The organism is Streptomyces sp. NBC_01267 (assembly GCF_036241575.1).
GTDB lineage: Bacteria > Actinomycetota > Actinomycetes > Streptomycetales > Streptomycetaceae > Streptomyces.
In genome coordinates this window covers 3,821,285-3,878,343 of the sequence record NZ_CP108455.1, presented here as the reverse complement: position 1 = coordinate 3,878,343, position 57,059 = coordinate 3,821,285, and the positions used below count along the sequence as shown (strand labels likewise).

At 70.8% G+C, this 57,059-nt stretch carries 51 protein-coding genes and 1 pseudogene (2 of these 52 running past the window's edge); 25 read left to right on the top strand and 27 right to left on the bottom strand.

Annotation, left to right across the window (positions count from 1 at the left end; all coding sequences use genetic code 11):
* The 6 genes from OG709_RS17810 to OG709_RS17785 all read right to left on the bottom strand — a co-directional run.
* Nucleotides 1–520: the 5' portion of a bacterial proteasome activator family protein gene (locus tag OG709_RS17810; RefSeq protein ID WP_284348643.1), read on the bottom strand. The gene continues 41 nt to the left of window position 1, outside the view; the window shows 520 of its 561 coding nt (coding positions 1–520); it begins with the start codon at nt 518–520; the stop codon falls past the left edge of the window.
* Nucleotides 521–646: 126 nt separating this feature from the next.
* A complete protein-coding gene (locus OG709_RS17805) occupies nt 647–3,508 on the bottom strand; it encodes an ABC transporter permease (protein WP_329166886.1) in 2,862 nt (953 codons plus the stop codon).
* Nucleotides 3,505–4,245, bottom strand: coding sequence for an ABC transporter ATP-binding protein (locus OG709_RS17800; protein WP_250302414.1), 741 nt, complete (start codon nt 4,243–4,245; stop codon nt 3,505–3,507). The genes OG709_RS17805 and OG709_RS17800 overlap by 4 nt, the downstream gene beginning before the upstream one ends.
* Before the next feature lie 238 nt (nt 4,246–4,483).
* Nucleotides 4,484–5,095 (bottom strand): PadR family transcriptional regulator, encoded by a 612-nt coding sequence (locus OG709_RS17795; protein WP_250302415.1) that lies wholly within the window; start codon nt 5,093–5,095, stop codon nt 4,484–4,486.
* 43 nt (nt 5,096–5,138) lie between these two features.
* The gene (locus OG709_RS17790; protein ID WP_266641986.1) at nt 5,139–5,834 is read right to left on the bottom strand and encodes a hypothetical protein; all 696 of its coding nucleotides are present in this window, start codon (nt 5,832–5,834) and stop codon (nt 5,139–5,141) included.
* 178 nt (nt 5,835–6,012) lie between these two features.
* Nucleotides 6,013–7,653, bottom strand: a complete 1,641-nt coding sequence (locus OG709_RS17785) for a Stk1 family PASTA domain-containing Ser/Thr kinase (RefSeq protein WP_266641987.1) — start codon at nt 7,651–7,653, stop codon at nt 6,013–6,015.
* A 334-nt stretch (nt 7,654–7,987) separates the two neighbouring features.
* Here OG709_RS17785 and OG709_RS17780 point away from each other — a divergent pair, with 334 nt between their 5' ends.
* Complete coding sequence (locus OG709_RS17780) at nt 7,988–9,643, top strand: protein kinase domain-containing protein (protein WP_250302417.1); 1,656 nt, start codon at nt 7,988–7,990, stop codon at nt 9,641–9,643.
* Between the two features lie 72 nt (nt 9,644–9,715).
* Here the strand turns inward: OG709_RS17780 and OG709_RS17775 are convergent, their stop codons facing one another.
* From OG709_RS17775 to OG709_RS17765, 3 genes are all read right to left on the bottom strand, one after another.
* Nucleotides 9,716–10,717, bottom strand: a complete 1,002-nt coding sequence (locus OG709_RS17775; protein WP_250302418.1) for a phosphotransferase — start codon at nt 10,715–10,717, stop codon at nt 9,716–9,718.
* A gap of 31 nt (nt 10,718–10,748) precedes the next feature.
* Nucleotides 10,749–11,171: a pyridoxamine 5'-phosphate oxidase family protein gene (locus OG709_RS17770; RefSeq protein ID WP_250302419.1), complete on the bottom strand. Its 423-nt coding sequence runs from the start codon at nt 11,169–11,171 to the stop codon at nt 10,749–10,751.
* A gap of 188 nt (nt 11,172–11,359) precedes the next feature.
* The gene (locus tag OG709_RS17765) at nt 11,360–12,019 is read right to left on the bottom strand and encodes a response regulator (protein WP_250302420.1); all 660 of its coding nucleotides are present in this window, start codon (nt 12,017–12,019) and stop codon (nt 11,360–11,362) included.
* 326 nt (nt 12,020–12,345) lie between these two features.
* On the opposite strand from OG709_RS17765, the gene pdhA reads away from it, so the two are divergent.
* The 4 genes from pdhA to OG709_RS17745 all read left to right on the top strand — a co-directional run bounded on the left by pdhA (nt 12,346) and on the right by OG709_RS17745 (nt 17,371).
* The gene (pdhA, locus tag OG709_RS17760; protein WP_250302421.1) at nt 12,346–13,506 is read left to right on the top strand and encodes a pyruvate dehydrogenase (acetyl-transferring) E1 component subunit alpha; all 1,161 of its coding nucleotides are present in this window, start codon (nt 12,346–12,348) and stop codon (nt 13,504–13,506) included.
* Between the two features lie 2 nt (nt 13,507–13,508).
* Nucleotides 13,509–14,489 carry an alpha-ketoacid dehydrogenase subunit beta gene (locus tag OG709_RS17755; protein ID WP_250302422.1) on the top strand — a complete coding sequence of 327 codons (981 nt, stop codon included), beginning with the start codon at nt 13,509–13,511 and terminating at the stop codon, nt 14,487–14,489.
* Between the two features lie 14 nt (nt 14,490–14,503).
* Entirely contained in the window at nt 14,504–15,943 is a 1,440-nt protein-coding gene (locus OG709_RS17750) for a dihydrolipoamide acetyltransferase family protein (protein WP_329166881.1), read from the top strand.
* Nucleotides 15,944–16,387: 444 nt separating this feature from the next.
* Nucleotides 16,388–17,371: a protein-glutamine glutaminase family protein gene (locus OG709_RS17745; protein WP_250302438.1), complete on the top strand. Its 984-nt coding sequence runs from the start codon at nt 16,388–16,390 to the stop codon at nt 17,369–17,371.
* Between the two features lie 34 nt (nt 17,372–17,405).
* Here the strand turns inward: OG709_RS17745 and OG709_RS17740 are convergent, their stop codons facing one another.
* Nucleotides 17,406–18,041: a DNA-binding protein gene (locus OG709_RS17740; RefSeq protein ID WP_329166879.1), complete on the bottom strand. Its 636-nt coding sequence runs from the start codon at nt 18,039–18,041 to the stop codon at nt 17,406–17,408.
* A gap of 320 nt (nt 18,042–18,361) precedes the next feature.
* Here OG709_RS17740 and OG709_RS17735 point away from each other — a divergent pair, with 320 nt between their 5' ends.
* Together OG709_RS17735 and OG709_RS17730 are read left to right on the top strand one after the other, a co-directional pair.
* A complete protein-coding gene (locus tag OG709_RS17735; RefSeq protein WP_250302439.1) occupies nt 18,362–19,015 on the top strand; it encodes a GntR family transcriptional regulator in 654 nt (217 codons plus the stop codon).
* Nucleotides 19,012–20,325 (top strand): MFS transporter, encoded by a 1,314-nt coding sequence (locus tag OG709_RS17730; protein ID WP_266641995.1) that lies wholly within the window; start codon nt 19,012–19,014, stop codon nt 20,323–20,325. The genes OG709_RS17735 and OG709_RS17730 overlap by 4 nt, the downstream gene beginning before the upstream one ends.
* 28 nt (nt 20,326–20,353) lie before the next feature.
* On the opposite strand, the gene OG709_RS17725 is transcribed toward OG709_RS17730, so the two are convergent.
* On the bottom strand, nt 20,354–21,178 hold the full coding sequence (locus OG709_RS17725) for a maleylpyruvate isomerase family mycothiol-dependent enzyme (RefSeq protein ID WP_250302441.1): 825 nt from the start codon (nt 21,176–21,178) through the stop codon (nt 20,354–20,356).
* 179 nt (nt 21,179–21,357) lie between these two features.
* Between OG709_RS17725 and OG709_RS17720 the strand changes: the two genes are divergently transcribed.
* Complete coding sequence (locus OG709_RS17720) at nt 21,358–22,203, top strand: carbon-nitrogen family hydrolase (RefSeq protein ID WP_266641996.1); 846 nt, start codon at nt 21,358–21,360, stop codon at nt 22,201–22,203.
* Between the two features lie 67 nt (nt 22,204–22,270).
* A complete protein-coding gene (locus tag OG709_RS17715; protein ID WP_250302443.1) occupies nt 22,271–22,654 on the top strand; it encodes a class I SAM-dependent methyltransferase in 384 nt (127 codons plus the stop codon).
* A gap of 74 nt (nt 22,655–22,728) precedes the next feature.
* On the opposite strand, the gene OG709_RS17710 is transcribed toward OG709_RS17715, so the two are convergent.
* The gene (locus OG709_RS17710; RefSeq protein ID WP_329166875.1) at nt 22,729–23,244 is read right to left on the bottom strand and encodes an LURP-one-related/scramblase family protein; all 516 of its coding nucleotides are present in this window, start codon (nt 23,242–23,244) and stop codon (nt 22,729–22,731) included.
* 388 nt (nt 23,245–23,632) lie between these two features.
* Here OG709_RS17710 and OG709_RS17705 point away from each other — a divergent pair, with 388 nt between their 5' ends.
* On the top strand, nt 23,633–23,863 hold the full coding sequence (locus OG709_RS17705) for a Scr1 family TA system antitoxin-like transcriptional regulator (protein WP_266641998.1): 231 nt from the start codon (nt 23,633–23,635) through the stop codon (nt 23,861–23,863).
* 11 nt (nt 23,864–23,874) lie between these two features.
* Complete coding sequence (locus OG709_RS17700) at nt 23,875–24,072, top strand: DUF397 domain-containing protein (protein ID WP_250302446.1); 198 nt, start codon at nt 23,875–23,877, stop codon at nt 24,070–24,072.
* Nucleotides 24,073–24,094: 22 nt separating this feature from the next.
* Here the strand turns inward: OG709_RS17700 and OG709_RS17695 are convergent, their stop codons facing one another.
* The 3 genes from OG709_RS17695 to OG709_RS17685 all read right to left on the bottom strand — a co-directional run bounded on the left by OG709_RS17695 (nt 24,095) and on the right by OG709_RS17685 (nt 25,588).
* Nucleotides 24,095–24,259, bottom strand: a complete 165-nt coding sequence (locus OG709_RS17695; RefSeq protein ID WP_250302447.1) for a hypothetical protein — start codon at nt 24,257–24,259, stop codon at nt 24,095–24,097.
* 113 nt (nt 24,260–24,372) lie between these two features.
* Nucleotides 24,373–24,843, bottom strand: coding sequence for an NUDIX domain-containing protein (locus OG709_RS17690; protein WP_250302448.1), 471 nt, complete (start codon nt 24,841–24,843; stop codon nt 24,373–24,375).
* Between the two features lie 4 nt (nt 24,844–24,847).
* Nucleotides 24,848–25,588: a helix-turn-helix domain-containing protein gene (locus tag OG709_RS17685; RefSeq protein WP_250302449.1), complete on the bottom strand. Its 741-nt coding sequence runs from the start codon at nt 25,586–25,588 to the stop codon at nt 24,848–24,850.
* A gap of 115 nt (nt 25,589–25,703) precedes the next feature.
* Between OG709_RS17685 and OG709_RS17680 the strand changes: the two genes are divergently transcribed.
* From OG709_RS17680 to OG709_RS17670, 3 genes are read left to right on the top strand one after another with little or no spacing between them, the layout of a single operon-like run.
* Nucleotides 25,704–25,901 (top strand): hypothetical protein, encoded by a 198-nt coding sequence (locus tag OG709_RS17680; RefSeq protein WP_250302450.1) that lies wholly within the window; start codon nt 25,704–25,706, stop codon nt 25,899–25,901.
* A 26-nt stretch (nt 25,902–25,927) separates the two neighbouring features.
* Entirely contained in the window at nt 25,928–26,104 is a 177-nt protein-coding gene (locus OG709_RS17675) for a hypothetical protein (RefSeq protein WP_250302451.1), read from the top strand.
* Nucleotides 26,105–26,138: 34 nt separating this feature from the next.
* Complete coding sequence (locus tag OG709_RS17670) at nt 26,139–27,938, top strand: NHL domain-containing thioredoxin family protein (RefSeq protein WP_329166868.1); 1,800 nt, start codon at nt 26,139–26,141, stop codon at nt 27,936–27,938.
* Nucleotides 27,939–28,044: 106 nt separating this feature from the next.
* On the opposite strand, the gene OG709_RS17665 is transcribed toward OG709_RS17670, so the two are convergent.
* The 4 genes from OG709_RS17665 to OG709_RS17650 form a co-directional block, all read right to left on the bottom strand.
* Complete coding sequence (locus OG709_RS17665) at nt 28,045–28,803, bottom strand: DUF4232 domain-containing protein (RefSeq protein WP_266642002.1); 759 nt, start codon at nt 28,801–28,803, stop codon at nt 28,045–28,047.
* Between the two features lie 119 nt (nt 28,804–28,922).
* A complete protein-coding gene (locus OG709_RS17660; RefSeq protein WP_329166865.1) occupies nt 28,923–31,574 on the bottom strand; it encodes an AfsR/SARP family transcriptional regulator in 2,652 nt (883 codons plus the stop codon).
* Between the two features lie 367 nt (nt 31,575–31,941).
* Nucleotides 31,942–33,237, bottom strand: a complete 1,296-nt coding sequence (locus OG709_RS17655) for a M18 family aminopeptidase (protein WP_266642004.1) — start codon at nt 33,235–33,237, stop codon at nt 31,942–31,944.
* Between the two features lie 314 nt (nt 33,238–33,551).
* Nucleotides 33,552–35,378 carry an acyl-CoA dehydrogenase gene (locus OG709_RS17650; RefSeq protein ID WP_250302461.1) on the bottom strand — a complete coding sequence of 609 codons (1,827 nt, stop codon included), beginning with the start codon at nt 35,376–35,378 and terminating at the stop codon, nt 33,552–33,554.
* A 164-nt stretch (nt 35,379–35,542) separates the two neighbouring features.
* Between OG709_RS17650 and OG709_RS17645 the strand changes: the two genes are divergently transcribed.
* From OG709_RS17645 to OG709_RS17635, 3 genes are all read left to right on the top strand, one after another.
* Nucleotides 35,543–35,992 carry an SseB family protein gene (locus OG709_RS17645; protein WP_250302456.1) on the top strand — a complete coding sequence of 150 codons (450 nt, stop codon included), beginning with the start codon at nt 35,543–35,545 and terminating at the stop codon, nt 35,990–35,992.
* Nucleotides 35,993–36,119: 127 nt separating this feature from the next.
* Nucleotides 36,120–37,076, top strand: coding sequence for a pirin family protein (locus tag OG709_RS17640; protein ID WP_250302457.1), 957 nt, complete (start codon nt 36,120–36,122; stop codon nt 37,074–37,076).
* Between the two features lie 133 nt (nt 37,077–37,209).
* On the top strand, nt 37,210–38,397 hold the full coding sequence (locus OG709_RS17635) for an AI-2E family transporter (RefSeq protein ID WP_329166861.1): 1,188 nt from the start codon (nt 37,210–37,212) through the stop codon (nt 38,395–38,397).
* Here the strand turns inward: OG709_RS17635 and OG709_RS17630 are convergent.
* Nucleotides 38,379–40,523 (bottom strand): annotated as a pseudogene (locus OG709_RS17630) (ATP-binding SpoIIE family protein phosphatase); the annotation flags it as partial. The gene OG709_RS17635 and the pseudogene OG709_RS17630 overlap by 19 nt on opposite strands.
* A gap of 209 nt (nt 40,524–40,732) precedes the next feature.
* On the opposite strand from OG709_RS17630, the gene aspS reads away from it, so the two are divergent.
* The 5 genes from aspS (at nt 40,733) to OG709_RS17605 (ending at nt 45,695) form a co-directional block, all read left to right on the top strand.
* Entirely contained in the window at nt 40,733–42,499 is a 1,767-nt protein-coding gene (gene aspS, locus OG709_RS17625; RefSeq protein ID WP_250302462.1) for an aspartate--tRNA ligase, read from the top strand.
* A 163-nt stretch (nt 42,500–42,662) separates the two neighbouring features.
* On the top strand, nt 42,663–43,670 hold the full coding sequence (locus OG709_RS17620; protein ID WP_329166859.1) for an intradiol ring-cleavage dioxygenase: 1,008 nt from the start codon (nt 42,663–42,665) through the stop codon (nt 43,668–43,670).
* Between the two features lie 150 nt (nt 43,671–43,820).
* Entirely contained in the window at nt 43,821–44,051 is a 231-nt protein-coding gene (locus OG709_RS17615; protein WP_329166858.1) for a hypothetical protein, read from the top strand.
* Entirely contained in the window at nt 44,048–44,452 is a 405-nt protein-coding gene (locus OG709_RS17610) for a PIN domain-containing protein (protein WP_266642009.1), read from the top strand. Before OG709_RS17615 ends, OG709_RS17610 begins: the two co-directional genes overlap by 4 nt.
* 430 nt (nt 44,453–44,882) lie before the next feature.
* Nucleotides 44,883–45,695: a L,D-transpeptidase family protein gene (locus tag OG709_RS17605; protein ID WP_329166857.1), complete on the top strand. Its 813-nt coding sequence runs from the start codon at nt 44,883–44,885 to the stop codon at nt 45,693–45,695.
* 85 nt (nt 45,696–45,780) lie between these two features.
* Here OG709_RS17605 and metG read toward each other — a convergent pair whose 3' ends face one another.
* The 4 genes from metG to OG709_RS17585 all read right to left on the bottom strand — a co-directional run bounded on the left by metG (nt 45,781) and on the right by OG709_RS17585 (nt 50,825).
* Nucleotides 45,781–47,406, bottom strand: coding sequence for a methionine--tRNA ligase (metG, locus tag OG709_RS17600; RefSeq protein WP_250302467.1), 1,626 nt, complete (start codon nt 47,404–47,406; stop codon nt 45,781–45,783).
* Nucleotides 47,407–47,586: 180 nt separating this feature from the next.
* Nucleotides 47,587–49,359, bottom strand: a complete 1,773-nt coding sequence (locus OG709_RS17595) for a VWA domain-containing protein (protein WP_329166856.1) — start codon at nt 49,357–49,359, stop codon at nt 47,587–47,589.
* A 134-nt stretch (nt 49,360–49,493) separates the two neighbouring features.
* Nucleotides 49,494–49,784 (bottom strand): barstar family protein, encoded by a 291-nt coding sequence (locus tag OG709_RS17590; protein ID WP_250302469.1) that lies wholly within the window; start codon nt 49,782–49,784, stop codon nt 49,494–49,496.
* A gap of 129 nt (nt 49,785–49,913) precedes the next feature.
* Nucleotides 49,914–50,825: a LysR family transcriptional regulator gene (locus OG709_RS17585; protein ID WP_250302470.1), complete on the bottom strand. Its 912-nt coding sequence runs from the start codon at nt 50,823–50,825 to the stop codon at nt 49,914–49,916.
* A 164-nt stretch (nt 50,826–50,989) separates the two neighbouring features.
* Between OG709_RS17585 and snpA the strand changes: the two genes are divergently transcribed.
* Nucleotides 50,990–51,655 carry a snapalysin gene (gene snpA, locus OG709_RS17580; protein WP_250302471.1) on the top strand — a complete coding sequence of 222 codons (666 nt, stop codon included), beginning with the start codon at nt 50,990–50,992 and terminating at the stop codon, nt 51,653–51,655.
* 265 nt (nt 51,656–51,920) lie between these two features.
* Here the strand turns inward: snpA and OG709_RS17575 are convergent, their stop codons facing one another.
* Both OG709_RS17575 and OG709_RS17570 read right to left on the bottom strand, forming a co-directional pair.
* A complete protein-coding gene (locus OG709_RS17575; protein WP_250302472.1) occupies nt 51,921–53,879 on the bottom strand; it encodes an FUSC family protein in 1,959 nt (652 codons plus the stop codon).
* A gap of 189 nt (nt 53,880–54,068) precedes the next feature.
* A complete protein-coding gene (locus OG709_RS17570) occupies nt 54,069–54,503 on the bottom strand; it encodes a DUF7144 family membrane protein (protein WP_250302473.1) in 435 nt (144 codons plus the stop codon).
* Between the two features lie 265 nt (nt 54,504–54,768).
* Here OG709_RS17570 and OG709_RS17565 point away from each other — a divergent pair, with 265 nt between their 5' ends.
* Nucleotides 54,769–55,185: a hypothetical protein gene (locus tag OG709_RS17565; protein ID WP_250302474.1), complete on the top strand. Its 417-nt coding sequence runs from the start codon at nt 54,769–54,771 to the stop codon at nt 55,183–55,185.
* Nucleotides 55,186–55,197: 12 nt separating this feature from the next.
* Here the strand turns inward: OG709_RS17565 and OG709_RS17560 are convergent, their stop codons facing one another.
* Complete coding sequence (locus OG709_RS17560; RefSeq protein ID WP_250302475.1) at nt 55,198–56,481, bottom strand: hypothetical protein; 1,284 nt, start codon at nt 56,479–56,481, stop codon at nt 55,198–55,200.
* Nucleotides 56,482–56,672: 191 nt separating this feature from the next.
* Here OG709_RS17560 and OG709_RS17555 point away from each other — a divergent pair, with 191 nt between their 5' ends.
* Nucleotides 56,673–57,059 carry the 5' portion of a GNAT family N-acetyltransferase gene (locus OG709_RS17555; RefSeq protein WP_250302476.1) on the top strand. 174 nt of this gene lie beyond the right edge of the window, so only the first 387 of its 561 coding nucleotides appear in the window; the start codon lies at nt 56,673–56,675; its stop codon lies beyond the right edge, outside the window.

The window sequence follows — 57,059 nt, the reverse complement described above, 5'->3', positions numbered from 1 at the left end:
CCTCGTCGTCGTCCTCGTGGCCGCCCGCGCCGGGCGGGAGGGCCCGGCGCATCTGCTCCAACTGCGCCCGTGCTGCCATCTGCTGGGCGAACAGGGCCGTCTGGATACCGTGGAAGAGACCTTCCAGCCATCCCACCAACTGGGCCTGCGCGATGCGCAGTTCCGCTTCCGAAGGGATGGTCTCGTCGGTGAAGGGGAGGGAGAGGCGTTCCAGCTCCTCCACCAGCTCGGGGGCCAGGCCGTCCTCCAGCTCCTTCACCGACGAGGCATGGATGTCCTTCAGACGGACGCGGCTCGCCTCGTCGAGAGGAGCCGCCCGGACCTCCTCCAGGAGCTGTTTGATCATGCTGCCGATGCGCATGACCTTCGCGGGCTGCTCCACCATTTCTGTCACTGGGACCTCGCGCGACTCGTCGTCACCGCCGGCGCCGCCGCCGAGTGCCATCCCGTCCTGTCCCACGACGAGGACTTGAGGGTGCTCCTGCGACTGTTCCGACCGTTCACTCCTCGGCATCTCCATGGGGACATTGTCTCGCACACGTACTCCATGAGCAGGTGGTGCCCCCGATCCCGGGTGATCCACCCCGCGTGTCACCATGCGTACCGTCCGTGCACCCCCCGTCACCCCGTCATCACCGTCCTCCCGTCACCCCGCGCGTCTGGCGAGGACCAGGCGGGACCGGACGAAGACACCGGCCAGCAGGCCGGCCAGGACCGGGACCGCCAGGGCGAGGATGCCGATGGTCTGCCACGGCAGCACGATCGGCGTGTACGCGGAGTCCATCGGGTGCAGCCGCATGTTGGCCAGCGCCCGGTGCATGTCGGTCAGCCGGACCGCGATGGCGGGCACCACGCCTGCCGCGGTGCCGAGCAGGACGCCCGTGCCCGCGACCACCGCGCACTGGAAGCCGCTGAGCGTGCGCCGTACGCGGGGCGGGGCGCCGATGGCGCTGAGCGTCGTCAGGTCGGCCTCGGCATCGGCCTTCGCCAGGCCGGTGGTGATGGCCGCGGCACCCAGGGTCACCACACCGGAGAACAGGGCGAGGATCAGCATGGTGATGTCGGTGGTGCCGGACGAGGTGTCGTTCTGCTGGAGGCTGACACCGTTTCCGGCCTGGGACACACCGTCGTTGAAGTGCTGCACCTGCGCGTCGGTCGGCGTCTGCGTCGTCGCGTAGACGTTGAGGGTGGGTCCGTAGTGGAGGCCCAGCCGGTCGGCGGTGGCCTGCGGCATGACCATGCGGATGCCCGGGGTCGCCGCGTAACGGTCGGCCGCCTTGTACACGGCGAGCCTGGTGACGGTGCTCCTGGCCTTGCCGGGGTGCAGCTTCCGGTTCTGCTTGTCCTCGGCGATGTAGCTGTGGAGGGCCTTGACGGTGGCCTTGCCGTCCGCGTCGGCGTACGCGTTGTTGAGGAGTACGGGCACGCCCGCAGCCAGCGCCTTCTCCGCCGCCGGGTCCTTCATGCCGGCGTAGACGCGCAGCACCGCAGCGTCCCCGACGACGATCTCGCCGTCATTGCCGAACATGGTGTCGGGGTACTCCGCGTCCTTGCACTTCGGCGAGTTCACCAGCTTCTTGTGCTCGTCGGCGGAGAGCTTGGCGGCGAGGGTCTTGCCGCCGGCCGCGAGGAGCGGGCAGTTGTTCGCCGCCGGCCTGACCAGGTCCAGCGCGCCGCAGTTCGAGGTGTCCGCGTCCGGGAAGTGGTTGCAGTCGCTGCCCGCCCACACCCGGTTGATGGTGGCGGGTGCGCCCTTCACGGGCAGGTCGCGTTCGGCGACCTTGCGGGCGAGCGCCAGTGCCCTGGCCGGGTCGGCGCGCTCCCCGTAGGTGTCGGCGTTGATCGAGACGACGCCCTTGGGTACCGATGAGTGCCTGCCGTAGTCCTGCTCCGCCTGGGTGCTCGCGGTGTACGTCGAGATCGCGATGGTGCCCGCGACCGCGGCCATCACCGCGGCGACCGCGGGCGCCGTACGGCCCCGGTTGCGGGCCGCGTCGCGCAGGGCGAGCCGCGGGGAGAGCGGGAAGAAGCGGCCGAGCTTTCCGAGCGAGCCGACGATGACCGGGATACAGGCGAGGACGCCGAGTTCGGCGATGACCGAGCCGACAGACACGCTCGTGGCGCGACCGCTGAGACCGCCGAGGACGGCCAGGCAGAGGCCGACCCCGATGGCGATGAGCCCGAGCACCGGCATCACGCGCGAGGAGCGGCGCACCCCGCGGCGGCCCGTGAGGGATTCGAGGATCGGCTGACGGCCCGCCACGATCGCCGGGGCCAGCGCGGCCAGCACGCCGGTGACCAGGCCGATCACCGCGATGCCGAGCAGTTCTCCGGAGTGGAGCTCGATGGTGCCGAAGCGCTGGCCGGCCCAGCTCTCGATCAGCGGACGGAGCAGGTAGGTCAGGCCGAGGCCGACGATCGTGCCTGCCACGGCGCCCGCGGCGCCCAGGACGAGCCCTCCGGAGAGCACCACGGCGCGGATGTGCCTGCGGTTCCCGCCGCAGGTCCCGACGAGGCCGAGCTGGCGTCGTGAGCGGCGGGCGCCGACCGCGAAGGCCGGTCCGGCGAGCAGCACGATCTCCAGCATCGCCATGGCGACGACGGTCGCCAGCGCCGCGGTGACCTTCATGCCCTTGCCGGGCGCCTGGTAGCTCCCGTGCGAGGCCATCGGGACCTCGGAGAGCGGCGGCGGGTCGAGGAAGACCCGGCGGGACTCGACGAGGACGCCCTTCTTGTTGGCCGCCAGGACGTCCTTCCAGCTCACGCCGGTGCTTCCGGCGGTCTTGACGAGCAGGTCGACGGTGCCGGCCTGGGGCTCCTCCATGGTCCTGTCCTTGGCGGCGGCCTGCTTCCAAGGGGCGATGAGAGCACCGGGGTTGACGTACAGGTAGTCGTGCTTCAGATCGGCGGGAAGTTCCACCGAGCCGGTGATCGTGAAGGTCCTGCCGGCGCCGCGGACCGTGGTCTGCGAGCCGATGTGCAGACCGGACGACTTCAGGAAGGCCTCATTGGCGACCATCTCGCTGTCGGTCTTCGGGAAGCGGCCGTTCACCAGCTCGATCATGCCGCGCACCAGCGGGTCGGCGGTCTTCAGCTCGGTGAGTGCGGTGTTCTTGATGCCGTACTTGGTAGTGACGGTGGCATTCATGTACTGCTGCGTGATGCTCTTCGCGCCGGGCGGCAGCACGGCGGCGAGATCCACCGCGGAGTCGGGCTTCGTACCCGTTGAGTCCTGGTCGACCGGCTGGTACGGATCCATCTCCGGCATCTGCTCGATCGGACCACCTCCCATGGAGGGGTCACGGAACAGGGCGTCGGCGGAGCCCAGTTCGGCGCTCAGCTTCTCGGCCGTGGTCAGGGAGGCGCTGTGGTAGGTGATGTCGGCGGCCGTGACGCCGAGCACCGGCAGCGCGATCATGGCCACGACCAGGGCACTTCGGCCCTTGGCCCGTAGCGCGTCCCGGCGGGCGATACGGATGGCGGCGCGCCATCCCGAGAGAGCGCTCACTGGGCACCCTCGGCGGTGAGCAGCGAATCGGCGCCCACGGTCAGGGTCTGGTCGACCACCGAGCCGTCGCGCAGGAACACGACGCGGTCGGCCCAGGCGGCGTACCGCGGTTCGTGCGTGACCATGACGCCCGCCGCGCCCGCGTCGCAGCGGTTGCGGAGCAGGGCCAGCACGGTCTCCCCGGTCTCGGAGTCCAGGGCGCCGGTCGGCTCGTCGGCGAGTACGAGGCGCCGGTCGCCGACGAGCGCGCGGGCGATGGCCACCCGCTGCTGCTGGCCGCCTGACATCTCGTCGGGGAAACGGTCGGTCACGTCGGCGAGGTTCATCTCCGCGAGCGCGTCCCTGGCCTCTTTGCGGGCTTTGCGGACGGATATGCCGTCGAGTTCGCGGGGCAGCGCCACGTTCTCCGCGGCGGTGAGGGCGGGGATGAGGTTGTAGTCCTGGAAGACGTAGCCGACGCTGCGGCGGCGCAGCGCGGATATCTGCTTGTGGCTGAGAGCGCCGATGTCCTGGCCCTCGATGATCACTTGGCCGGAAGTCGCCGTGTCCAGACCGCCTGCCAGGGTCAGCAGGGTGGACTTGCCGGAGCCCGACGGGCCCATGACGGCGACGAGTTCGCCCGCGTGGACGGAGATGTTCACTCCGCGCAGGGCGTGTACCTCGGCGATTCCTGTGCCGTGGGTGCGGGTGAGGTTACGCAGTTCCAGTACGGGTGGTGTGACGGCTGGTGCGAGCACGGGTCCCCCTGGGGGTGGGTGTGTGGGTCACGGTGGTCGGTCGGCGCTGCCCTCGGGCCGGGTCCGTGCGCCGTCCGCAGGCGTTGTGCTGCGGCTCCGGGCGGGCCGGGCGGGGCTGGACGTGCCGGGGCGTGCGTGGGATGTGCGGCCGGTGCGGGTCCGGTTCGGGTGGCCGGACAGCGCCCCGGTACGCGGCCCGGCGCGCTCGGTGCGCGAGCGGGCGGGGCCGCGCGTCCGGTCAGCGCCGGGACTTGGCGCGCAGCTTCTTGGCTGCCGGCTTCTGTCCCGGCGCGGTGGGGAGCGGGTCCGTCTGCGCTGCTTCCGCGAGGCGGACCAGGCGGGACTCGCAGTGGTCGAGCCAGCGGGCCTCCGCCTCCGCCTGGAAGATCAGCTGTTCCAGGACGAGCAGCCAGGCCACCTCGTCGCGGTTGGCCGGGGCCGTCTCCAGGGCCTGGGCCTTGAGCCTGGTGTAGTCCTGCATCGCCTTCACCGTGTGATGGCGCTGGGCCTGGATCACCGCGCGGATGTCCACGCCGGGCGCCCCGACGGCCATGGCGAGCTTGATGGCCAGCTCGTCGCGGGCCGGACTGGTGCGGTCGACGGGGGCTCCGTACCAGCCCCGCAGTTCGGTACGGCCCTCGTCGGTGATGGCGTACAGCGCGTGGCCCGCGTCGTCCTCGGAGTCCTGGGAGACCAGTCCGTCGCGCTCCAGACGGCTGAGGGTCGTGTAGACCTGCCCGACGTTCAGGGGCCAGGTGGCACCGGTGCGGGACTCGAACTCGGTACGGAGTTGGGAGCCGTAGCGGGGGCCACGTTCCAGGAGGGCCAGTAGCCCGTGACGGATTGACATACTCAGTATGTATACCGAGTATGCCGGTGGATGCAAACTCCGTTCACCTGCGCAGTCGCATGCCCAGGAAGCCGAGGCCGAGCCCGACCAGGGTGAGTCCGGCCCCCAGCGCCCCTACGCGCGCCGGCAGTGAGCTGGACCGTGCGACGGTCTGGGGCGCGGACTCCTGGGCGGCGACCGCTGCGCCGCTGGGGGTGTGGACCGGGGTGGGGGTGGAGGCCGGTGTCCAGGCGTCCTCGGCGCTGCTGGGGGCCAGGGGCTGGTGTGCGGCCGTCCGTCGGACCGGTGCGGGCGCGGGCGGCGACACCTTCACCCGGGCCGCCGCGCTCGGGCGGGCGCTGAGTCCGGGCGAGGTGGAGGGCGGGACGGAGGGGCCGGTGGTCCGGCCCGGCCGGGTGCGCCCCACCCCGGCCCGCCCGCCGGCGAGCGAGGGCGCGGGGGTCGCGCCGGGCGCCGCGTGGGCGGAGGGGCGGCCGGTGCCGGGGCGGGTCTTCGCCGGGCCGTGGCCACCGTGCGGGCCACGGCTCGGTGCGACGCTCGGGGCGGCGCCCGGTACGGCACCGGGGGCGACGCCGGGAACCGCCCGGGGGATCTCGCCGGGAACCGCGCCCGGGACCGCGCCGGGAAGCGCCCCCGCCGCGGCGCCGGGAACCGCGTCCGCCGCCGCGCTCGGCGCCGTCGGCAGGCTGATTCCGGGCGAGGGGGCTTCGGCGTACACCGCCGCCGGGGACAGAAGCACGGCACACGCCACCAGACCGATCACTGGGGCCCCTCTTTCCCGGCGGAAGGCAGAAAGCAACAACGAATCCAGCGTCACATCCCAGAACATTTCCGGCATCTCAGGAACAGCAAAAGACCCCGCACACACCGAAATGTGTACGGGGCCCGCTGTTCTGCCGACCTACAGACCTACAGACCTACGGTGCGTCCCCTGTGGAGACCTGCACCGTGATGGTGAGGTCCTTGGGGTCGACGTTGGTGCTCGCCGCCGGGTACTGGCTGACGATGACGTCCTGCGCCCACTGCCCGTTGGGGACGTCCTGAATGGTGAGGTGCCAGCCCGCTTTCTGGGCGCAGTCCTTCACCGACCGGATGTCCTTGTACTGGAAGTTGGGCACCAGGATCTTGCTCGGATCGGTGGCGCCCGCGGACGGGGACGTGCACTTCGTCGGGTCGATCGTCCGGTTCCGCTCGGGTCCCCGGTGGCCCGGCTTCGCCGATGCGCCGGCGCTGGGGTCGCCGGCCGCGCTGTTGTCGTCCTTCTTGTTGTTGAAGTGCATCGTCGCGAGCACGCCGCCGACGACCAGCAGCACCACCACGACCGCGCCGACCATGACCGAGGTGTTCCGCCTGCCGCCCCCTGAGCCGTTCCGCCCGGGCGCGGCCGGCGAGATGGCGTACGGCGGCGGGGTCTGCATCCCGTACTGCGGCTGCGGTGCGTACGGCTGGGGCTGCGGTGCCGGTGCCGGGTAGCCGCCCTGCTGGGGGTAGCCGTACGACGGGTCCGGGGCGGGCACGGGTGCCGGGGTCGGCGGGCCGTACGGGCCCGGCTGGTACGGCGTCTGGACCTGGCCGCTCTGCGGCAGCGAGGAGTCCACCGGCGGGAAGACCGCGGAGCCGACACCCGCGCCGCTGGAGGCGGGGCCGCCCCCGATGATCACCGGGGCGGCGGCGGCCCGGCCGGCCGCCATCACCCGCATGCACTCGTCGCTCATGGCCGCCGCCGAGGGGAACCGCTCGTTCGGGTTCTTCTTCAGCGCCCGCGCGACCAGCGCGTCGACCGCCGGGGGGACCGAGTGGTTGATGGACGAGGGAGCGACCGGCTCCTCCTGCACATGCGCGTACGCGATCGCCAGCGGCGAGTCCGCGTCGAACGGCAGGCGGCCGGTCAGCAGCTGGAAGAGCATGATGCCGACCGAGTAGAGGTCGGACCGCGCGTCCACCCCGCGGCCCAGCGCCTGCTCGGGCGAGAGGTACTGCGGGGTGCCCACGACCATGCCGGTCTGCGTCATCGAGGTGACGCCGGACTGCATGGCGCGGGCGATGCCGAAGTCCATGACCTTGACCACGTTGCGCTTGGTCATCATCACGTTGCCCGGCTTGATGTCCCGGTGGACCAGACCCATCTCGTGGCTGGCCTCCAGCGCGGCCAGCACATCGGCGGTGATCTTGAGCGCCTTGTCGGCGGGCATCGCGCCGTACCGGGTGATGTCCGCCTGGAGCACGGAGCCGAGCGGCTGCCCCTCCACGTACTCCATGACGATGTACGGCATCAGCGCGTCGCCGAGGGTGTCCTCGCCGGTGTCGAAGACCGAGACGATGTTGGTGTGGGAGAGCTTGGCGACCGCCTGGGCCTCGCGCCGGAACCGTTCGCGGAACGACTGCTCGCGCCCCAGCTCCGTATGGAGCGTCTTGATGGCGACCTGACGGTCCAGGGCCGCGTCGTACGCCAGGTACACGGACGCCATGCCGCCCTCGCCGAGCAGGTCCCGCAGCTGGTAGCGCCCCCCGGCGACGGAATCTCCCGCGTAGCGGCCCTGCGCGCCGTCCTGGCTCATGACGTGGCTCCCCCTCGGCGCACTGACGTGGCCCGATGTCGCGTGCGGATCGTTGCCTGCTGATCCTGACGTACGGGGAAAGTCTGCCCGAGGCCAGGGGGACGTCAAGCGGGGTGCCCGTTCCGTGACCGTACGCGTATCAAGCGTCTCGCAAGCGTTACAGGAAGCCCGTCGAATTTGCATGGGCGATGCGATTGCGGGTTTGATGGCCGGTCATTGCCGGACCGGGCCCTGCCGCCGAACCTGTAGCGTGACGTGGTACTGGGCCACACGGACCACCGAGCACCATGCGCGTACCACCGCTGACGCGGAACCGACACGACGGCGAGGACTGATGGCACCCGAATCCGAGGCAGGCGGCGGCGGGGTGTCGGACTCGCCGGAGTCGTGGGGCGTCGGCGGACTCGTCGGCGACGGCCGTTACCGGCTGACCTACCGGCTGGGCCGCGGTGGCATGGCCGAGGTGTTCGCGGCCGAGGACGTGCGGCTCGGCCGCACCGTGGCTGTCAAGCTACTCCGTTCCGATCTCGCCGAGGACCCGGTCTCCAAGGCCCGGTTCACCCGCGAGGCACAGTCGGTCGCCGGTCTGAACCACCACGCGGTGGTCGCGGTGTACGACTCGGGCGAGGACTACTGGGGCGGCAACACCGTCCCGTACATCGTGATGGAGCTGGTCGAGGGCCGCACCATCCGCGATCTGCTGATGAACGCCGAGGCCCCGCCGCCCGAGCAGGCGCTGATCATCGTCTCCGGCGTGCTCGAAGCGCTCGCATACTCCCATCAGCACGGCATCGTGCACCGCGACATCAAGCCCGCCAACGTGATCATCACGGACGCCGGCGCGGTCAAGGTGATGGACTTCGGTATCGCCCGCGCCCTGCACGGGGCCGCGTCGACGATGACCCAGACCGGCATGGTCATGGGGACGCCGCAGTACCTCTCCCCCGAGCAGGCGCTCGGCAAGGCCGTCGACCACCGGTCCGACCTGTACGCCACGGGCTGCCTGCTGTACGAACTGCTCGCGCTGCGGCCCCCGTTCACCGGCGAGACCCCGCTGTCGGTGGTCTACCAGCACGTCCAGGACATGCCGGTCCCGCCGTCGCAGGTGGCGGGCGCGGTGCCGCCGGAGCTCGACGGGCTCGTCATGCGCTCCCTCGCGAAGGACCCGGACGACCGGTTCCAGAGCGCCGAGGAGATGCGGGCCCTGGTCGCGTACTCGCTCCAGATGCTCCAGCAGCAGGGCGGTCACACGGGGACGTGGAACACCGGCCCGGTGGCCATGCACGAGGGCAGCCACACCCCGGCGATGGGCACCGCGGCCACCACGGCGCTCGGTCACCCGCAGCACGGCGACACCTCGCAGGGCCCGATCCTGCCGCCGATGAACCCGGACGACGGTTCGTACGACGGTGACGGCAACGGCCGGGGCGGGCGTGGCTGGTTGTGGGTGGTCGCCGCGCTCGCGGTGATCGCCGTCGTGGCGGGCGTCGTCTTCGCGATGGGCGGCTGGGGCATCAACGGCACCGGTGGTTCGACCACCGACAAGTCGCCGTCGCCCACGCAGTCGGACACCAAGAAGCCGAGCGACACCCCGACGGACGACTCCAGCCCGGACACCTCGGCCCCCGGCACGTCGAGCGGCGGCCAGTACCCGGACCGGCCGTCGTACACCCCGTCGAACACCCCGAGCGAGTCGGACCCCGGGGAGCCCTCCTCGCCGCCGCCCTCGACGTCCGGTGGTTCGTCCAGCAGCGGGAGCTCGTCCACGGGCGGGAAGCAGAACGGCGGGAACCAGAACGGCGGTTCGGGGAGCGAGGGTTCCACGTCCTCGGGGTCCCAGAGCGGTGGAAACCAGGACGGTGGTGCGACGAGCACCGGGTCCACCACCGACGGGTCGACCACCGACGGCACCACCTCGGGCACGGGTACGACCACCACCGGCGCGGGCGGCGACCCGGCCGGCGGCGGTACGGCCGCTCCCGGCAACTGACCTGCCCGAACCGGGGATCCGCCCGAGCCGCCCTTCGCGAGCCGACCTGCCCGACCTGTCCGACCTGCTCGGTCAGCTCGCGAAGGCCTCGCACACCGCCTCGTACTCGCGGGTCCACCACACCACCAGGGCCGACGCCGCGGGGAACAGCGGGTCGGCCCTGCGGTCGTGGAGCTGGTAGCGCCAGCGCAGTATCCAGAAGTCGTTCAGCCGCTCCCACCACACCCGGTGTACGGCCGCGGCCAGTTCCGTGGCGCAGACGGCGGCTGCCCGCCGGTACGCGCGGGCGTACGCCCGCACCTTGGCCAGTTCCAGTTCGCCGGTGGGCTGCACGAAGAAGATCACCGCGGCCCGCACCACTTCCTCGGCGCGCGGTTTCACGCCCAGTCGGTCCCAGTCGATGATCGCGGCGGGCTCGGCGCCCCGGTAGAGCAGATTCAGCGGATGGAAGTCCCCGTGCACCCAGCCGCGCGCGGTGCCCGGCGGCGGCCTGCGGTGCGCGTGCCGTTCCAGGAGCCTCCGGCGCTCCCGGAGGCGGTGCTCCGCCAGCTCGTCGAAGGTGTCCCGGGCGGAGCGCCCGCCTGCCAGGCCCAGCAGCGCGTCGATGACGTCGAAGGTGTCCGAGGGGTCGGCACTCTCGTGCTCGGGCGGGGCCGTCTCGGCCTCCATCACCTGTTCCAGGCCGGTGTGCACCAGCCCCAGCAGCGCGCCGAGCCGCTGTGAACCCGCCGTGGAGAGCTGGGCGCCGTCCCGGTGCCGTCCGTCGATCCAGGGGTGGAGCGCGTAGCACCGGCCGCCGAGCACGGTGACGGTGTCGCCGTCCGTGTCGGCCAGGGGCGGGGCGACGGGGACCCCGAGGGCCTGCAGGCGCTGGGTGGCGCGGTGCTGGCGGCTGATCGCGGCCGGGTCGCCGTCGAGATGGTGCTTGAGGAAGAAGTCGCCGTGGGTGGTGGCAAGGCGGTAGCCGCGGTTCAGCAGGCCCTGGGCGACGGGTTCGCAGGAGAGTGGGGAGCCCGCGGATCCGTAGCGGCGCAGTAGATCCTTCACGGGCGGTGTTGCATATGAGCGCGGCACTCGCCAGATGTTAGATCACGCAGAGCGTGCGTCAGATCACGGAGAGGGGTGTGAGGGAGTCCGAAGCCGGGTACTCCATCCGGTCCAGCGTCGCGAACTGGGGCCTGATGCGCAGATAGACCGCCTCGTACGGTTCCCCGTTCACCTCCGCGGGGGCCGGTTCGAAGCGGGCGAACTCCTCCGGTGCGGGCTTGGTCAGTTCGGCGGTGCCGGTGAACTGGACCGACCAGAGGTGTGCGTCCCCGGAGCCCAGGTTGTCGGCCGCGTAGGCGACGACGCTTCCCGCGCAGGCATCGTGGTGCCCGTGGCCCGCGTGCATCCGCAGGACGACGCAGCCGTCCGACACGATGTGCTGGGCGACGGCCAGGAAGGGCAGCGCGCGCATGCTGGCGGAGACCCGGCCGTACGACACACGGCTGAGCAGGGCGATGGCGCGGAGTTCCTCGATGGGCATGGCTTCCACTGTCCGCCCCGGGCGCGATGCCCGTAAGGGGACAGCTGCCTCAGGATTCGGGACATAGGTCCCGAATAAGTTGCGCGGAACCGACTCGGTTCCGGGGCGGACCGACGCCGGTTCGGCGAGGAGCCGTCCGGGCCGCTGAGGGAGATCAGCTCGGTCCCGTACGGGAGACCGGCGCCGTCTCAGTTCCGTTCGGCCTGGATGCGGGCCACGAACGCGGCGGCCTGGGAGCGCCGTTCCATGCCCAGCTTGGAGAGCAGACTGGAGACGTAATTCTTGATCGTTTTCTCTGCGAGATGCAGCCGCTCGCCGATGACCCGGTTCGTCAGTCCCTCGCCGATCAGATCGAGAATCTTGCGTTCCTGGTCGGTGAGGCTCGCCAGCCGGGAGTCCCGTTTGCTGCTGCCACCGTCGCGGAGCCGCTCCAGCACCCGGGCGGTGGCCACCGGATCGAGCAGCGACTTCCCGGCCGCGACATCCCGTACGGCCGAGAGCAGCTCACTGCCGCGGATCGCCTTCAGTACGTAGCCGGACGCGCCCGCCATGATCGCGTCGAAAAGCGCCTCGTCGTCGGAGAAAGAGGTCAGCATCAGACATTTGATGTTCTCGTCGGCCGAGCGGATCTCGCGGCAGACCTCGACCCCGCTGCCGTCCGGCAGCCGTACGTCGAGCACCGCGACATCGGGTCTGGTGGCGGGGATCCGGGCGAGGGCGTCCGCCGCGGTGCCCGCCTCGCCGACGATCTCGATGTCCTCTTCGAGCGCCAGAAGCTCATGAACCCCACGACGGACCACTTCATGGTCATCAAGGAGAAATACACTGATTTTTCCGTCTTCGCGCACGGAAACCAGTTTCCCACACGAACTCTTCCCGTGCCCGGGGTGCGCGTTATAACGTGCCCCTGTTCCGGCGGCCTGCAAGGCTGTGACCAGTGATTGTTCGCCCATTTTTCGATTTACTTGGAAATCCAAGCAAAATCGCAGGTCAAATGGGGTTTCGCAGTTCCGCGACGCACTGGGTAACGTGCCTTTGACAGGGTGCTCGCCGGGGCACCTGTCACGCCTGTTCCGGCCTTTTCGCACCCACCCCGTGCGGGGGTACGGATCCAGGCGAGCCGCACTGGCCTTACCGGCAACCCCGGGGGCCGGACCGACGGAGGAGCACGCACGTGACCGTGGAGAGCACTGCCGCGCCGCGCAAGCCGCGACGCAGCAGCAAGCGAGCCGGCGCCGCGAAGACGCCGCAGGCGTCCGAGCCCCAGCTCGTACAGCTGCTGACGCCCGAGGGCGAGCGCATCGAGCACCCCGAGTACGAAGTGGATCTCACGCCAGAGGAGCTGCGCGGTCTCTACCGGGACATGGTCCTGACGCGCCGCTTCGACGCCGAGGCCACCTCCCTGCAGCGCCAGGGGGAGCTGGGCCTGTGGGCCTCGCTGCTCGGCCAGGAAGCCGCCCAGATCGGTTCGGGCCGGGCCCTGCGGGACGACGACTACGTCTTCCCGACCTACCGGGAGCACGGCGTCGCCTGGTGCCGTGGGGTCGACCCCACCAATCTGCTGGGCATGTTCCGCGGTGTGAATCACGGCGGCTGGGACCCCAACAGCAACAACTTCCACCTGTACACCATCGTCATCGGTTCGCAGACGCTGCACGCGACCGGCTACGCGATGGGCATCGCCAAGGACGGCGCGGACTCCGCGGTCGTCGCGTACTTCGGTGACGGCGCGTCCAGCCAGGGCGACGTGGCGGAGGCGTTCACCTTCTCGGCGGTCTACAACGCCCCGGTGGTCTTCTTCTGCCAGAACAACCAGTGGGCGATCTCCGAGCCCACCGAGAAGCAGATGCGGGTGCCGCTCTACAAGCGGGCCCAGGGCTTCGGCTTCCCCGGCGTTCGGGTCGACGGTAACGACGTCCTGGCCTGCCTGGCCGTCACCAGGTCGGCGCTGGAGCGGGCCCGCCGGGGTGAGGGCCCCACGCTGGTGGAGGCGTTCACGTACCGGATGGGTGCGCACACCACGTCCGACGACCCGACGAAGTACCGCTCGGACGACGAGCGGTCGGCGTGGGAGGCCAAGGACCCGATCCAGCGGCTGAAGACGTACCTGGAGAAGCAGAAGTTCGCCGACGAGGCGTTCTTCACCGAGCTGGAGAGCGAGAGCGAAGCGCTCGGCAAGCGGGTCCGTGAGGCCGTCCGGTCGATGCCGGACCCGGACACGATGGCCATGTTCGAGCACACCCATGCGGACGGCCACGCGCTGGTCGACGAGGAACGCGCGCAGTTCGCCGCCTACCAGGCGTCCTTCGCCGACTCGGCCGAGGAGGACAACTGATCATGGCCGCGAAAAGCATGAGCATCGCGAAGGCGCTCAACGAGTCGCTGCGCAAGGCGCTCGACACCGACCCCAAGGTCCTCATCATGGGTGAGGACGTCGGCAAACTCGGCGGCGTCTTCCGGATCACCGACGGGCTGCACAAGGACTTCGGCGAGGGCCGGGTCATCGACACCCCGCTCGCCGAGTCCGGCATCGTCGGTACGGCGATCGGTCTGGCCCTGCGCGGCTACCGCCCGGTCGTGGAGATCCAGTTCGACGGTTTCGTCTTCCCGGCGTACGACCAGATCGTCACGCAGCTGGCGAAGATGCACGCCCGTGCGCTCGGCAAGATCAAGCTCCCGGTCGTCGTCCGTATCCCGTACGGCGGTGGCATCGGCGCGGTCGAGCACCACTCCGAGTCGCCCGAGGCGCTCTTCGCGCACGTGGCGGGCCTCAAGGTCGTCTCGCCGTCCAATCCTTCGGACGCGTACTGGATGATGCAGCAGGCCATCCAGAGCGACGACCCCATCATCTTCTTCGAGCCGAAGCGACGATACTGGGACAAGGGCGAGGTCGATGTCGACGCGATCCCGCACCAGCTGCACAAGGCCCGCGTCGCCCGTGAGGGATCGGACCTGACGCTCGCCGCGTACGGCCCGATGGTCAAGGTCTGCCTGGAGGCGGCGGCAGCGGCGGCCGAGGAGGGCAAGTCCCTCGAAGTCGTCGATCTGCGGTCGATGTCCCCGATCGACTTCGACACCGTGCAGACCTCGGTGGAGAAGACGCGGAGGCTGGTCGTGGTGCACGAGGCGCCGGTGTTCCTCGGTACGGGCGCGGAGATCGCCGCCCGGATCACCGAGCGGTGCTTCTACCACCTGGAGGCACCGGTGCTGCGGGTCGGCGGATTCCACGTCCCGTACCCGCCGGCGCGCCTGGAGGACGAGTACCTGCCGGGCCTGGACCGGGTGCTCGACGCCGTCGACCGCTCGCTTGCGTACTGAGGAGCGCCGTGACCATGACTGATATTGCGATCCCGGTCCGAGAGTTCAAGATGCCCGACGTGGGCGAGGGGCTCACCGAGGCGGAGATCCTCAAGTGGTACGTCGCGCCGGGTGACACGGTGACGGACGGCCAGGTCGTGTGCGAGGTCGAGACGGCGAAGGCGGCGGTCGAGCTGCCCATCCCGTTCGACGGGGTGGTGCGTGAGCTGCGGTTCGCAGAGGGCACCACGGTCGATGTCGGCCAGGTGATCATCACGGTGGGCGGGGCGCCCGGTTCGGAACCCGAGCCCGTCGCTGAGCCCGCGGCTGCTGTCGCGGACCAGCCGGAGGCGGCCGGCGAGGCGGCGAAGCCCGCCGCGCGGCAGCCGGTCCTGGTCGGGTACGGCGTCGCCGAGTCCTCCACGAAGCGCCGCCCGCGCAAGGGCGCGGCGCCGGAGCCGGAGGCCGCGCCGGAGGGGACGTACTACGCGCCGCCCGCTACTGCGCCCTCGCCGGTGCCCGTAGCCCCGGAGGTGCCCGTGAACGGTCACACTTCGGGCCGTCCGCTGGCGAAGCCGCCGGTCCGCAAGCTGGCCAAGGACCTGGGCATCGATCTGACGACGGTCACGCCGTCGGGTCCGGACGGGATCATCACCCGCGAGGACATCCACGCGGCAGCGGCGCCGGTCGCGCAGCAGCCGGAGCCGGTGGTGGTGGAGGGACAGGTGCAGGAGCAGGAGCGGGTGGCCGTGGTGGCCCCCGTTTCTCCGGACGCCCGGGAGACCCGTATCCCGGTCAAGGGCGTTCGGAAGGTCACCGCGCAGGCGATGGTGGACAGTGCGTTCACGGCGCCGCATGTGACGGAGTTCGTGACGCTCGATGTGACACGCACGATGAAGCTGGTCGCGGAGCTGAAGCTGGACCGGGAGTTCGAGGGGCTGCGGGTGAACCCGCTGCTGCTGATCGCGAAGGCGGTGCTGGTCGCGGTCCGGCGTAACCCTGCGGTGAACTCGGCCTGGGACGAGGCGAACCAGGAGATCGTCCAGAAGCACTACGTGAACCTGGGCATCGCCGCGGCCACCCCGCGGGGTCTCCTCGTGCCGAACATCAAGGACGCGCACGCCAAGACCCTGCCGGAGCTGGCCCGTTCGCTGGGCGAGCTGGTCGCCACGGCCCGCGAGGGCAAGACGTCGCCTGCGGCGATGCAGGGCGGCACGGTGACCATCACCAACGTGGGCGTCTTCGGCGTCGACACCGGCACGCCGATCCTCAACCCGGGCGAGTCCGCGATCCTCGCGGTCGGCGCGATCAAGCTCCAGCCCTGGGTCCACAAGGGCAAGGTCAAGCCCCGCCAGGTCACCACCCTGGCGCTCTCCTTCGACCACCGCCTCATCGACGGCGAACTCGGCTCGAAGTTCCTCGCCGACATCGCAGCAGTCCTGGAACAGCCGAAGCGGCTGATCACCTGGGCGTAGCCGGGCGCAGTGGCCCGAGCAGCTGACCGGCCCCCGGACGTGAGACGCGTCCGGGGGCCGCGCTGTGTGCACGGCCCCGCGCACTCGACCAGGGCGCTCGGAACCTCATCGGCCCAGGCCGGCGAGGCCCGTCGTCGCGTGGCGGACGATGGACGTGACGGGTCCCGCTGTCCGGATGACGCCCGCCGCGTGGGACGCGTTTCGTGTCCACATAGCGAGCTGCGCAACTTCCTGACCGCCGACGACCGGACACAGTGGTCGGAATCCTGCCCACTCTCCACAGATGTGGCGGACGGATTGCCCCGGAGGTCTGCCCTGGTGGACGGTGACAGGCCCCGCCGGAGTCCGTGATGATGGAAGGTCAGCCCGTCGTACGGCGGAGAAGGGGAGCGGTTGATGCGCCGGTCGGCTCGTGACGAGACATATGCGCGGGGGACAGCCCGCGTGCTGAAGCCCGCTCCGGACCGGGCGGGACACCCGACCGCGCGGCCGGGTTCCCCCCGGCCCACCCACCCCTCGGACGTGCCGGCGTTCGGGGGCAGTGCGGGCAATGCGGCGGTCAACGCGGTGATCCAGCGCATGCAGGCGCCGGGCGACAAGCGCAAGAGGTCCGGATCACCGGAGGGCCAGGAGCCGTCGAAGCAGGTGCGGGAAGCCGCGTCGTCCTCCTCGGATGTGGAGACTTCCTCCGAGGAGGAAGTGGAGGATCCGTTCTCGGCGCGGAACGTGCACCAGCTCGGCAACGAGCAGGACCGGTTGACCGGACTGCTGGAGCAGATGGACGAAAAGGGTGCTCCCGAGCACATCAAGCAGACCGTTGTGGACAAGCTGGCCATTCTTTCCCTGCTGCGGAACCTGGCTCCCATGCGGTCGGTGGAGACCGTGCACGAGGCCATCAGGCTCGTCAGCAGGAAACCGGACAGCCCGGCGAAGTCCAAGTATCTGGCGAAGCTCGACGATCAGCTCACCTTCCTTGCCGAGGAGCTTCCATCCGCAGGCCCTCCGAGCGCAAAGACCCTCCAGGACATGTGGCCGCAGCTTGCTCCCGCCTTCGGCAGCGGCGGTCAGGTGGGACAGGACGGTTGTGAGGACCGGGCCCACGCGATCTGCCTGGCCATCGCCCAGCGTTCCCCGGCGATCGCCGCCCACCAACTCTCGAAGCAGTGGGCCACGTCTTCAGGCGCCCGGCTGAACGCGAGTCACCAGTGGAACCACCACGTCGCGGCCTCGGTGACGACCACGGACGGGGTCATGGTCATCGATCCGATCTTCTCCCGCTCGGGTCCGATCGAGCTGAGCCAGTGGATCAACCGCGTTCAGGTGGACCGGAGGAACGTTCACCAGACCGCCTGGGGATTCCTCGGCAAACCGGGTCCGGACAACAAGCCGGACGAGAACAGCGCCGTGGAGTACGTGCCGATGTCCTGAATTCCGGCAAGTCCGGTGTGTGACGCCGCCACCTTCAACCGAGATCGAGGCCGAGGCTGACGGCCGTCGGGTTCAGTACGTACACCGGAGCCCCTTCCGGCGATGCCCCGGCCGGGTGGATGCAGGCGTGTTTGCGCATGAACCGCAGGCACTCGTTGACGCGGTGGACCGACAGGCCGGTCTTGGCCGCGATGGATTCCAGGGGCATCCGCAGCTCGCCGTCGTCGGCCAGGGCCGGGGCGATGGTGACGGCCACGGCCCAGACGTCCTCGGTCACCGAGATACGCGTCTTCCAGCTCGCCAGTACGGCTTCCGCCGTGGGGCGTTCGGGGCGAGGGCCCGGTGCCGGTGCCGGTGTCGGTCCCGGTTGCGCTGGACGCCGTTCGCCCAGCCGGTCCGCGATCCGCCTGGTGGACTGAGCGGTGGCCTGCTGTGCGACGCCCAACTCCCGCTGGGCGAAGAGCATCTCCCTCTGCACGGAAAGGGTTTCGCGTTGCAGGGCGAGATGTTCTCGCTCCATCGCGAGGCGTTCACGCTGTACGGCTGCGAATTCTTCGTCCAGCCGCATGTTGCGTTCCTCCAGGCGGACGATCGCTTCTGCGACCTGTTCCGGTATGGCGTAGGTGACAGGACCGGACGTAGGTAGCGGCTCGGCCTCAACTGTGGGCAAGGAGTAGGACCCCTCCCGCTGGACTGTCCTGATCACTTCGGCGACCCACTTCTTGAACGGCCTGCACTCCGGCCGCCTGCAGGCGTTGACCAGGAGGATCACCCCTTGGAGATTGATGAGTTGCAGATCTCGTCGCCACTCTCTACCCGGACGCCGCAATGTTCATGATTGTGAGTGAAAGGGGCGGATTCTGCTGCGGAGGATCGCCATTAGCCGTATGAAGAGCTGATTGGCCCCCGGTTGCGTCCGCGACGCGACCGCCCGTCCCATCATCCGGACGGCTCTCCCCGACGCATACCTGTTGTATCTATGCTGTGCGCATGCCCATCGCTCCACTGAAACAGCCCCCCGCCGCCGAGCGCGTCTACGCGCACGTCAAGCAGGCCGTACTCGACCGTCACTACGAGGGCGGCACTCTCCTCACCGAGGGTGAGCTCGCCGAGGCCGTGGGGGTGTCCCGTACGCCCGTGCGTGAGGCGCTGCTCAAGCTGGAGGTCGAGGGGCTCATCAAGCTGTACCCGAAGAAGGGCGCCCTGGTCCTCGCCGTTTCCGCGCAGGAGATCCACGACGTCGTCGAGACCCGGCTGCTGGTCGAGGAATTCGCCGCCCGCAAGGCCGTACCCGCCGCGCCCCGGCTCATCGAGCGGCTGGCCGAGCTGCTGGCCGAGCAGACCGCACAGGTGGAGTCCGGCGATCTGGCCGCGGCCGCGCGCACCGACCGCTGTTTCCATGCGGAGATCGTCCGCAGCGCCGGGAACGAGATCCTGTCCCGGCTCTACGACCAGCTGCGCGACCGGCAGCTGCGCATGGGCGTCGCCGTTCTCCACGCGCATCCCGACCGGACCGCCACCACGCTCGCCGAGCACGGCGAGATCCTCGAAGCCCTGCGCGGCGGGGACGCCGACGGCGCCGTCGCCGTGGTCCGCCGGCACGTGACCCGGATCCGGAACCTGGCCCGCGGGGAGGACCGATGAGCGCCGTCACACCCGGTGATCCGCCCGGCATACCCGGCGATCCCCCCGGTGGCCGGCGCGCCGTCGCCGTGTGGTCGATCGGCGTCGCCGTCTACTTCGTGGCGATCGTCTTCCGTACCAGCCTGGGTGTGGCGGGCCTGGACGCCGCCGACCGTTTCCACGTCAACGCCTCGGCCCTGTCCACCTTCTCCATACTCCAGCTGCTCGTCTACGCGGGGATGCAGATACCCGTCGGCCTGCTCGTCGACCGGCTCGGCACCAAGAAGGTGCTGACCATCGGGGTGGTGCTGTTCACGCTGGGTCAGCTCGGCTTCGCCCTCTCGCCCACGTACGGAACGGCCCTCGCCTCCCGCGCCCTGCTCGGCTGCGGTGACGCCATGACCTTCATCAGCGTGCTGCGGCTCGGCAGCCGCTGGTTCCCCGCGCGGCGCGGCCCGATGGTGGCCCAGCTCGCCGGTCTGGTCGGCATGGCGGGCAACCTGGTCTCGACCGTCGTCATCTCCCGGACGCTGCACGGCCTCGGCTGGACCGCCACCTTCGCGGGCAGCTCGCTCGCCGGGGTGCTCGTCCTGGTCGTGATGCTGCTCTTCCTGAAGGACCACCCCGAGGGCTTCGAACCGCCGCCCGCCCAGCACGCCGGAGCCGCCTTCGTGCGCCGGCAGATCGCCGCCTCCTGGCGTGAGCCCGGCACCCGGCTGGGGATGTGGGTGCACTTCACCACCCAGTTCCCCGCGATGTTCTTCCTGCTGCTGTGGGGGATGCCGTTCCTCGTCGAGGCTGAGCATCTGTCCCGGTCCACCGCGGGTGAACTGCTCACCCTGATCGTGCTCTCGAACATGGCCGTGGGCCTGGTGTACGGGCAGATCATCGCCCGGCACCAGGGCGCGCGCGCCCCGATCGCCCTGTCCACGGTGGGCGCCACCGCGCTGTTCTGGGCGGCCACCCTCGCCTACCCCGGCGACCGCGCGCCGATGTGGCTGCTGCTGACCCTGTGCACCGTGCTCGGTGCCTGCGGCCCCGCCTCGATGATCGGCTTCGACTTCGCGCGCCCCGCCAACCCGCCGGAGCGCCAGGGCACCGCGTCCGGCATCGTCAACATGGGTGGTTTCGTCGCCTCGATGACGACGCTGCTCGTGGTCGGCATCCTGCTGGACGCGACCGACGACAACTACCGGATCGCCTTCTGTTCCGTCTTCGTCCTGGAGGCGCTGGGCGTCACCCAGATCCTCCGGTTGCACCGGCGCACCACGCGACGGGAGAGCGAGCGGCTGGTGACCAGCCGGGTGGAGGCGGTGCACGTCCCGGCGTAGGCCCGCTCGCCACGCGCCCGGCAGTGGCTTACGGCGTCACCGCGAACGCCTGGAGGATCGCCGCCGCCAACTCCTGGTCGCCCTCGGCCTTGATCTGGTCGGCGACCGCCGTCGGCCGGACCCGCCCGCAGGCCAGCCGGAAGTAGATGTCCCAGTCCATGGCGATCGTCACCGCGGGACCCAGCGAGGGCGAACCGTCGACCGTGCCCTTGCCCTCGGCGTCCACCCGGACCGTACGCATGAACTCGACGTCCCCGGTGATGTCGAAGACGACCGCGGAACCGTGCGGCGCGCCCGCCTCCTTGGCGACCACCTTCGGCAGCCCCTGTACCAGGACGTCACGGGCGACGTAGGCGCCCGCCGAGTCCAGATTGCCCGGCTTGCCCAGTGTGGTGCGCAGATCCTGCTCGTGCACCCAGACGTCGAACGCGCGCATCCGCATGGCCAGTTCCAGGGTCTGCTCCGCACCGAGCGGCGCGCGGACCATGGTGTCCGGCTTCCGGGTCTCGTTCCGCAGCTGCCGCGAGCGCCGGATGATCGTGTACTCCAGGTCCGCCGTCATCTCCGGCGAGGTGTGGTGGCGCCGTACGTCGACCTGCATCTCCATGTACCGCTGGAGGTCGGTCTTCACATGGAACAGGTCGCGCGGCAGCGTATGGATCGGCCGCGGATCCCCGAGCATTTCGCTCTCCATGCCGATGATGTGGGAAATGATGTCCCGGACGGACCAGTTGGGGCAGGGGGTACCGCGGTTCCACTCGCCCTCGACGAGTGGCGTCACCAACCCGACTATGGCCTCTACGGACTCGGTCCAGGCGTCGGCATAGGTCTGAAGGCTTGGATGGACAGTCACGGGACCCCTCGGAGCGGTGTTCTGCGGTACGGCGGCGTGGTGGTGTCTGAGGCGCTGCTGGGGGTCCTGGGGGCATCCCCCGGAAAGGCACAGTACGCTGCCCAGTGGCACCCCGGCAGTGCTTTCGTGTGACGATCGTAGGCCCGCGTTGACGGCTCGAATGCCAGGACGGTGGTAGTGTGCGCGCCTCTCTCCTCCAGATCGCTGTGAATCCAGCCGAATCGCCCGATTCGCGCCGCTTGCGGGTGGCGGATCTCGTACGGGAACAGTCGGGTGCGGATTTCGTCGTCCTGCCCGAGCTCTGGCCGGTGGGCGCCTTCGCGTTCGAGTCGTTCGCGGCCGAGGCCGAACCGCTCGACGGCCCCACGCACGAGGCGATGGCGAAGGCGGCTTCCGACGCGGCGGTCTGGCTGCACGCGGGCTCGATCGTGGAGCGCGCTCCGGACGGATCGCTCTACAACACCTCCCTGGTCTTCTCCCCCGAGGGCGAGCGGGCCGCCGTCTACCGCAAGATCCACCGCTTCGGCTTCGACAAGGGCGAGGCGGTCCTGATGGCGGCGGGCGAGCAGCCGGTGACGGTGGACCTCCCGGCGGCCACGGTCGGCCTGGCGACCTGTTACGACCTCCGCTTCCCCGAACTCTTCCGTGCGCTCACCGACGCGGGCGCCCAGCTCCTGGTGATCCCGGCGGGCTGGCCCGAACGCCGCCGCGCCCACTGGACGCTGCTCGCGCAGGCCCGCGCGGTGGAGAACCAGTCGTACGTCCTGGCCTGCGGCACCGCCGGTACGCATGCGGGCGTCCAGCAGGCGGGCCACAGCATCGTCGTCGACCCGTGGGGCGAGGTGCTGGCCGAGGCGGGTGCCGACGAGCAGGTCCTGACGGTGGAGCTGGATCCGTCACTCGTCGCCAGGACCCGCGAGCAGTTCCCGGCCCTGAAGGACCGGAGGCTGGGCCTGGCCCCGCCGTCACTGTCACCGGCACAGTCACCACTGTCATCGGCACAGTCACCGCAGCACCGGAGCTGACGAGCCCTTGAGCTGACGCGACGGCGGTGCGGACCGGGCGCAACGGTGGCCCGGTCCGGGCACTACGGTGGCCCGCCATGACCGAACCCGCACGGCCCTCGACATCGAGGACGCCGCACTGCGCGGCGTGGTCGCCTGGTACTCCGTCATCCACACGCCGCCCGAGCTGCTGCCGGGGGTGTTCGCCGAATTCCACCGGGTGCTGGCGCCGGGCGGCCGACTGCTGCTCGCCTTCAAGGCGGGCGACGAACTCCGTCACCTGGACCACGCCTACGGCCACCCCCTGTCGCTCGACGTCCACTGGCTGCCGCCGGACCGGGTCGCCGACATGCTCGCCGGGGCGGGATTCACGGTGGAGTCCCGGCTGCTGCGCGAGGCGAACCGGGACGAGAAGGGTCCGCAGGCGTACATGATGGCCACCAAGTCCCCCGGACAGCCGCGAGATTACTGAGACGGCGAGGTCACGGCCCCCGAAGGGGCCGTTGCCCGACCCGGTGCACCGGCGTCAGTGCTCCCCCCCCGGCGTCAGTGCCCCTCGTGCTCCTTCTCGTGCTTTTCGTGCTCTTTCTCGTGCATGTGGATCACGGAGACCGCGATGGCGATCATCAGCGCCGGGTCGGAGTCCTCACGGACCACATTGACCGCGTACGCGTCGCGCACGCTGAACCACTTCTTCGAGATGTCGGCCAGCAGCTCGTTCTCGTACTCGACCGCGAACTCACGGTCCAGGATGTTCCCGCTGACCTCCAGCTCCGTGCCGTCGACCAGTTTGACGCGGTAGTGGTCGTGCAGCACCGTGAGCTTTTTCTTCCTGACGGTGGCGATCTCCTCGCCGTCCCGCTTCAGGGTCATGGTGTCGCTGATGGCGATCAGCTTCTCCTTGAGCGTGATCAGCACCCGGTGGTCGAGGTCCTTCAGCTCCAGGGTGTCCCGGATACGGAGAACCTTGCCGTCGACGAGGTAGGCCTTCTGGCCGTGCTCGTCCTCGATCCAGTAGTCCTCACCGATGTCGAAGATGCGGTCGCGCACGAGGAATTTCATGCAGATGACGTTACCGCCAGGCCTGTTGGAGAGCAGCAGCCTGTGGATAACTCGCACCAGACGTACTTCCCGGCGGACCCGAAGGCGGCACCGGTGAGCGGGAACCAGCCCCAGCGGTCGGCGCAGGCCCGTACCAGTCCGAGCACCCGCCCGTGCTCGTCGTCGGTGCCCGGAGTGTACGGGTCCGGCGGCCTGGGGTCGGTGTCCCAGGCGCCGATACGGAGAGTGCCCTTCGCGCACAACAGGCGCAGTGCGGCCGGTCCCTCGGTGTGGGCGACGGCGTTCCCGATCAGCTCGGAGGCCAGCAGCTCGGCGAGATCGGCGAGGCCGGGCAGGCGGTGCTCGGTGAGGAGAGCAGTCGGAACGTGCGCGGATCGACGTTCGTATCGTGCCGTTCGACCTGGACGGGTTCGCCGGTATCGGGTACCCGATGCTGTTCGCGGGCGGGCCGGTCCCGCAGCTCGACACCGTCCTCGTGGAGACCGCGCACGGGTCGGCGTTCCTGGACGCCGAGGCGCAGTTGCAGCGCTACCGAGGCTTTCTCGCCAGGCTGGAAGACGCGGCGCTGGGAGTCGTAGAGTCCAGAGCCCTCATCCATCAACTGATGCGTCAGATTTGAGAGTTCCGCAGATGACACAACCCTGTGTGTGGCAGAAGTCTTCGTTCTCCGGGGCGGGGGACGGAGGGGAGTGCGTCGAACTCGCCGCCGTGAACGGCACGGTCCGCCTCCGGGAGAGCGACGCCCCCGCTGACATACTCACGGCCACTCCTGCCGGGCTAGCCTCCCTCATACGGGGATTGCGGGACGAACGTCAGGGCCGGGACTGACTGCCCGCAATTCAGAGGCCGTTCACTCGGCGTCCGCCCTGCCCGACTGCGCAGTGCCGTACATCTCCCTCTCGGCGGCCTCGATCTCCCCCGATGTCAGAGCGCCGTGGATCTCCTCGTTCGCGGCAATCAGCTCTGCGAGGTTGTCTCGTTCGATCTGCCGCCCTGGCCCTGCGGATTCACTCATCCCGTGATTCTGGCAAAGGGGCCCAGAAGAAGTGTGGGGTGAGGTTGCTGGTACGCCCCCTGTGATCCGGAGCAAGGCCGCTCACTCGGTTTGGGCGATCTCTTCCCTCCGGGCTACCCGAGGTACGGCGTGGGCCGGTGTGCCAGGAAGTGCCGGAGCCGAAGCCGCTGGGTGTGGTGCATGGGTAGCGCGTCGAGTTCGGCCGGTGCCACGAAGCGGAGTTGGGTGCTCTCGTCCGAGATGGCAAGAGTGCCACCGACGACGCGCGCCGTGAAGCACACGTTGAACTGCCGCCGAACCTCCCCGTCGCTGTACGCGATGACGTGCCGAGGATCGGTGTACGTGCCGACAAGCCCCGTGATCTCGACATCGAGTCCGGTTTCTTCCTTCACTTCCCGGACGGCCGTTCCGGGCAGCGAATCCCCCATGTCCATCCCACCGCCGGGCAGCGCCCACAAGTCGTTGTCACGGCGCCGCTGGAGCAGGATGTGTCCCTGGCCGTCGGTCACCACGGCGGAGGCCGCCACCACCAGGCTGTTGGGCTCCGGCGCGTTCGGGTCGTCGTAGTACTCGGTCCGTGCCATCGGCTCACCCTTCCACGGGCCGGGCGGTCTCCCACACGGCGTCGAAGCTGTGCGCGTACGTGTCGAGCATGCCCCCGTCAGCGCTGCGTCGAAGGTGCCATACAGGCGCCCGGTACGCGTTCACGCCCCAGGCGTGAGCATTGACCAACGCCTGGTCGTCCGCCCGGTACAGACTGTTGTAGAGCGCGGTCCCATGTGTCCGCAGTTCGATCCCCGGCACCTTCGCCAAGGGCCCGTAGTGCATGAGCGCCAGGCGGCAGCGGGATTCGATGCCATGCCCGAACTCCTCCTCCCGCCCGCGCTGCCGGACGGTCTCACTGTCGGCGTCACCCACGGCGATCCTGACGGCGCAGCCTTCCGCGGCTCGCTCCCGGAGAAGATCGTTGAAGCGGGGGTACGCCTCATGCAGGAACACGGCTGCGTACACGAGCACGTCGATGCGTTCCCGCGCGGCTGCGAAGAGATCCACGAACACGGACACGGGCAGGTCTGCCCGCTGGTCGTACAGGGCCACAAGTTCTTGGCTGACGGCCCGCGCCGCACGAGGCTGTCGTAGCGCCGGCCAGAGGGCGTGGACATCCTCGCCGAGTCTGTGTGCGGCTTTGAGTGCAGTCGTCCGACGCGGTGTACGACCGAGATTGACCCAGCGTTCCACGGATTTCGGATCGACATCTGTCGCGCAGGCCAAGGACGCGTGCGTCCATCCGCCGGAGGCCATCGCAGCCCTCAGGCGTTCGTTCGACATGGACGGTGCCTCCTGACTGTGGGCATTTCCTGGGACGTTCAGCAGTTGCGGGACGTCCCGAAGTGGGAAACGTACGAGGTTCCTCCGTCCGTGCGCAGGAAGCGACGATCGCTGCATGACAGAGCCGACGACGTACAGCACCGCACCGGTGGAACTGCCGATGTGCACGGATCGTGAGCCGACCCCGGTGGCAGGGTGCGTCGGCTGCGGTGAACTGGCTGAGATGCGTGCGCGTGCGCGGGCAGTGGGCGACATGACGACGGTGTCCGACTGCAACGTCTTCATGCGGAGGCATCCGGAGGGGCACGAGTGATCACGCGGGCCGATATCGGTCAGCGTGTGGAGGACGTAGCGGGGCGTGTCGGCATCCTGCGGGACGTGATCGGGGACTACGAAGACCCCGCTGAGGCTCCCGGGAAGCGCCGTAAGCGGGCTGTCGCGTTCCTGTGGCCCGAGGGCGGAGGACGGGAGTGGTCCGTACCGCCCGCAGACGTGACCCGCGTCGTACGGCCGTGATCCGGCCGTCACGGCCGGATGGCACCCTTGAAGCATGAACGATGCGACCCCAGCCCCCGCCACCCCCCGCCGCGCCCGAGTCCGCGCCCCCGAGCTGATCGGCAAGGGCGGCTGGCTCAACACCGGTGGGGTCGACTACACCCTCGCTGACCTGCGAGGGCGCATCGTCATTCTCGATTTTTGGACGTTCTGCTGCATCAACTGCCTGCACGTCCTCGACGAGCTGCGTGAGCTGGAGCAGAAGCACAGCGACACCGTCGTGATCATCGGCGTGCACTCCCCGAAGTTCGTGCACGAGGCCGACCACGAGGCCGTCGTCGACGCCGTCGAGCGGTACGGGGTGCATCACCCCGTGCTCGACGACCCCGAGCTGGCCACCTGGAAGCAGTACGCCGTCCGGGCCTGGCCGACGCTCGTCGTCATCGATCCCGAGGGGTACATCGTCGCGCAGCACGCCGGCGAGGGGCATGCGCACGCGATCGAGACGCTGGTCACCGAGCTGGAGGCCGAGCACGGGGCCAAGGGGACGCTGCGGCGCGGGGACGGGCCGTACGTCGCGCCCGAGCCGGTCGCGACCGATCTGCGGTTCCCCGGGAAGGTCCTCGCGCTGCCGGGCGGGAATCTGCTGGTCTCGGACACCACCCGGCATCAGCTGGTCGAGCTGGCGCCGGACGGCGAGACCGTCGTACGGCGGATCGGCGGGGGTGGTGTCTTCAACGAGCCGCAGGGGCTGGCGCTGCTGCCCGACGGGAAGGTCGCGGTCGCCGACACCGTGCACCACGCCGTCCGTACCTACGCCCCGGAGAGCGGCGACATCGAGCTGATCGCCGGGACCGGGAAGCAGTGGTGGCAGGGCGCGCCGACCAGCGGGCCCGCCACCGAGGTCGCGCTGTCGTCGCCCTGGGACCTCGCCTGGTTCGGCGGGCGGCTGTGGATCGCGATGGCGGGGGTGCACCAGCTCTGGACGTACGACCCGGGGACCGGAACCGTCGAGGTCGCCGCCGGGACCACCAACGAGGGGCTCGTCGACGGACCGGCCGCCGAGGCCTGGTTCGCGCAGCCGTCCGGGCTCGCGGCCACCGCGGACCGGCTGTGGATCGCCGACTCGGAGAACTCCGCACTGCGGTGGATCGACCTCGAAGGGGCCGTGCACACCGCCGTCGGCACCGGGCTCTTCGACTTCGGGCACCGGGACGGCGACGCCGGACAGGCGCTGCTCCAGCACCCGTTGGGGGTGACCGCGCTGCCCGACGGTTCGATGGCGGTGTGCGACACGTACAACCACGCGCTGCGCCGTTACGACCCGGCCACCGGTGAAGTGACCACGCTGGCCACGGATGTGCGGGAGCCGAGCGACGCGGTGCTCGTCGGGGACGACATCGTGGTGGTGGAGTCGGCGCGGCACCGGCTGACCCGGCTGCGGCTGCCCGAGGAGGCTGTACAGGTGGAGAGCGTCGCGCACCGTACGCAGCGGGCCGCCACCGATGTGGCGCCGGGGAAGCTCCGGGTGGACGTGATCTTCCAGGCGCCCGCGGGCCAGAAGCTGGACCTGCGGTACGGCCCGTCCACCCGGCTGCTGGTCTCCTCGACCCCGCCGGAGCTGCTGGCCGCCGGGGACGGGGCAGGTACGGATCTCTTCCGTGACCTGGAGCTGAACCCGGACGTCACCGAGGGGATCCTGCACGTGTCGGCGATGGCCGCGTCCTGCGACGACGACCCTGCCAACGAGTACCCGGCCTGCCATGTGCACCAGCAGGACTGGGGCGTCCCCGTCCGTGTCACGGAGGAGGGGACGGCCCGGCTGCCGCTGGTGCTCGCGGGGATGGACGGCTGACCAGCCGTGACTTGCGGGGGATGGACGGCTGGTCAGCCGCGTCTGTGAGGGGACCAGCCGTGCGGCTCGGGCGGCGGGCGGCTGGTCGACTACCCTCAGGGACAGGTCAGTTGTACTCGGGGCTGAAGGGGCCGGCCGTGAAGCCCTTGCCGCAGATGTTCAGCGTGGCGGACTTGCCCTCGATGTCCTTCACGAGCACCGCGGTCCGGTTCTCCGTGCGGGGCAGGACGACGTCGACCATGCCGCTCTGGATGTGGCACTTGTAGCGGTCGCTCGCGGCACCCGTGTAGTTGGTGTCGCTGTACTTGACCGCGACCACCGCGTGCTGCCCCGGCTTGATGGTGAACGACTGCCCGGCGTTCGCGCTGTCCGTGGACCGCAGCTCGGCGCCGCTCTTGGTGGTGGCGAAGAGGAGCGGGGTGCCGTTGAGGAGGCAGGAGGTCTTGGACGTGTTCGTGACCTCCAGGGCCGCGCCCTTGCCCTTGGCCTGGGACAGGTCGTGACCGGCGTCGATGGTGAAGCCGAAGCTGAGCTTCCCGGCGGTGCAGTCGGTGCGGTCGGAACCGGTGCCGCCCGAGCCGCCGGTGGCTCCGGCCTTGCCGGTGGTGGACGCGTTGGTGCCCGACGCGGTCTTCGACGACGTACCGCTCCCACCGGACTTGCCCGAGGCGTCCGAGGTGTTCGCGGCGTCCTTGGCGTCCTTGGTGCCCGCCGTGTTCGCGGTGTCGGCGCCCGACTTGGTGGAATCCGACTTGGTGGTGTCCGACTTGGCGGTGCTGTCACTGCCACTGCAGGCCGTCAGGCCGAGCGAGAGGGCGAGCAGGGCGGTCGCGGCGAGTGCGGTGTTCCTGCGGTACGTACGCATGTGGTTCCCCCGATGGTGAACTGGTCGGTCGCGGTGTGCTGCCAGGCCCCGCGGCCCCGCCGCGTATCCCCTGGTGACTCCAGCTTCCGGGGGGCCGCTGTCGCCCGGCTTGCGTACCGCTAACGATCCGCTGACAGCCCGGTCAGCCGTTCCTGGGCCAGTGCCGCTCCGTCCAGGAATCCCACCGCGCAGGCCTCCCGCGAGGCCGCTTCGAGCTGCGTCCTGGCCTCGTCGGTGCGGTCCAGTGCGGCGAGCGCCGCACCGTACGTGGTGCGCAGCAGGACGCGGCTCGCCGCCGCCTCGGGGGAGGTCCCGAGGCCCAGGGCGCGGACGGCGTGCTCCGCGGCCAGGCCGTACGCGCCGGTGGCCAGGCAGTGGTCGGCCAGGTGCTGGAGGGCGAGCATCTCGGTCGGCGGGTGGTGCGCGTCGACGGCCAACGCCCGTGCCTGGTCGAGGAGTTCACCGGCGCGCTGGTGGTCGCCGGTGGAGTCGAGCACGACCGCCAGATTGAGCAGGGCGATGGCCTCGCTGATCACGTCGCCCGCCTGCGCGGCCAGGGTGGGGGCCTGTTCCAGGTGGACGAGGGCTTCCGCGTCCCGGCCGTCCATGTGCAGCACCCAGCCGAGCAGGGCGTGGGTACGCGACCGGGCGTCGGGGTCCGCCTCGTGGCGGGCGGACACCAGGGCGCGTTCGAGGAGCGGGACCCAGCCGTCCCTGACCCGCCAGAGGATCAGCGGCCACTGGAGCAGCGCCAGCCGCCAGGCGCGGTCGTGCAGTCCGGCGTCGGCGGCGGCCTCGACGGCGCCCTCCAGCGCGGCCCGCTCGGCCTCGTACCAGGCGAGCGCGGCGGACCGGTGCTGGAACTCCCGGATCGCGGGCGGCCGTCGGGCGCCGGTGGGCAGGGCGCAGCACGGCTGGCTGCCCGGCTCGGCGGCGGCCCCGGCGGCGAGCGCGGTGTACAGGTAGTGGTCGAGGAGCCGGGGCAGCCCCTCGGGGTCGGCCTCCGGGGCGAGTGCGCGGGCGTAGAGCCGTACGAGGTCGTGCAGCGTGTAGCGGCCGGGCGCCGCCTCGGTGACCAGGTGGGCGGCGGCGAGCAGGTCCAGGGCGGCTGCGGCCTGCTCGGGGGAGGTTCCGGCGAGCGCGCCCGCGGTGTAGCGGTCCAGGTCGGGGCCGGTGTGCAGGCCGAGGCAGCGGAACATCCGCCCGGCCTTGGCCTGTAGTTGCTGCACGGTGAGGCGCAGGGCGGCCGAGACCCCGGTGTCGTCGATGGCGAGGAGGCTCAGCCGGTTCTGTTCGTCGGCCAGTTCACCGGCCATGGCGTCCAGCGTCCACTGCGGGCGTCCGGCCAGCCGGGCGGCGGTGACCCGCAGGGCGAGCGGGAGCCCGTCGCAGAGGGCGGCCAGCTGTGCGGCGGCGGCCGGTTCGGCCGCGACCCGTTCCTCGCCGAGCACGGCGGCGAGCAGCGCCGCCGAGTCCGCGGCGGGCAGATGGTCCAGCGGTACGGGCCGGGCGGCGTCCGAGGCGATGAGGCCGCTGAGCCGGTCGCGGCTGGTGACCAGGGTGACGCAGTGGTCCCCGCCGGGCAGCAGCGGGCGGACCTGTTCGGAGTTGCGGGCGTTGTCCAGGACGACGAGGAGCCGCAGGGCGCCGGTCAGCGTCCGGTACAGCGCGCCCATCGAGTCGCTCGTCGCCGGTATCCGCTGGGCGGGGACGCCCAGTGCGAGCAGGAACTCCCGCAGTACGGCGTGGGTTTCGAGCGCCGGGGTGTCGCTGAAACCGCGGAGGTCGGCGAAGAGCCGTCCGTCGGGGAAGTCGGCGCGCCGCTCGTGCGCCCAGTGCACGGTCAGGGCCGTCTTGCCCACCCCGGCGGGTCCGGTGACCAGGCAGACCGGGCTGTCGTCGGAGGCCGCCGCGCGGGCCAGCGCGCCGCGTTCGTCGCCGCGGCCGGTGAAGCCGCGGGGCGCCCGGGGCAGCAGATCGGGCACCCGCGGGCGGGCGGAGAGGGCGGCGTCTCCGCGCGGCGGTGCGGATTCCTTCGCGCGCAGGATGGTGGTGTAGGCGCCGGTGAGCGTGGGGCCCGGGTCGATGCCCAGTTCGTCGGCGAGGAGCCTGCGGGTGCGGTGGTACCAGTCCAGCGCGTCCGACTGCTGGCCGGAACGGCTGAGCGCCAGCATCAGGGCGGCGGCCAGGGATTCCCGCAGCGGGTGGACGACGGCCTCGGTGCGCAGCACGGCCGCCGCCTGTCCGTGCTCGCCGAGCTGCCCGTACGCGTCGGCGAGCGCCTCCACCGAGCTGAGCCGCAGCTCCTCCAGGGCGTGCGCGGCGGCTTCGAGGGGTGCGCTGGCCACGGTCCCGGTGAGCGCGGGCCCCTGCCACAGCGACAGTGCCTCGCGCAGCATCAGTACGGCGTCGGTGGGCTGGCGCTGGGCCCGGGAGAGCGACACCAGCTCCTCGAAGCGGTGGGCGTCGAGGAGGGACTCCGGCATCCGGAGCACGTAGGCGGAGCCCTGGGTGGCGAGCTCGACGCCGTACGCCTCGGCGCCGTGCGCGGAGAGCAGCGCGCGCAGCCGGGAGACGTGGCCCTGCAGTACGGTCCTGGCGTGGGTGGGCGGCGCCTCTTCCCAGAGCGCGGCGATCAGCTGTTCCACGGACACGGCCGCGTTGGGCCGCAGCAGCAGGGTCGCCAGGACGCCGGCGCGCTTGGCGGGTCCCAGCGGGAGGTCGCCGGTCTCCGTCACCACTGCGACTGCCCCGAGCAGGCGGAACTCCACGGCGTCTCCCAGATCCCCGGACCGGCCCCCCGGACAGTTTTCCGAGGATACGTCCCGCGGGCCGGGCGGGATCCGGCAGGATTCGCCCGCCCCTGGTCCGAACCTGCTGATCCGGCGGTACGGTCCGGCTGCTCGGGTCGCCCGGAGCGGCTGTTCCGGGCGGGCGGCGCGGCTGTTCCGGGCGTGCGGGCGCACCCGCCGGTGACCGGAACAGCCGCTCGGCGCACGGGAGTTCAGCGCATCGGTGTGCAGTGAATCGTGTTCAGCGAACCGGGGGTCAGCGAACCGGGGGTCAGCGAACCGGAGTTCAGCGAACCGGAGTTCAGCGAACCGGAGTTCAGCGAACCGGAGTTCAGCGAACCGGGGGTCAGCCCTCCAGGAACGCGACCAGCGCGTTGGCGAGCAGGTACGGGTCGTCGGCTCCGCACAGCTCGCGGGCGCTGTGCATGGAGAGGATCGCGACGCCGATGTCGACGGTCCGGATGCCGTGCCGGGCCGCGGTGATCGGGCCGATGGTGGTGCCGCACGGCATGGAGTTGTTCGAGACGAAGCTCTGCATCGGCACCCCGGCCTTCTCGCAGGCCTCGGCGAACACCGCCCGGCCGCTGCCGTCCGTCGCGTACCGCATGTTGACGTTGACCTTGAGGATCGGTCCGCCGTTGGCGCGCGGGTGGTGCGTGGGGTCGTGGCGCTCGCTGTAGTTGGGGTGCACGGCGTGGCCGGTGTCGGAGGACAGACAGACCGTCCCGGCGAACGCGCGGGCCTTGTCCTCGTAGGCGCCGCCCCGGGCGAAGACCGAACGCTCCAGTACGTTGCCGAGCAGCGGGCCGTCGGCGCCGGTGTCGGACTGGGAGCCGTTCTCCTCGTGGTCGAAGGCGGCCATCACCGGGATGTACGGCAGCGCGTCACCGGAACCGGCCACGGCGGCCAGCGCGGCCGTGGCGGCGTGCACGGAGAGCAGGTTGTCCATCCGGGGACCCGCGAGCAGCTCGCGGTCGCGGCCCAGGTAGCCGGGGGCCTCGGTGGGGTGGACCATCAGGTCCCAGCCGGTCACGTCCTCGGCCTGGACACCGGCCTCCTCGGCGACGAAGCGGATCAGGTCGCCTTCCTGGACGTCGCCCAGGCCCCAGATCGGCTGCATGTGGCGCTGCTTGTCGAGCTTGAGGCCGTCGGTGTGGACCGAGCGGTCGAGGTGGATGGCGAGCTGTGGCACCCGCAGCAGCGCCCGGTCCACATTGACCAGCCGGTGGCTGCCGTCGCGCAGGGTCAGCCGCCCGGCGAGGCCCAGGTCCCGGTCCAGCCAGGTGTTGAGCAGGGTGCCGCCGTAGATCTCGACGGCCACCTGGCGCCAGCCGTCGCTGCCGGTGTCCGGCAGGGGCTTCACGCGCAGGTTCGGGGAGTCGGTGTGCGCGCCGACGATCCGGTACGGGGTGTGCGGCTGTGCGCTCTCCGGCACGTACCAGGCGACGATCGCGCCACCGCGCAGCACATACTTCCCGCCCGTGGAGGCGTCCCAGGCGTCGGTCTCCGCGACCTGGCGGAAGCCTGCCTTCTCCAGGCGCGCGGCGGCGTTCGCCACGGCGTGGTACGGCGAGGGGCTGGCCGTGAGGAAGGTCATCAGGTCGTCGGTGTGGCCGCGGTCGAAGCGGACGGATGTGCTCATGCAGCCACCCTAACGACCGCGGCTGTGGCCTCGCTTTCGCTGCGGGGACAGGGATGCCCGGCCGGCCCGCGGACGATCTTGGACGTTCTGGGGCCGGGCCGATCCGGGTGACCGGGATGCCGGAATCGCGGGTGCGTGAACTCCGGCTGCCGGGGCGGAAATGGCGGGTGATCGCATACGAAAGCGGGCCAGGGCGCCTGTTCCGGGAAGACGTGGAAGGCGTCCTGGCCCGCTGCCGCGAGGTGCCGCGGGATTTGGGTCAGATTTGGATCAGCGGGCGATCGGATGCTGACCGGACGGTGATCAGCAGGCCGTCAGAAGGCGGCCTCGTCGAGGTCCATCAGGGAGTTGTCGACGGTCTCGGCGAGCGCGCGCTGCGCACTCACGTCCGGCAGGATGTTCGCCGCGAAGAACTTCGCAGCCGCGATCTTGCCCTGGTAGAACGCCTTGTCCTTGGCGGCGGCGGTCGGCAGCTTCTCGCCCGCCACGGCGGCGGACCTGAGCAGCAGGTACGCCACGACGACATCGCCGGAGGCGAGCAGCAGGCGGGTGGTGTTGAGGCCCACCTTGTAGATGTTCTTGACGTCCTCGCCGGTCGAGGTGAGGTCGGTGATCATCGCGCCGACGATCGCCTCCAGGTCCACGGCCGCCTTGGCGAGCTGCTCACGGGCGGCGTGCAGCTCGTCGCCGCCGGTACCGGCCGCCAGGAACTTCTTGATCTCCTCGGAGAGGGTGTTCAGCGCCGCGCCCTGGTCGCGGACGATCTTCCGGAAGAAGAAGTCCTGGCCCTGGATGGCGGTGGTGCCCTCGTAAAGGGTGTCGATCTTGGCGTCCCGGATGTACTGCTCGACCGGGTACTCCTGGAGGTAGCCGGAGCCGCCGAAGGTCTGCAGCGACTGGGCCAGCTGCTCGTACGACTTCTCCGAGCCGTACCCCTTCACGATGGGCAGCAGCAGGTCGTTGAGGCCGTGCAGCGCCTTGGCGTCCTCGCCCGCGGCCTCCTTCTCCTGGATCGCGTCCTGGACGGAGGCGGTGTAGAGGACCAGGGTGCGCATGCCCTCGGCGTACGCCTTCTGCGTCATCAGCGAGCGGCGCACGTCGGGGTGGTGCGTGATGGTGACCTTCGGCGCGGTCTTGTCCATGAACTGCGCGAGGTCGGGGCCCTGGACGCGCTCCTTGGCGTACTCCAGGGCGTTCAGGTAGCCGGTCGAGAGCGTGGCGATGGCCTTGGTGCCCACCATCATCCGGGCGAACTCGATGATGCGGAACATCTGACGGATGCCCTCGTGCTTGTCACCGATCAGCCAGCCCTTGGCGGGGTGCTGGTCGCCGAAGGTCATCTCGCAGGTGTTGGAGGCCTTCAGGCCCATCTTGTGCTCGACGTTGGTGGCGTAGACGCCGTTGCGCTCGCCCAGCTCGCCGGTGGTCCAGTCGAACTCGAACTTCGGGACCATGAAGAGCGAGAGGCCCTTGGTGCCGGGGCCGGCGCCCTCGGGGCGGGCCAGGACGTAGTGAATGATGTTCTCGGACATGTCGTGCTCGCCCGAGGTGATGAAGCGCTTCACGCCCTCGATGTGCCAGGAGCCGTCGTCCTGCTGCACGGCCTTCGTCCGGCCGGCGCCCACGTCCGAGCCCGCGTCCGGCTCGGTGAGGACCATCGTCGAGCCCCACTGCTTCTCGACGGCGATCTCGGCGATCTTCTTCTGCTCCTCGGTGCCCTCCTCGTAGAGGATCCCGGCGAAGGCCGGACCGGAGGAGTACATCCAGATCGCCGGGTTGGCGCCGAGGAGCAGTTCCGCGTACGCCCAGATGAGGGAGCGGGGCGCGGTGGTGCCGCCGATCTCCTCGGGCAGGCCGAGCCGCCAGTACTCGGACTCCATGAACGCCTGGTACGACTTCTTGAAGGTGTCCGGCACGGGTGCGGTGTGGGTCTTCGGGTCGAAGACCGGCGGGTTGCGGTCGGCGTCGGCGTAGGACTCGGCGAGCTCGTTCTCCGCGAGACGGGCCACCTCGTCGAGGATGCTCTTCGCGGTGTCGACGTCCATCTCGGCGAACGGCCCGGTGCCGTACAGCTTGTCGCGGCCGAGGACCTCGAAGAGGTTGAACTCGATGTCGCGGAGATTCGACTTGTAGTGCCCCATGGCGACGGCCCTCTCGTAACGCATACCTGTAACGAATACCAGCAAGTAGCTACGATGATGCTACCCACCGGTAATAAGTTGCAACCCCCCGAGGCCGAATGTGACGAGGACGGTGGCGGGAACGCCCCTGCGCCGACGTGTCGTTACTCAGTACTCTTGCGCCCATGTACGGCTATGACCAGAACCAGGGCGCCCAGCAGCAGTACGCCGCCCCGCAGCCCGGCTACGGTGCTCAGCCGCTCTACCCCGAGCCCTCGCCGCCCTCGCTCGCCGACGGCGTGCGGGCCTTCACCACCGGGTCGATGGCCGCCGAGGACTTCCAGCAGATCTTCGCCACGTCGAAGGTCTACTGCCCGCGTGGTGACAACCCCGGGTTCCTCGCCCTGCACAACACCCAGCAGCCGGTGATCCCGATGTTCACCTCGCTGAAGGAGCTGCGCAGGTACGCGGGCAAGGAGTCCAAGTACTTCGTGATCACCGGCGCCGAGGTGATCGACCTGCTGCCCACCGGATACGGCTTCGTCCTCGACATGGAGGGCGAGCACCGGATGGTCTTCGACGCGAAGGCCGTGGAGCAGATGGTCGACTTCGCGATGCGGCGCATGTACGGCTGACGCGGCCCGCTCCACCCCTCCGACCAGGCGTTTCTCCGGCGGTGACCGGTCGGGGAATGCGTATGGCTTGCTGGATGTTCACCATTCAACTACTTTGGTGGAAGAGCATCCCGCAAGGAGGGCCGCCATGCCTGCTGTGACCGTTGAGAACCCGCTGAGCCTGCCGCGCGTCAGTGCGCCCGAGAGTGCCGTGCCGCGTCCGGTGCTGGCGGTGTCGACCGCGCCGGGGGGTTTCGAGGGTGAGGGATTCCCGGTGCGCCGTGCCTTCGCGGGGATCAACTACCAGTACCTCGACCCGTTCATCATGATGGACCAGATGGGTGAGGTGGAGTACGCGCCGGGCGAGCCCAAGGGCACCCCCTGGCATCCGCACCGCGGCTTCGAGACCGTCACCTACCTGATCGACGGTACCTTCGTCCACCAGGACTCCAACGGTGGCGGCGGCACGATCAACGACGGCGACACCCAGTGGATGACCGCGGGCGCCGGGCTGCTGCACATCGAGGCGCCGCCGGAGTCGCTCGTCGTGAGCGGCGGGCTCTTCCACGGGCTCCAGCTCTGGGTGAACCTCCCCGCGGCCGACAAGATGATGGCCCCCCGCTACCAGGACATCGGCGGCGGTCAGGTCCAGCTGCTGACCTCCCCCGACGGGGGCGCGCTGCTCCGGGTCATCGCCGGTGAGCTGGACGGGCACGAGGGCCCCGGGATCACGCACACGCCGATCACGATGATCCACGCGACGGTGCGGCCGGGCGCGGAGGTCACGCTGCCGTGGCGTGAGGACTTCAACGGGCTCGCGTACGTGATGGCCGGGCGGGGTTCCGTCGGTACGGACCGCAGGCCGGTCCACACCGGGCAGACCGCGGTGTTCGGTGCCGGGTCCTCGCTGACCGTCCGCGCGGACGAGACCCAGGATGCGAAGAGCCCCGACCTGGAGGTCGTGCTGCTGGGCGGGCGCCCGATACGGGAGCCGATGGCGCACTACGGGCCGTTCGTGATGAACAGTGAGGCCGAACTCCGGCAGGCGTTCGAGGACTTCCAGCGCGGGCGTCTGGGAACGATCCCGGCGGTGCACGGGATGTAGGTCCCGTCCCGGTCCGATCGCCGAACGGGGTGCCTGCGCCGCAGGCACCCCGTTCCGCACATCCGCCGCCCCGCGCCACCCGCCCGGCCCCGGCGAACGGGCCGGACCTCCGGCCGCGTGGTCGGCTGGACCCGTGCATACCCAGAAGCCGCTTCTCCCCGTCCACGTCCGGCGGCTGGCCGCCTGGTGCATCGTCGCTCTGCTCGTCACCGGCGTTGCCGGAGTGGCCGTCTGGCTCAGTGTCACCTTCAAGAGCGCCGTCACGCCCGTACTGCTGGCGCTGCTCGGCACCGCGCTGCTCGGGCCGGTGCACCGGTGGCTCGTACGGATGCGGCTGAACCGGTCGCTCGCGGCCGGGCTGACCTGTGCCGCGCTCGTCGCGGTCGTGGGCGGGGCCGGGTACATCGTCGCCACCGCGCTCATCGACAACGGCGACCAGATCGTCGCCTCGCTCAAGGACGCGGGGAAGTGGGTCGCCGACCACCTCGGGGTGACCACCGGGGACGGCATCACCAACATCGCCGACAAGTCCAAGAAACTGCTCGGCAAGTTCGGGGCCGGGGCCGCCGGAGGGCTGCTGAACGGGCTGAGTCTGGTCGGCACCCTCATCGCGACCAGCGTGCTGTCCCTGCTGCTGACCTTCTTCTTCCTCCGTGACGCGGACCGCGCACCCGGACTCGCGCACGCGATCGCCCCCCGTAGCGCACCCATGGTCGAGGCCATGGCCCGGCGCGCCTTCGAGGCGGTCGAGGGCTTCATGCGCGGGACCACCCTCATCGCACTGATCGACGCCGTCTGCATCACCGCGGGCCTGCTGATCCTGCGGATCCCGGGCGCCATCGGGCTGGGGGCGCTGGTGTTCGTCGGCGCGTACATCCCGTATCTCGGCGCGTTCCTCTCGGGCGCGGTCGCCGTGCTGGTCGCGCTCGCCGACCGGGGGTTCGTGATCGCGCTCTGGGCGCTGGGCGTCGTCCTCGCCGTACAGGTGCTGGAGGGGCATGTGCTCCAGCCGGCGATCCAGAGCCGTACGGTCCAGATGCATCCGGCCATGATCATGGTGTCGCTGGCCGCCGGGGCGAGCGTGGCGGGGCTGCTGGGGATGCTTCTCGCCGTACCGGTGGCGGCGGCGGCCTTCGGGGTGATCGGTGAGCTGCGGAAGCGTTACTCCGTCGAGCCGGACGCCGACGGCGGGTCGGACGGCGACGGCGGCTCGGACGGCGGCTCGGACGGCGGCTCCTCGGTCAGCTCGGACAGGGGGAGCGGGGAATCGGGCGGGGAATCCGGGCCGTCCGCCCCGCCCGGACCGTTGCCCGACTCGTAGAGCTCGAACCAGATCGACTTGCCCGAGCCCTGCGGATCCACCCCCCAGTGGTCCGCCAGCATCTCCATCAGCATCAGCCCCCGCCCCGACGAGGCCATCTCGCCGGGGCGCCTCTTGTGCGGCAGTTCGTCGCTGGCGTCCGCGACCTCGACCCGCAGCCGACGGGTGCCGGGCTCGCCGCTGACCTCCGCGACCAGCCGGGCGTCCCCGTCCGTGTGGACCAGGACGTTCGTCGCCATCTCCGAGACCATCAGCGCGGCCGAGTCGACCTGCTCGCTGTCCGCCCAGTCGTGCAGCAGTTCCCGCAGCTGCCGGCGGCACCCCGAGATCCGCTCGGGCTGCGACTGGGCGACGGTCAGCGAGATGCGGCGGGTGGTGCCCGGCCGTACGGGCTCCCCCGGCCGGGACATCAGCAGGACCGCGATGTCGTCCTCGCGGCGGTCGGAGTGCGGCCCGGTGTGGTGGCGCTCGGGAGGCCCGTGGACGGTCTGCACCAGCGCGTCGGCCAGCGCCTCCAGATTGTCCCCGTCGTACTGCTCCAGCGTCCGGAGGATCCTCGCCCACCCGGTGTCGAGATCGTGCCCGCCGGTCTCGATCAGCCCGTCCGTGCACATCATCAGCGTCTCGCCCGGCTGGAGCACGAGGCGGGTCGTCGGGTAGTCGCTGTCCGGTTCGACACCGAGCGGCAGTCCGCCGTCCACGGGCCGTACCAGTACCGTGCCGTCGACCATCCGCACGGTCGGGTCGGGGTGTCCGGCGCGGGCGATGTCGAGGGTGCCGGTGGCCGGATCGACCTCGGCGTAGAGACAGGTCGCGAAGCGCGGGCCGGAGTCCTCGGCCTCGCCGTTCTCCCCGCCCGCGTCGTAGGCGTCCTGCGCGTCCGTGATGCCGTACAGAAAGCGCGAGGCGCGCGCGAGCACCGCGTCGGGAGGGTGCCCCTCGGCCGCGTACGCGCGCAGGGCGATCCGCAGCTGGCCCATCATCCCGGCGGCCCGTACGTCGTGCCCCTGCACGTCGCCGATGATCAGCGCGACCCGGCCGCCGCCCTTGCCGTCCGTGTTCGCGGCGCCGCCCGGCAGCGGGATCATGTCGTACCAGTCGCCGCCGACCTGGAGCGCGCCGCCGGTCGGCACGTACCGGGCGGCGACCGACATCCCGGGGATGCGTGGGCCCAGCATCGGCAGCATCGAGCGCTGGAGGCCCATCGACAGTTCCCGCTCGTTGTCGGCGACCCCGGCGCGGGCCAGGGCCTGGGCCAGCATCCGGGCGACGGTCGTCAGCACCGCGCGTTCGTCGGGCGAGAACCCGACCCGGTAGGTGAAGGCCGCCATCCAGGCGCCGATGGTCACACCCGAGTCGACCAGCGGCACGAAGGCCCAGGACTGCCGGTTGAGCGGTCGCACGTAGGGCCAGATCTCCGGGTACCGCTCGCGGTACGAATCCGGGGTCGGCAGATAGACGGCCCGGCCCGTCCTGACGACCTCGGCGGCCGGGTGGTTCGTGTCGATACGCAGCGGGAAGTGGTCCTGCGGCCCGGCCACGCCGGGTTGCTGCCCGTGGTGCCCGTGGTGCCCGATCAGCGTCAGCCAGTCCCCGGTGACCCCGAAGACCGCGAGGCCGTCCGGCTCGAAGCCCGGCATGGACAGCGAGGCGGCGACCCGCAGCACCTCCTCGGTGGACCGGGCCTCGGCCAGCGCACGGCCCGCGTCCAGCAGGAAGGCCTCGCGGGAGCGGCGCCAGTCGCCGGTGATGGGGGTGTGGGCGGCATTGCGCGGCTGCGGTTCCGCGGTTTCCTGAAGGGTGCCGACCAGGACGTAGCCGTGGGCGCTGATCAGCGGCTTCGAGCGGCTCCGTACGGTGCGCAGCACCTGGCCCGACTCGTCCACGACGCGCATCCGGGCCTCGGCCAGGGTGCCCTCGGCCACGGCGAGGTTCACGATCCCGTTGGTCTCGTTCCAGTCGACGGGGTGGAACCGGGAGCGGGCAGTGGCCTCGGAGAGAGTGGCCGGCTCGTTGGGCAGTCCGAGCAGCCGGGCCGCCTCCGCGTCGAGCGTGACGATCCCGGCGACGTTGTCCCATCGCCACAGGCCGGTGGCGATGGCGGCCAGGACCTCCTCGGTGCGCATTGCCCCACTTTAAACCGATCGGCGCATGGGGGGCGGAGTGATAGCGCCCGGGAGAGGGCCGCCTGCCGTCCCACGCCGTGAACCCCGTCCTGCGGTCCCCGGGGCAAACCCCGTAGGGGCAGTGCGGGCCCGGCGGTACCCTGGTCCGGAGTGTGAGAACGTCTTGGATCTCCCGCTTCCCGCCTGTCTCGCGAAGAACTGGATGAATGATGCATCGGTACAGGTCCCACACGTGCGGCGAACTGCGCGCCTCCGACGTCGGCTCCGACGTCCGGCTGAGCGGCTGGCTGCACAATCGCCGAGACCTGGGCGGCATCCTCTTCATCGATCTGCGTGACCACTACGGCATCACCCAGCTCGTCGCCCGCCCCGGCACCCCGGCCAACGAAGCGCTCTCCAAGGTCACCAAGGAGACGGTCGTCCGGATCGACGGCAAGGTGTCCGCGCGCGGCGCCGAGAACGTCAACGCGGAGCTGCCGACCGGTGAGGTCGAGATCGAGGTCGGTGAGGTCGAGGTGCTCGGCGCCGCCGCCCCGCTCCCCTTCACCATCAACGCCGAGGACGGGGTCAACGAGGAGCGGCGCCTGGAGTACCGCTTCCTCGACCTGCGCCGCGAGCGCATGCACCGCAACATCATGCTGCGCTCGTCCGTGATCGCCTCGATCCGCTCGAAGATGGTCGCGCTCGGCTTCAACGAGATGGCGACCCCGATCCTCACCGCGACCTCCCCCGAGGGCGCCCGTGACTTCGTGGTGCCGTCCCGCCTCAACCCGGGCAAGTTCTACGCGCTCCCGCAGGCCCCGCAGCAGTTCAAGCAGCTGCTGATGATCTCGGGCTTCGACCGCTACTTCCAGATCGCGCCGTGCTTCCGCGACGAGGACGCCCGTGCGGACCGCTCGCCGGGCGAGTTCTACCAGCTCGACGTCGAGATGAGCTTCGTCGAGCAGGAGGACGTCTTCCGTCCGATCGAGAAGCTGATGACCGAGCTCTTCGAGGAGTTCGGCAACGGCCGCCACGTCACCTCGCCGTTCCCGCGCATCCCGTTCCGCGAGTCGATGCTGAAGTACGGCAACGACAAGCCCGACCTGCGCGCCCAGCTCGAACTGGTCGACGTCTCGGACGTCTTCGCCGACTCCGGCTTCAAGGCGTTCGCGGGCAAGCACGTCCGCGCGCTGCCCGTCCCGGACACCGCGGGCCAGTCCCGCAAGTTCTTCGACGGCCTCGGTGCGTACGCCGTCGAGCAGGGTGCCAAGGGTCTGGCCTGGGTGCGCGTCGGTGACGACGGGGCGCTCGCCGGACCGATCGCCAAGTTCCTCACCGAGGACGACATCAAGGCGCTCACCGAGCGTCTCGAACTCAAGCCGGGCCACGCGGTCTTCTTCGGCGCGGGCGAGTTCGACGAGGTCTCCAAGATCATGTCCGCGGTCCGCGTCGAGGCCGCCAAGCGCGCCGGTCACTTCGAGGAGGGCGTCTTCCGGTTCTGCTGGATCGTCGACTTCCCGATGTACGAGAAGGACGAGGAGACCGGCAAGATCGACTTCTCGCACAACCCCTTCTCGATGCCCCAGGGCGGTTACGCCGACCTGGAGGAGAAGGACCCGCTGGACATCCTGGCGTACCAGTACGACATCGTCTGCAACGGCATCGAGCTGTCCTCGGGCGCCATCCGGAACCACGAGCCCGAGCTGATGCTCAAGGCGTTCGAGATCGCCGGCTACGACCGCGAGACCGTGGAGCACGAGTTCGCCGGGATGCTCCGCGCCTTCCGCCTCGGCGCCCCGCCGCACGGTGGCATCGCGCCGGGCGTGGACCGGATCGTCATGCTGCTGGCCGACGAGCCGAACATCCGCGAGACCATCGCGTTCCCGCTCAACGGCAACGCGCAGGACCTGATGATGGGCGCGCCCACGGTCCTGGACGAGACGCGGCTGCGCGAGCTGAACATCCAGCTGCGCAAGCCGGTCACGGAGAAGTAGGGCAGCAAGTAGCCGATAGGCAGGGGCAGTTCGGGCCTGTCGCACGGGCGGGGCCGCGGATCTTGTGATCTGCGGCCCCGCCCGTCGCACGTTCGCAGCAACCCACAGCAACACACAGCTTCTTCCCAGGCCGGTGACAGGCGGGCTGCCTAAGGTCCCGCCCATGACTGATCCTCAGGAACCCACTGACAACAAGGACATGACCCGGCGCCGGTTGATCGTCGCGGCCGGAGCAGCTGCGGCGGCGGTCGGGATCGGGGGTACGGTGGCGGCCACCGCGTCGGCCGACGAGTCGCACGGGACGCCGGGCAGGGGCAGTTCAGGTTCCACCTCCTCTTCCGGCTCCGGCTCCCATTCCCATTCCGGTTCCGGTCCGGGTTCCGGTTCCGAGGAGTGCTACCGGCTCACCTCGGAGGCCATCGAGGGTCCCTACTACATCGACGCGGACAAGATCCGCCGGAACATCACCGAGGACCGTGAGGGCATCCCCATGACCCTCCGTCTCCAGGTGATCGACGCCGACACCTGCACGCCGCTGCGGAAGGCCGCCGTCGACATCTGGCACTGCGACGCGCTGGGGATCTACTCCGGTTACGAGTCCGCCAGCCAGGGCGGCGGCACCCCACCCACGGGTCCCCCGCCCAGCGGCGCCCCCACCGGCGCACCTCCGTCCGGTGGTCCCGGTCCCGGTGGCGGTGGCGGTGGCGGCGGCCACGTGGAGCCCACCGACGACAAGCGGTACCTGCGCGGCACCTGGCTGACCGACCAGCACGGCTACGTCGAGTTCAGGACGGTCTTCCCCGGCTGGTACCAGGGCCGGGCCGTGCACGTCCACACGAAGGTGCACGTCGGCGGGAAGTTGACGGAGGCCGGGTACGAGGGCGGCCACACGTGCCACACCGGGCAGTTCTACTTCGACGAGAAGGCGGTGCTGGCCTCCGCCGCCGTCGCCCCGTACGCCACCAACACCACGCAGCGGACCACGCTCACCGAGGACAGCCTCTACGACGGGAGCGGCGCCACGGGCGGTCTGCTGCACCTGTCGTACAGGAAGGGCCACATCGCCCGCGGAGTGCGGGCCGAACTGACGATGGGCGTGGACCGGAGCCAGACCCACGACGGCACCGATGCCGGGGGAGGGCCGCCGACCGCGTCGCCTTCCGCCCCGTAACTCTTCGCCGCTCGTTCTCCCCCGGGAGGAATGGGTCCGCTGCTGCTGCCGAAAGGCCTCCGATCGCTCGATCGGGGGCCTTTCCTCCATGGAGCCGCAGGGGGGGGTAGTGCATCGCAGTACGCTCGTTGTACGGGTGACACGTCGAGAGTGACCATCACGCTTCCTACCGCGCAGGTGGAAGCGCTCAAGCAGATCACGGAGAACGTTTCCGGTTATGTCGCGGAGGCAGTCGCACGTCGGCTCCGCGGCGAGCTGATCGACCAGGAACTGGATCGCTACGAGCGTGAACACGGTGCGTTCACCGAGGAGGAACTGGCCCAGGCACGCGCCGAGATCTACGGCAGTTCCTCGGCGGGGGACGGGGCGGCAGCCGCGTGACCGAGCACGGTTTCCGGGTGGTCGTTCTCGACAGCGAGGGGCTTTCGGGATGGATTGCCGAAGACCGGCGGACCACGGGTCTGGTCAAGGTGTTCCGGCAGGGGAATGCCGATTTCGTCATCAGCGCCGCCACGATCATCGAGGTCACCCATGCCAAGGTGAACACCGCCAGGCTGAACTGGCTGCTCTCCCGTATCAGGATCGAGCCACTCACCGAGCAGGCCTCGCGCGCCGCGGCGGCGCTCCTCAAGAAGGCCTCGTTGCACGGCCACAAGTACGCCATTGATGCCATGGTCGCGGAAGTCGCGCTCCGCCAGGCCGGTCCGGTGGCCCTGCTGACCTCGGACATCGGCGGCATGCGCAAGCTCTGCGGGACCGCCGTCCACCTCGTCGGCGTGTAGCCACCGAGGGCAGGGCAATCTCTCCGGGGCCGCCGTCGTGCGCCCCGTACGCGCCCCCTTCCCGCTCCCCACGCCGGCCGGCAGCAGGAACCGGTGAGCGGCTGCGGCACTCTTTCCCGGTGCACGGGACATCTGATCGGCCACCCGCGCAGCAGTACGGGGGGCCGATCGGCGTATCCGGCGGCGGTCCGGTGACCGTGGCGGGCCCGTGTGCGCGGGGCGACGTCCCACGGTTGGTGCCGGACGTGCGGCAGGCTCTGGCCGACGCCCGTTTCGTCGCGCCGACTCCGCACGGCACCCCCGGCTGACTCCTCGGGCTGACCCGACAGACCCGGCACGCCCCGGCGGGCCCGGTCCGGTCCGATCTCGTCCGATCTGATCCGGCCCGGCCGGCCCGGCGTGAACCCGCCATGAAATGAAAGGCCCGTACATGTCTTTTCGCGGACTCCACCGACCGAACCGACTCCGCAGACTCCACGGATACTCGCTCGCGGCGGCTGCGCTGGTCACCGGCGGGCTGCTGCTCTCCGGGTGTGCGGGGCAATCCGGAGCGGTGGAGGACAAGGCCCGTGCCGCCGGGGAGGGTGTCGGTCACGCCGGGCCGCCCGCGCCCCGGCCGGAGCTCGCCAGGGCGGCGAAGCCCGTACAGGCCGAGGAGATCCCCGCCCTGGGCCCCAGGACCCGCAAGCAGATTCCGGGAACGGCCCGGCAGGTGGTGGTCGTCACCGGTGACGCACCGGACTCCGGCAGTTCCACGATCGTCCTCTACACCCGGGACCCCGTCAAGGGCTGGCAGCCGGTGACCGATCCCTGGACCGCGCACAACGCGCTGCGCGGCTGGACGGCCGACCACCACGCGGGTGATCTCCACTCGCCCTACGGTGTCTTCGGTCTGACGGACGCGGGGGGCCGCAAGGCCGACCCCGGCACCCGGCTCCCGTACGACAGGGAGGGGTCGTTCATCGCCGCCGGTACGGGCTTCGACGGGGAGCCGCTGGCCGGGGCGTTCGACTACGTGGTGGCGATCAACTACAACCATGTGCCCGGCAGGTCCCCGCTCGACGGGGCCCGGCCGATGGGCGCGAACAAGGGCGGCGGCGTCTGGTTCCACGTCGACCACGGCGGCCCGACGCACGGCTGTGTCTCCCTGCCGGAGGGACGGATGAAGGAACTGCTCGGCTGGCTCGACCCGGCGAAGAAGCCGGTCGTGGTGATGGGGGACGTGTCCATGCTGGGGCGCTGACCCGGGCGGAGCGAGAAGACGTGACGGGAAGGGGCTCAGGACCGGCTGGTCCTGAGCCCCTTCCCGTCGTGACGGAAGCCGTGCCCTACGCGGGCTTCTCCTCCAGGCGGGGGAACAGCACCGCGCCCTTCGTGACCGTCGCACCGGCCGGGAGCTGCCCCCAGGTGCCCGCGTCCTGGACGCGCTGCCCGGCGAGCGCGCCGAGGCCCGCTTCGGCGCCCAGCGATTCCCACAGGCTCTCCGAGGTCACCGGCATCACCGCGTTCAGCAGGACCGCGACACCGCGCAGCGACTCGGCGGCCGTGTACAGGATCGTCGCGAGACGCGCCTTGCCCTCCGCGGACTCGTCCTTGGCCACCTTCCACGGCTCCTGCTCCGTGATGTAGCCGTTGACCTGCTTCACGAAGTCGAAGATCGCCAGGATGCCGCCCTGGAAGTCCAGCTCCTCACCGATCAGCCGGTCGGCCTCGGTGACCGCCTTCGCGAGCCCGTCCTGGACGGCCTGCTCGGCCGCGCCCGGCGCCTCCGCGGCGGGCAGCGTCCCGCCGTAGTACTTGCCGACCATCGCGGCCACCCGGGAGGCCAGGTTGCCGTAGTCGTTGGCCAGCTCGGAGGTGTAGCGGGCGGTGAAGTCCTCCCAGGAGAACGAACCGTCGCTGCCGAAGGCGATCGCCCGCAGGAAGTACCAGCGGTACGCGTCCACGCCGAAGTGCGAGGTCAGGTCCTGCGGCTTGATGCCGGTCAGGTTCGACTTCGACATCTTCTCGCCGCCGACCATCAGCCAGCCGTTCGCCGCGATCCGGCCGGGTACCGGCAGGCCCTGTGCCATCAGCATCGCGGGCCAGATCACCGCGTGGAAGCGGAGGATGTCCTTGCCGACCAGGTGCACGTTCGCCGGGAAGGTCTCGTCGAACTTCTGCTGGTTGGCGCCGTAGCCGACGGCCGTGGCGTAGTTCAGGAGCGCGTCCACCCAGACGTAGATGACGTGCTTGTCGTCCCACGGCACCGGGACGCCCCAGTCGAAGGTCGAGCGCGAGATCGACAGGTCCTGGAGACCCTGCTTCACGAAGTTCACGACCTCGTTGCGGGCCGACTCGGGCTGGATGAAGCCGGGGTTGGCCTCGTAGAACTCCAGCAGCTTCGGGCCGTACGCGCCCAGCTTGAAGAAGTAGTTCTCCTCCTTGAGGATCTCCACCGGCTTCTTGTGGATCGGGCACAGCTTCTGACCGGGGAAGTCGGGCTCACCCTCGATCAGGTCGCCGGGGAGCTTGTACTCCTCGCAGCCCACGCAGTACGGGCCTTCGTACCCGCCCTTGTAGATCTCGTCCTTGTCGAACAGGTCCTGCACGAACTCCTGCACACGGTCCGTGTGCCGCTTCTCCGTCGTCCGGATGAAGTCGTCGTTCGCGATGTTCAGATGCTCCCAGAGGGGCTTCCATGCTTCCTCGACGAGCTTGTCGCACCACTCCTGGGGCGTGACGTCGTTCGCCTCGGCCGTGCGCATGATCTTCTGACCGTGCTCGTCCGTGCCGGTGAGGTACCACACCTTCTCGCCGCGCTGGCGGTGCCAGCGCGTGAGCACGTCCCCTGCAACGGTCGTGTAGGCGTGGCCCAGGTGAGGAGCGTCGTTGACGTAGTAAATGGGGGTCGATACGTAGAAGGCCTGCACGCCTTCGCTCGTCCCCTGCTTCTCGGATCCAGTGGCCGCCATGGTCGAAATCCTACGTGCCCGCGGGCACTGCCCTCACCTGGCTTTCGGGGACCGGGGACCGGGGACCGGGGACCGGGGACCGGGGACGAGGGTGGGGCTGGGAACGGGCAGGGGCCGCGAGGAGTGTTCCTCGCGGCCCCTGCCCGTCGTGCGCCGGTCGTGGTCCGGCTGCTGCGCCTGTTACTGCCCTGCCGGGTACCCGGCGAGCAGCCCCGCGTACAGCTCCGCGTCGGTCAGCTCGCGGGGGGTGGGACCCGCGTGGAAGAACGCGGCGTGCGGCACGTCGAGCTTCCGCAGGAAGTCGAAGGCCTTGGACTCGTGCGCGCCGAACGCCACGAACTGCCAGAAGATCGGCTTGTCCGCGACGTCGGCGATGGCCTGCTTGGCCACCGACTTGACGTCGGGGGCGCCGTCCGTCTGGAAGATCACCAGCGCGGGGGCGGTGGGGTCGGCGGACTTCTCGTGCAGCGCGACGACCTCCTCGACGGCCCGGTGGTAGCTGGTGCGCCCGAGCCGCCCGAGGCCCGCGTGCAGCTCGTCGACGCGGCCCTCGTACGAGTCGAGGGTCAGCTCGCCCGTGCCGTCGATGTCGGTCGAGAAGAACACGACGGGGACGGTGGCCCGCTCGTCGAGGTGCGCGGCGAGGGCGAGGGTCTGCTCGCCGAGGGCCTGCGCGCTGCCGTCCTTGTAGTACGGACGCATGGAGCCGGACCGGTCGAGCACGAGGTAGACGACGGCCCGCACCCCACTGAGCCCGGCCTTCTCGATCTCGGCCCCGGCGGCCTGGTACGCGGCGACGAGCTGGGGGGCGCGGGTGCTGAGGTCGGCGGGGGTGCTGGGGGCGTCGGGGGCGGTCCCGGCGGCGGCCGGTTCCGACTCCGGCTTCTGCTCCTGCTCCTGCTCGGTGGTTACGGGCTCGGGGTCGGCAGCAGCCGCAGGTGCGGGCTCGACGGCAACCGGTGCGGCTTCGGCCTCGGTCTCGGTCTCGGTCTCGGTCTCGGTCTCGGTCTCGGGCTCGACCTGGGCTTCCGCTTCGGCCTCCGCTTCGACCGTGGCCTCGGCCTCGGCCTCGGCCGGCTCGGGCTGTGCCTCGACGGCAGGCGTGGGCTCGGGCGCGGGTTCGGCTTCGACCTCGGCCTCCGCTTCGACCTCGGCCTCCGCTTCCGCCTCCGCTTCCGCCTCCGCCTCCGCTTCCGCTTCCGCCTCCGCTTCGGCCTCGACCGGCTCGGCCACGGCGGTGACCGGCTCGGGCGCATCCGTGACCGCCGCAACCGGCGCCGCCTCGGCCGCAACCGGCTCAGCAGTCTCCGCTTCGTCCGCGACGGGCTCGGCCTCGACCTCAGGCGCCGCCCCGGCCTCGGCCTCCGCCCCGGCCTCGGCCTCCGCCCCGGCCTCGACCTCCGCGTCGACGACCTCGGGCTCCGGCTCCGCGTCGTCCGCGGCAGCCGCAGCGGTCACCTCGGCGGCAACTGCCGCAGGCTCAGCGGCCTCTGTCCCGGTCTCCGCCTCAACATCCTTCTCCGGTACGGACTTCTCCGGTACGGCGACCGCGTCCTCGGGAGAACCGGCCTGGGCCGGAACCGTCGGCTCCGCCGGTCGCGGCTTCGGGTTGTCGAAGGCCTCCGCCACCAGGTCGGCCGCGATGCCGGGGGTGGACTTCCGCCTCGGCTTCGGCGTTTCGGCGGAGGCGGACTTGTCGGCCTGTGCCGGTACGGTCGCGGACGCGGTACCCGTACTCGTATCGGTGCCCGTGCCCTCCTTGTCGCCACCGGCCTTCTCCGTCGACGCGTTCCCGGTCGACGTCAGGACAGAGGCGGACGCGGGCGTCGTCACCGACGCGGTCTCCGCCGCCGGCTTCTCGCCCTGCGACGGCACGGAAGGAGCAGCCGACGACTCGTCGTACTCCGCGCGGTCGCGTCCAAACACCTTGCGCAGCAAGCTCCGAATGCCCATGGGCGAGACCTTTCGCAATGAGTCGAGTGCGAGACAAAGTCCGCGCCGGCGGGAGCTGATCCCTGGCCAGGGCGGACACGTAAGGTTAGCGACCGCTTTCGGCGATCTTGGGGAGGGTAGGGCCCGTTCCCCGGTCAGGGCTCCAGGTCGAGCCGTGCGCGCGTCGCGTCGGCGAACAGGGAGGACAGCCGTACGCCGTCCGGATGACCCGGTGCGAAGAGACCGGCTTCCCTGGCCCGTACGACCAGCAGCCCGTGTGCGTCCACGACTTCCGAGACGCCGCGGGTCTCCACCGTGTCCCACCAGGCATCCAGGTTCCGGCCGAACCAGTCGGGCAGGCCGCACGGCGCCGTCACCGCGTCCCAGAAGTCGTCGAGCGTGGCGAGCGGCAGAGTGCGCAGATCCACGACAAGTTCGGAGCCCATGGCAGCGGATCGTACGCGGTGCGCGCGGGGGTGAATTTCCACCCGGACTCTCCTGTGGCTCCCACGGGAACGGCCCTCACGCTCCGTGACGGCGGGCTGCCCGCGGGCGGCACCGGCACCGGGGCCGGGTCAGCCGACCTGGACCAGTTCCCCGTACGCCCCCGCCAGCTCCCCGTACACCACGTCCAGTTCCGCCAGGTCCGTCCCGGCTGCCCCGGTCCGCGCCGCGAGCAGCAGGCGTACCCCCAGCGGATCGCCGTGCAGCGGTCTTATCACCGTGTCCGGTCTGGGGCTGGTCGTCGGCTGACAGACCGTGACGACCTCGCCGGACGCGACCAGGGAGAACGCCGTGAGGTAATCCCCGTGCAGCACCCGGGGGTTGAGGCCGGCCGCGCGCAGCATCCGGCGCATCCCGTCCCACTCCCCGTCCACCGTCGGATCGACCATCCACTGGTCGGCCGCGAGGTCCGCGAGCTTCACCACCGGGTCCGCCGCCGCCGGGTGGTCCGCCGCCAGGGTCACGAACTGCGGTTCGCGTTCGACGAGTACGCGGATCTCCAGGCCGTCCGGGACCCGCAGCGGACACCCCTCGACCTCGTGCACGAACGCCACGTCCAGCTGCCCGGAGGCCACCAGCCGCAGCAGGGCGTTGGCCGACACGTCCATGTGGAGGGAGGTCTCGGTGCCGGGCAGCCGGGTCCGCAGGCGGCGCAGCCAGCCGGGGATGGCGCGGTTCGCCGTCGCGCCGATCCGCAGCCGGGGTCCGGCCGCCCGCGCGGCGGCGGACTTCGCGTCGGTCACCAGGGACCGCATCTCCTCGATCAGCGGCCGGGCCCGGCTGAGGACGGTGCGCCCGAGCGGGGTGGGACGGCAGCCGGTGCGCTCGCGGGAGAAGAGCTGGCCGCCGAGCGAGTTCTCGATCCGGCGGAGCTGGGTCGTGAGCGAGGGCTGGCTCATGCCCAGCTCGCGGGCCGCCTTGTGCAGGCTGCCGCTGTCGGCGATGGCGCACAGTGCGCGAAGATGCCGCACCTCAAGGTCCATGAACCCAGAGCGTAAGCGCGCGTCACGGGCCGCACCAGACCATCAAATCCCCACCGATAGGCCCAAGTTATCGCCAGTTGCCATCATCCCCGGGGCCCGCTCGCGCAGCACACTCTGCGGTACCACCCGTTCACCCCCACACCGGACGAGTAGGAGCCCCCCACATGAAGCACCGTAATACGGCGCTCTCCGCCATCCTGGGCCTCGGTATCGCCGCCGCCCTCGGCACCGCAGCTCCCGTGCAGGCCGCCACCCCCACGGCGTCCTCCGCACAGCAGGCTGCCACCACCGCTGCCCACTACGTCGGCGCCCAGCAGGAAGCGGGCAACAAGGCCTTCTTCGAGGCCGTCATGAAGTCGGTCGCGAAGAAGCAGGCCGCCCACCCGAATCTGAAGACCGTCACCGTCGTCTACGACGCCTCGGGTGCGCCGACCTTCCAGAGCCAGATAGCCGCGAGCACGCAGATCTGGAACGCGGCCGTCTCCAACGTCAAGCTCCAGGCGGGCTCCAACGCGGACTTCAGCTACCGCGAGGGCAGTGACCCGTCCGGTTCGTACGCCTCGACGGACGGGCACGGCAGCGGGTACGTCTTCCTGGACTACGCCCAGAACCAGCAGTACGACTCCGTCCGGGTCACCGCGCACGAGACGGGACACGTGCTCGGCCTGCCCGACACGTACGACGGCCCGTGCAGCGAGCTGATGTCCGGCGGCGGCCCCGGCCCGTCCTGCACCAACCGGCAGCCGGACGCGCAGGAGCGTGCCCAGGTCAACGCCCTGTGGGCGAACGGCTTCGCCAAGGCGCTGGCCAAGGCTTCCAAGGTTTCCTGACGCCGCCTCCCCGGCGTCGGGCCCCCACCCCCGCGCCCGGCGTCACCTGAGGACGCCGGGCGCGGGTGACCTTCGTCGGGGTGGTACGGGGCGGTGATGGGCCGGGCCGGGCACTGCCCGGCCCGGCACCCGCATGTCCGGGCCCGTCCGGCCGCTCCGTTCGTCCCTGCTCTGCCCTGCCCCGCCAGGACGCCCTGTTCGTCACCGCCCCTGTTCGTCACCGCTGTCGTTCGTCACCGCTGTCGTTCGTCACCGCTGTTGTTCGTCACCGCTGGGGTGAGGCGATCTCCCGTGCCGCGGTGACCTCCTGGCGCAGCGGCGCCAGTACGCCGTTGTCGTCGCCCTTGATCCGGGCCGCGACGCGCTCCAGGGTGGCGCTGGAGCGCAGCCCCTGGGCCAGTTCCCGCAACTCCCGTGTCACCGCCCCGACTTCGTCGGGTGCCGGAGGCGTCGCCCCGTGGGTGACCCGTACCCGCGCCGCCGTCGTCGCGTCGACGATCCGCTCGGCCGCGACGACCAGCGGCCACCAGGCGGCGGCCCGCCGCCCGGTCGGTGGCGGTTCGGTCAGGGCCCGCTGGAACTCCGTCCGTACGACCGACAGGTCCCGGTAGAGACGGCGCCGCATCCGGGCCCGCGCGGCGTGGTCGGCCGGGTTGTCGCCCGCGGCGCCGCCGAACGCGCACTCGACATAGCGCGCGCTCTCCTCGACCGCCTCCGCGAGCCGGTCGCCGATCCGGGTATGCCAGCTCTCCGGCCAGAGCAGATAGCCCGCCACCAGCGCGATCCCGCAGCCGATGAGGCTGTCGAGCAGCCGGGGCAGGACCAGGTGGAAGCCCAGGTGGTTCAGCTGGTCGGAGATCAGCAGGATCACCGGGGTGATGGCCGCGGTCTGGAAGGCGTACCCCTTCGCGGAGAACGCCGGGATCAGGGCCGCGAGCACCACCATCACCGGCACGTCCCACCAGCCGCGCGGCACGACGCCGAGGACCAGGGCGGCGGTGACCAGCCCGGCCGCGGTGCCGAGCGCCCGCAGGACCGCGCGGGAGAAGACCGAGCCGAAGTCGGGCTTGAGCACGAAGGTGACGGTCAGCGCGACCCAGTACGAGCGCGGGACCGACACCACCGAGACCAGTGACTGGGCGAGGCCGATGCAGAGCGCGAGCCGCAGGCCGTAGCGCCAGGAGGCGGGCGAGAGCAGAACGGTGAGCGCGGCTCGGCGGGCCCGTACGCCGAGCGCGGCGGGACGGCCCAGCGGGTCCTCGGCGCTGTGTTCGGGCTCGGGGTGGTCGACGACGGCCGAGGCGTGGCGCAGCGCCGCGTTCATGGCGCGGTCGGCGGGGCCCTGCGGTTCGGGGAGTACGAGATCGGGTACGGCGCCGGACCGGCCCGAGGCGACGACATCCGCCAGGTCCCGTACGGCGGCGGCGATTTCCGGGCGGCGCGAGGACCGGCCGTGCAGATGGGCCGCGGCTGCCGCTTCGATCAGCGGGACGAGCACGTTGAGCTGGGCGAGCAGCCGCACCATCGAGGTGCTGCGGCCGTGGTAGTGGGCGCGGCGGGCGAGGATCAGGTCGTAGGAGGCGTTCAGCGAGCCGGTGACGGCCTGGCGCCGGACGTCGTACGCGGGGGTGCCCGCGGCGGCCAGCAGTTCGGCGGCCGTGCGGTAGGTCGCGGCGACCGCGGCCCGCTCGGGTGCCCGTGCCCGCCAGGGCCAGCCGACCAGCGCCAGCGCCAGGACGAACAGCCCGCCGATGGTGAGCAGCAGCGGGGACTTCCACCAGGGGCCCGGCATCGGGAGTCCCGCGCCGACCACGGCGTTGAGCAGGAGCAGCAGCCCGGACACGGAGGCCACGGCACCGATCGTGGAGATCATCCCGGAGATCAGCGCGATCAGGGTGAGCACGGCGACGGCGGTCCAGCCGTCGCCGTACACCAGCGTGCCGAGCATGACGCCGATCGCCCCGAAGCACTGCGGGACGGCGATGTTGAAGACCCGCATCCGGTACGCGTCGGCGGTGTCGCCGATGACGCCCGACAGGGCGCCCATGGCCACCAGCGCCCCGTACACGGGCTCGCCGGCCGCGAAACCGACGGCCATCGGCGTGGCGAGCGCGAGGCTCGCGCGGGCGACGGCCGCCCGGGGGATCGGTGCGGACTGCGGGCGCAGCCCCCGGATCAGCCACTCGGGAGGGGACAGCAGGGACTGCTGTCGGTTCTCACTCATACCGGCACACGCCCAGGTCAGCCATGGTCGACAACGTACGTCCCCCGGTACGGCGCCCGGCCGGACACCCCCTGCCCGCAGACCTGTCCGGCCGGGCAGGCCTGCCCGCAGACCTGCCCGGCCGGAACGAACGGCTCGTCGGAACGAACGGCTCGTCGGAACGAACGGTTCGTCGGAACGAACGGTTCGTCAGTACGTGTGGTGCGCCCGGCCCGTCCGGTCGCCGAAGGCCAGCGACCAGATCACGAAGAGGCCGATCGCGATGCCGGTCAGCGCCCAGAGCGGCTGGTACGGCAGGAACATGAACTGCAGGATGACGTTCAGCGAGGCCAGCACGATGCCCGCGGCCCGTGCGGCGGTCACCCCGGCGAGGATGCCGAGACCGGTCAGCGCGACCAGGATGCCGAGGATCAGGTGGATCCAGCCCCAGGAAGTGAGGCTGAAGGCGTACGTGTAGTTGTTGACGTGCGTGTAGACGCTGTCCTTGGCGATGGCGACGATGCCCTGGAGGATGTCGGTCACCCCCTCCACCAGCATCAGGACACCGGCGAACATGGTGCCGCCGGCGGCCCACCCGCTGTGCGGGGTGGTGCTGTGGTGCGGTTCTGCGGTCTGGTGACTCATGGTGGGCACTCCTCCTTCGGGGGAAACGCTGCCCTCATCATGCGGAGATACGTTCACATTTGTACGGTCTGTCGACTCCGCTACCGGCGAGGGGCGGGCCCCGCCTCCGGTCGCGACCGGCCGTATCCCCCGTTCCTGTGCGGCCCTTTCCTCTTCCTCCCCGGGTCCGGCCCGCACCCCGGTGCGTTACTCCGTTCGGGTTACGAGTTGCCGGGAGGCGCCCGCGGGTGTGCGCTGGAGTGAGGGCGAGTGGAAGGAAACTGCCATGGCCACACCAGCGGCGTTCCCGGCGCGCAGGCCGGCTCACAAGCGCGTCCCGGCCCACCGGCACGGGCACCTCTCGACGGCGGCCGTGGCGGTGCCGGTCGTCCTCGGCGTCGTCTACGGCCTCTACTCGGCGTTCATCCTGAGCTCCGGACACGGGCTCAGCACCGCCCAGCTGGTACTCAGCGTGGTCTCGGGCGTCGTCCTCGCCGCGCTGTGCTTCGGCTTCGGCCGCATCCAGCACGCGCTCCCCCGGGAGCTCCGCGCGGCGGGGTACGGGCTGCTCGTCGGCGGCGCGATGGGCTTCCTCTACTCGATGACCGGGCACAGCGTGCTGCTGTCGTCGTTCATCGGCGCGGGGTTCGGCGCGGGGGCGCTGCTCGCGACGTTCTACGTCTTCTACACGCACGAGGACTGACGGCCGGCGGTTTCATCTGGCTGCTCTTCTATCGGGGCGAGCACGCTCCGAAGTAGCGCCGGTACCCGCATCCGGGACCCCGTCGTCGGCGAGCAGTTCCACGGCCGCCAGCGCGATCAGCGTGAGCAGGGCGATACCGGCCACCACCGTGAGGGTGGGGCGGTCCCACACCAGGTAGGCCGCGAGCGCGATGGCCACCACGGTCCCGTTCAGCCAGCTCCTGGCGCGCAGCACCCGGAGCCCGGCCCGCCCGGTACGCAGCCCCATCGCCTCGCGCAGGGCGCCGATGCCGCCCCGCCAGCCGGACCGCACCCGGGTGGCGACCCGGCCGGTGCCGCCCAGCCAGGCGGTGAGGGCGACCACGGCGCCGGTGACGGCGATCATCCGTACCGCGATGCGCAGGAAGGCCGTCAGCGCGTTGAAGACCGCCGCGGCGGCCGGGTGCGGGATGCCGGAGGTGAGGCGGTCCAGGTACTGGCTGCGGAAGACCACGAGACCCAGGCCGAGCAGCAGGGCGCCGCCCGCGATCAGCAGGGCGAGGGTGATCAGGGCGCGCCGTCTGCGGACCGCGAGGAGCACCCCGCCCGCGGCGGACAGCACGGTCGCCACCGGCAGCCAGGGCCCGACGGTCCGCAGCAGCCGGAAGCCGGTGCGGGCCCGGCCGACGGCCTCGGAGTCCACGAGCGTGAGCCGGGCGTGCACCGTGGGGATCTTCGACGCGACGGACAGCCCGTCGTCGAGCAGCTGCCGCTTGGCCGCTTCGGCGACCGGCGCCAGATCCACGGTCACCGCGGTGCCCCGGTCACTGGTCAGGGCCTTCTCGGCGGCGACGTGCGCCTCCCGGTTGAGCTGGGTCCAGATCGTCGCGAAGGCGGGTCCGGACACGAAGCTCCCCACCGCGCTGTGCACCAGGTTCCTGAGCCCGGCGGCGACCGGCCCGTCCAGCGCGCCGATGGCCGGATCCAGCGCCGACCGGTCGTCCGGGTCGACCGTACCGAGCAGCGCCTTGACGCTGACGTACTCCATGACGGCATCGGCGACCCGGTCGGTGACGGCCGCCCGGACGGCGGGGTCGGCGGCCAGGGGCCGCATCGTCGCCACGTAGTGGTCCCGGTCGCCCACCACGTCGCGGGCCCAGACGGCGGCGGTGGACACCGGGGCGAGGACCGCAGCGAGCACGATCAGCAGGACGGCGAAGAACGAGCGCAGGCGTCGCCGGGGCCGCAGCGGAGCCCGTCCCGTCGGCGTCGCCCCGGTCCGCGGCCCGTCGAGTGAGACCCGGGCGTCGTCCGTCACCTCTCCAGGGGAAGCCAAGGGCCGGGCGCCCGCACTCCGGGCGGCGCCATTCGGCCATTTCCGTCCGGCCGGGCCCGACGGCGCCCTGTCGGAGCTGGCCGTCGGCCCGTCCGGCGAGGCCGGATCCTGCACGATCCGTTTCCTTGGTCGCCGCGCGCTGAGACCATGACCGCAGGAGTGGGGAGGATCACATGACGCAGGTCTACATGCGACGCCTGACCAGGTGGCAGGCCGAGCAGCAGCGGGAGGCCGTCGCCGACACCTACGTCGAGGCGTACCGGCAGGCGCCCGGCGAGGAGTTCCACGACCGGCAGCAGTTCCTGGAGCGGTTCGCCGAGGACATGCAGCGCCCCGGCTTCGACATGATGGTGGCCGACGGGCCGTCCCTCGCGGGGTGTGCGTACGGCTACGTCCTGGAGCGCGAGGGCGCCATCTGGAACGGATTCCTGGGCGGGCTCCCGGTGGACGTGGAGGAACTGACCGCCTCCGGGCAGGTCTTCGTCCTCGCCGAGCTGATGGTGCTGCCGCCGTACCGGCGGCAGCGGGTCGCCACCCGGCTCGTCGACCAGCTACTGGTC

What these genes read in the sequence shown, in the direction of transcription:
- OG709_RS17795 (WP_250302415.1), bottom strand. Translation starts at nt 5,095, where the DNA reads ATGTCAATCCGTCACGGGCTACTGGCCCTCCTGGAACGTGGCCCCCGC.
- OG709_RS17785 (WP_266641987.1), bottom strand. Translation starts at nt 7,653, where the DNA reads ATGAGCCAGGACGGCGCGCAGGGCCGCTACGCGGGAGATTCCGTCGCC.
- OG709_RS17780 (WP_250302417.1), top strand. Translation starts at nt 7,988, where the DNA reads ATGGCACCCGAATCCGAGGCAGGCGGCGGCGGGGTGTCGGACTCGCCG.
- OG709_RS17770 (WP_250302419.1), bottom strand. Translation starts at nt 11,171, where the DNA reads ATGCCCATCGAGGAACTCCGCGCCATCGCCCTGCTCAGCCGTGTGTCG.
- OG709_RS17755 (WP_250302422.1), top strand. Translation starts at nt 13,509, where the DNA reads ATGGCCGCGAAAAGCATGAGCATCGCGAAGGCGCTCAACGAGTCGCTG.
- OG709_RS17750 (WP_329166881.1), top strand. Translation starts at nt 14,504, where the DNA reads ATGACTGATATTGCGATCCCGGTCCGAGAGTTCAAGATGCCCGACGTG.
- OG709_RS17735 (WP_250302439.1), top strand. Translation starts at nt 18,362, where the DNA reads ATGCCCATCGCTCCACTGAAACAGCCCCCCGCCGCCGAGCGCGTCTAC.
- OG709_RS17730 (WP_266641995.1), top strand. Translation starts at nt 19,012, where the DNA reads ATGAGCGCCGTCACACCCGGTGATCCGCCCGGCATACCCGGCGATCCC.
- OG709_RS17710 (WP_329166875.1), bottom strand. Translation starts at nt 23,244, where the DNA reads ATGAAATTCCTCGTGCGCGACCGCATCTTCGACATCGGTGAGGACTAC.
- OG709_RS17700 (WP_250302446.1), top strand. Translation starts at nt 23,875, where the DNA reads ATGACACAACCCTGTGTGTGGCAGAAGTCTTCGTTCTCCGGGGCGGGG.
- OG709_RS17695 (WP_250302447.1), bottom strand. Translation starts at nt 24,259, where the DNA reads ATGAGTGAATCCGCAGGGCCAGGGCGGCAGATCGAACGAGACAACCTC.
- OG709_RS17690 (WP_250302448.1), bottom strand. Translation starts at nt 24,843, where the DNA reads ATGGCACGGACCGAGTACTACGACGACCCGAACGCGCCGGAGCCCAAC.
- OG709_RS17685 (WP_250302449.1), bottom strand. Translation starts at nt 25,588, where the DNA reads ATGTCGAACGAACGCCTGAGGGCTGCGATGGCCTCCGGCGGATGGACG.
- OG709_RS17680 (WP_250302450.1), top strand. Translation starts at nt 25,704, where the DNA reads ATGACAGAGCCGACGACGTACAGCACCGCACCGGTGGAACTGCCGATG.
- OG709_RS17670 (WP_329166868.1), top strand. Translation starts at nt 26,139, where the DNA reads ATGAACGATGCGACCCCAGCCCCCGCCACCCCCCGCCGCGCCCGAGTC.
- OG709_RS17665 (WP_266642002.1), bottom strand. Translation starts at nt 28,803, where the DNA reads ATGCGTACGTACCGCAGGAACACCGCACTCGCCGCGACCGCCCTGCTC.
- OG709_RS17655 (WP_266642004.1), bottom strand. Translation starts at nt 33,237, where the DNA reads ATGAGCACATCCGTCCGCTTCGACCGCGGCCACACCGACGACCTGATG.
- OG709_RS17650 (WP_250302461.1), bottom strand. Translation starts at nt 35,378, where the DNA reads ATGGGGCACTACAAGTCGAATCTCCGCGACATCGAGTTCAACCTCTTC.
- OG709_RS17645 (WP_250302456.1), top strand. Translation starts at nt 35,543, where the DNA reads ATGTACGGCTATGACCAGAACCAGGGCGCCCAGCAGCAGTACGCCGCC.
- OG709_RS17640 (WP_250302457.1), top strand. Translation starts at nt 36,120, where the DNA reads ATGCCTGCTGTGACCGTTGAGAACCCGCTGAGCCTGCCGCGCGTCAGT.
- aspS (WP_250302462.1), top strand. Translation starts at nt 40,733, where the DNA reads ATGCATCGGTACAGGTCCCACACGTGCGGCGAACTGCGCGCCTCCGAC.
- OG709_RS17620 (WP_329166859.1), top strand. Translation starts at nt 42,663, where the DNA reads ATGACTGATCCTCAGGAACCCACTGACAACAAGGACATGACCCGGCGC.
- OG709_RS17605 (WP_329166857.1), top strand. Translation starts at nt 44,883, where the DNA reads ATGTCTTTTCGCGGACTCCACCGACCGAACCGACTCCGCAGACTCCAC.
- metG (WP_250302467.1), bottom strand. Translation starts at nt 47,406, where the DNA reads ATGGCGGCCACTGGATCCGAGAAGCAGGGGACGAGCGAAGGCGTGCAG.
- OG709_RS17595 (WP_329166856.1), bottom strand. Translation starts at nt 49,359, where the DNA reads ATGGGCATTCGGAGCTTGCTGCGCAAGGTGTTTGGACGCGACCGCGCG.
- OG709_RS17590 (WP_250302469.1), bottom strand. Translation starts at nt 49,784, where the DNA reads ATGGGCTCCGAACTTGTCGTGGATCTGCGCACTCTGCCGCTCGCCACG.
- OG709_RS17585 (WP_250302470.1), bottom strand. Translation starts at nt 50,825, where the DNA reads ATGGACCTTGAGGTGCGGCATCTTCGCGCACTGTGCGCCATCGCCGAC.
- snpA (WP_250302471.1), top strand. Translation starts at nt 50,990, where the DNA reads ATGAAGCACCGTAATACGGCGCTCTCCGCCATCCTGGGCCTCGGTATC.
- OG709_RS17575 (WP_250302472.1), bottom strand. Translation starts at nt 53,879, where the DNA reads ATGAGTGAGAACCGACAGCAGTCCCTGCTGTCCCCTCCCGAGTGGCTG.
- OG709_RS17570 (WP_250302473.1), bottom strand. Translation starts at nt 54,503, where the DNA reads ATGAGTCACCAGACCGCAGAACCGCACCACAGCACCACCCCGCACAGC.
- OG709_RS17565 (WP_250302474.1), top strand. Translation starts at nt 54,769, where the DNA reads ATGGCCACACCAGCGGCGTTCCCGGCGCGCAGGCCGGCTCACAAGCGC.